Here is a 57,192-nt window from a genome sequence, read left to right as displayed (position 1 = left end):
AGACATGTGGAACGTCAGCGGTGATGTCCAGGTTGACGTCCACTCCGGCTTCCCTCGCGCGCGTGGCCATGCGTGTGGAGTCGTCCAGGAGTATTTCGTTGGTGCCCGCCTGCAGAAGCATCGGAGGGAAGCCGGTCAGGTCGGCGAGGGTGGCGGGGCTGAGCATGGGCTGATGCGGATCCTGTCCCGCAAGGTACATGGTCCCAGTGTGTTCCAGGCCCTCACGCGTGAAGAACGGGTCGATGCCCGCCTTGGTGTCCATGCTCTCGCCTGTCCGGGTCATGTCGAGTCCGGGGGAGAACGCCACGATTGCGGCGGGCATAGGCAGGCTCGCGTCGCGGGCGGCGAGGCAGGTGGTGACGGTGAGGCCGCCGCCGGCGGAGTCCCCGGCGAACGCGATCGCCGAAGGGTCTTCGCCGCTGTCGAGAAGTGCGCGGTAGGCGCTCACTCCATCCTCGATCGCGGCCGGGAACGGATACTCAGGGGCGAGCCGGTAATCCAGGGAGAACGCCCTGAACCCTGTTTTGGTCACCAGGTTCCCCGTCAGCGACATCGCCGTCTCCGGTGAACCGACCACGTAAGAGCCGCCGTGAAAGTAGAGGATCGTCCCGGCCTTCGGAGTGCCGACCGGCTCGACGAGCACCGCGGGGCGATCGCCGAGCGTCACAGTCCGGGTGCGGATCCCAGCCGGGACGATCATTTCCCTCATCATCGCCCTGAACCCGGCGCGGATCTCCTCCACCGACCGAGGGGCCTCCGGCTGAGGCCGTCGGACCATCGCGTCGATCTCCGCGCGCTGCCGCCTGCTCATTGTCGCCTCCATCGCGAGTACATGCCAAAGAACTATATGCCTAGGCATATAGGTTAGAATATATGCCATGGCATCTAAGTCAAGCCGTGGCCCGATCGACCTCCCGGGCTTCTTCGCCGATCTCGTCCGCTGCGAGACACGCCTCTACAACGCGCTGAACGACCGCCTTCGCGAGCGGCACGAGATCGTCACCTCGCAGTTCGAGTTCCTGCGCTTCCTGCGCGACCACCCCGGGTCCCGGGTCGCGGACCTCGCCACCGAATTCGCCATCGGGATCGGCGCGACCAGCAAGGGCATCGACCGCCTGGAGAAGCAGGCATGGGTCATACGGCGAACTAATCCATCGGATCGCCGCTCATCACTGCTGGACCTGACCGCCGGAGGCCTGCAACTCGTCGAGGCGGCGGAGGCGACCTTCACCAAAACACTGGCCGAGCTGACCGCAGACGTCCTGGGCGGTCCCTCAGGACCGGCCGCCGCACAGATCTTCTCGGAGTTGCGCTCTGTACTCGAACGCGACCAGATCGGCCTGCCCACAGGCTGACCGGCATGCGCATCCAGTGCGACTGCCCGTAGCCGCGTGATCAGCGGTCGTTACGAGGGTGAATCCCGCGGATTGATCACGACTCGATACGCGCCCTAGGTACGAACGCCGCGGCCGGCGTGCTCGTGACGACGTACAGCACGTTGCGTCACCTCTGACGTGGGGGGCGTCCTGGAGTAGGACTGATCTGGGCGGAGTAGCGGCCTGGGAGATCGCTGCTCTTTCTGATGGAGATCGCTGCCCGGAGTCAGTGGCGGCAGGGTCCGCTCCGGGGGGTGTGCGGTGGGGAAGCCAGGGGTGGGCAACGGGTGTGACGGGCTGCCAGGACGCAGACCTTTGGTGATCTGTTGATGCATCCGAGTCGGGTGGTCACCAGCCGTAGTTCGTCAGCGGCGCATCCAGATCTTGCCACTGGTGTCCTCGTCGTAGCCTTCGCAGCAGACGCCCACGGCAACGACCTGGGACGTGCCGGGAATGACAGCAAGGCCGGTGATGGAGTGGTCGGAGGCGACATGTTCGCTCGACCAGTCCCGGCCGTCGTAGTGGAAGACCAGATCGTCTCCGCTCGCGGAGAATGCGGAGACAAAGATCCCGCCATGCCCGTCGGCGGCGGCATTGACGAACTTCCCGGCGACGCCGGAGCCGACCACACTCATCCATTTGTGCCCGTCCCAGCGCACCGCGACAGGCCCGACGACGCCCCCCATTCGACCCGTGCGGCCGACCGCCCAGAGCTGCGTCGGTGACTGCGCGGCGAGACCGCGCAGCTCTCCGGTCGGCCCCGCGACCGCGGGCGGCAGCGGCACCGTGCGCCACCTGTGCCCGTCCCAGTGCAGAGTTACCGGTCGGCCCCGGCCTTCGCCCACGGCCCAGACATCCCGGGGCGACAGGGCATGCATGGCATGCACGCACACCACCGACGGCAGGGCGACGGCCGACCAGCCCGCAGCCGTATGGTGCCGGAGGAACGAACGACAGGTGCCGTCGCCACCTGGCCGCCGAGCCGCCACCCACACGTCGTCGGGCCCCGCGACGGTTGCCGCATCCACCAAGGAATTGGGCTCACGCCAGGCAGGTGTCCACTGGCTGCCGTTCCACCGCGCCGCTCGGGACTCCTGGCCGCCGGTCAGCCCCGCGGCACCGAAGACCCACACGTCACCCGGCCCCGAGGCCGCGACGACGCGCAGGCTCTTCAGGCCGAGCTGCCCGGGTACCTCGACACCTGTCCACATCCCGCCGCGCCACCGCATGACGACCGGCTCGTCGTTCTCGTCTCCCACCGCCCATGCGTCTTGCGCGCCGGTGGCCACCACGCCGTACAGCTTCCCGGGGTTGCCGGTGTGGCCCACCGGCCGCCACGGCCCGGAGCCGGCGGTCCCGCTCTGACGCGCCGTCGGACGCGTGCCCCTGTCCGTCGTCGCACAACCAGAGACCGTCATCGCCAGGACTGCGCTGAGCACAGCAATCGCAAAGCGGCGCACTGGCCGCACCCCCGTCTTCGCCCCCACCTGAAGCGGGATCGTACGAGAACGGAACGCGGCCCGCCAGGGCCCGCAGCGAAGGGACAGGTCGCTCAGAGTGTCCTCGTCGCCCTCCTGGTCGCCGCCACCCACCTCAACATCATCGAAGTGTTCCGAGCCAGACCAGTGGCACTCCACACGCCTCCGGCCACTCCATCCCAGCTATCAGCCCGAGGGAACCAGACCTCGACCAGCCGCTGCCGCTCGGCCGCCCACCCCCGACCTGATCGCACAGTCCGCACGCCCGAAACGGCATTGCTCACCCCCGGACACCGCCCGCACCAGCCCCGACACTGCCGACCAGCCCCGACCAACCTCACGAGTGACCCCAGAAACCGCAAGGTCCCACCAGATCGAAGCGATCGGATGAGATCTCGTGAACCGTCCTCGAACTAACTCAAGAACGGCCCTGGCGTCGGCCCCTCAGGCGCCGAAGGGAGGGGTGCCGCTGCCCCTGATGCCGAGAACACCCCGGATCCGTTGGTGACAATGAAGTCGCCTTCGCGTCCGTCCTCGGTCCGAAGCACAAGGCCTTCAGCCTGGCCGATCGTCCGTAGCGGCGGGTTCGTTCACGCAGAGCCACTCCTCGTGGAGGTAGACAGCTGAAGAGGACATCTCAACCGGTGACTGGACTCATCGGCGTAGGTGATCCAGGAGTCCGTCGGGCACGGGGTAGGCGGGTTCGTGGGGAAGAAGTTGTTGAGCGGTCTCCAGGTCGCCGCGCCGAACGTGCCCATGGATTTCGTGCGCGAGGCCAGTTATGTCGGTGATGGAAACTGTCCACTCGTCTGCGTAGCGGTGTGCGGCTTCGCCGACGAGGCCGAGCTGCAGCGCGCGGTAGGGGAGGGGCTGCAGATGCACATCGCGCTCGGGGTCCCATTGGACACGAGCCGACGCCCGCTTCAACTGGCGCTTCCAGGTTGCCCGGTCGGCGTGCAGTCCGCGCTCGTAGTGGGACAGGCACGCGTGCTCCAGCGCCCATTCGAAGCCTTCGCGGGTGATCTCGACTGCGAGTACGGTTTCCTGCCCTTCCTTGGCTCCCCATCCGCAGCGGTACATCATCCAGAGGAAGGACGGCTTGATCCACGTCATCCGGTCTCGCTGCCAGGCCGTCGGGAAGCGGCCCTCTCGGGCTGCGGGCAGGCCGAGCTCTGGCCTGTATGCCTGGTAGACGATGACTGTGGAGTCGGTGTAGTGGGCGCGGATCTGGTGCTTGAGTTCTGCCACGGTGACAGCGTGCGGACCCTGCTTGATGCGCGCCATCGAATTACCTGGTCACCCGGTCGACGTCGATGCCGAGAGTGGCGCCGTGGCCGATGGCGTTGGTGTGGTAGCCGGAGTCAACCCATGCCTTGGTCGGGCGGGGGTTGGTGGTGGCGATGTGAGACATCAGGTGCATGCCGCCGGCGTTGCCGGAGACGCTCGCCGCGGTGACCCGGACGGCAGGAGCAGGCCGAGGGCATCCACCCCGACATGGCGCTTGCGGCCTGCGAGCGTGCCGGCGTCCCGCACGCTGCGCACGGCCGACTCGGCGGCCGTGGACTGGGACGTCGATGATGCCGGTGGCTTGGCTCGACCGCTGCGGGTCCTGTTTCCTCGTCACCGCCAAACCTGGTGGTGGGAGGCGGATCGGAAGCTCCGGGCAAGCCAGCGCGCTGTCTGGGGCAGATCTGTGGTCCGCCGGTGATGCCGCTGTGGCGTACGGCGTCGTGGGGGTACGTACGGGTTCACGGCGGCGTCGCGGAGCCCCCGCCGCGCTGCGGCCGCCAGGCGTTGAAGTCCTGGGCCCCGTCGCATCGTCGTCACCTGGCCCCCCAAGAACGACGTGTAGGTGTACTTCAACAACGGCCTGGGCGGCGCGGCCATCGTGGACGCCGCGAAGTTCGCGCCGGTGGCAGTCGCGTTGGGCCGGACGGTGAGCACCCGTCGTCCCGTGACATAAGCCACACAAGCTTTTGGCTTTCAGGTCGCCGAATAGTAGATCGAGGCTTGACGGCATAGCGCGTTTTATCCGTCTTGGGGCAGGAATACTCCGAGCCGGATCGAGCGGCATTCGACCCGCTCAACACTCTTTCCCGTTCGGGTGGCGACCAACGGTTTCTGACGGACCAACGGACTTCTTCGCCACTCCGGGAGCCGGACCAGCACGCTTGCGCGCCCGTTTCAAGAGTCGTCCATGGCTACGGGCCGAGGTAGTACTGCCGCTTGTTGCCGCACCCCGACAGCAGTTCTAAGAATGACGGCCGCAAGGCGTCTCCGCGGCCCAGGTGCAGGAACTGGGTAGAGCCGGACCCCCGGGGGGCGCTCCGCGATCACCGAGCGAGGTCACGCATGAGCAAGCACCGCAGGAAGTCGTACCACCGGCCGATAGCCATCGCTGTCATCGCCGTAGGAGCCGTGGGTGTGCCCTCCGCCGCCATGGCCTGCATGGACACTCAGGTTGATGCGGGCGGTCACCCCTCCGGCCACTGGGAGAACGTGAGCTCCCACCATCGGTGGACGGGCTCGTCCTGGGGGCATGGGCCGACTGCGGGAGCGTCGAAGAGCCGCACTGCGACTGCCAGCGCACCGCAGACCACCGCGTCTCCGAGCGCGCCTGCTACGACCGCACCGGCATCCGGGGACACGGCCCGCGTACTGACGCTCGTCAACAACGAGCGCAGCAAGGCCGGATGCTCCCCGCTGACCATGAACGCGAAGCTGACCAAGGCCGCTCAGGACCACAGCAAGGACATGGCATCCCACCGGAACATGTCCCACACGGGCTCCGACGGGTCGTCGCCCGGCGACCGGATCACGCGTGCTGGTTACACCTGGAGCTCCTACGGCGAGAACGTCGCCTACGGCTACTCCACGCCCGAGAAGGTCATGGCGGGCTGGATGTCCAGCCCGGGCCACAAGCGCAACATCCTCGACTGCTCGTTCAAGGAGATCGGCATCGGCCTCGCGGGGCCCAACAGCTACTGGACTCAGGACTTCGGCACGGCCCGATAGGGACACTGTGGGGATGGTGCGCATCCTCGATCGAGTGAGGCCTCGACGGTTCGCCGGCCGGGGTCTTCACCATGGGTGCAATTCCATGCGGGTGGGCGACCGTCGCCGCTTGTCATGGCGCAGATGGGGCGGGCGCCACGGCGGCCCAGCAGTGGAGCTTCCCGGTCCGGCGTCAGGAGGCGCCGCTCGGGCCCCAGGGCGAGCGGCCGCTGGAGGCTCTGGAGCAGCAACTCAATGGGGAATACCAGGCGTTGATGCGGCGTCTCGACATGTGCGCGCCGGGCCCGTCGCCGGACGGTTCGGCAAAGCCCGCATCCGCCTCGACATCAGCCGCGGTCCGGCCTTGGACGGGGAGCCAAATAGACTTGGTCAGATCGATTTGGCCGCCAGTTTGGGAGTCCTCGGATCCACTGTCAAGGGTGGCGGGATCAAGGGGTTCCGGGATGGTCTGGGCAGTCGGCAGCATGCGGCCCGCGACCTTGGAGGGCGACCCGTGCACGCCCAGCTGGCTCGCGGGAGCATGACCGCCGGCCTGGAGCTGGTGTGTCAGCTCGTGCGTGCCCTGGGCCTGGTGCCCTGCCGGCCGAAGCCCACACGGTGGTCGTTGACCCAAGGACGCCAAGGGCAAGCGGCGGCACACCGTCGCCGAGATCGCCTCCGCCCCGTTCTTCTCCAGCCGTTGGATGCGTGCGCCGGCCGCGGGCTGCGACCGTCCGACGCGGCGTCCTACCTCCGCGCCGGTGCGTCAAGTCCGCTTCTGTAGCGGCCGCGTCCGGATCGGGTGAGGAAGCCTTGGCGGGTGGGGCGCCCGAGTCGGCTGCGGGTGACGTTCATGGATCACGGCCCGAGGCTCCGGGCGAGAGGCCGGTCGACGACATCACTTGCGTCGCCCGGGTGACATGCGGCATGTCGGGCATTTGCCGCTCGCCCGGTTGCCAGAAGATGCACGGCATGATTCCCTCCGTCCCGTCCTTCGTGCCGCGCCGCAGCGCCCGGCTCGCGCCGGTCCTGAGTGCCGCACTGGCACTCGTCCTGACATCCACTCAACCGGCTCAGGCCGGCGCGGAGGAAGACACCAGCGGACCCACTCGCGCCGAGGCGAGGGTCTCGGCATACCTGCGAGGCGTACGCGACCGCCCCGAAGAGCTGGCCGCCTTCTTCAGGGCCCTACCCAAGGGCGCAGACCTCCACAACCACCTTTCGGGCGCGGCGACCACCGAACTGCTGCTGCGCATCGCCGTCGACGCCGGCTACTGCATCGACACGACCACCCTCACCGCGAGCGCGCCGCCCTGCACGGGAAACACCCGCCCCGCGGCCGACACCCTCACCGACCCCGCCTTCCGGCGTCAGGTCATCCGTGCCTGGTCCATGCAGGACTTCACGCCCGGTCAGGGCGAGAGCAGCCACGACCACTTCTTCGCCACCTTCGGAAAGTTCGGCGCGGTCAGCGGACTCCATCCCGGTCGGCTGCTGGCCCAGGTCTCCACCTCGGCCGCGAAGCAGCACCAGTTCTACCTCGAGACCATGTGGACCCCTGCCTGGTACGCCGCTGACGCCCTTGCCACCAAGGTCGGTTACGACAGTGATCTGGCCCGGATGCGCGACAAGATGCTGGCTGACGGCGGCATGGACGCGGTCGTCCAGCAGGCGATGAGCGAGACGGACTCGATGATCGAGGAGTTCCGTACCGCCGCGCACTGCGATACCGACCGCCCCGATGCCGGGTGCGCGCTGCCGGTGCGGTTCATCGCCCAGGTCGACCGAGGCGGACCGCGCGCACTGGTCTTCGCCCAGATGCTGCTCGGCATCGAACTGGCCCGGCGCGACCCCCGCTTCGTCTCGCTGAACCTCGTGGGGCCCGAGGAGAATCCGGTGGCGGTCGCCGACTACCGCCTGCACATGCGCATGCTGAACTACCTGCGCGGTGTGTATCCCGACGTTCCCCTCACCCTGCACGCGGGAGAGCTCGTCCCCGGCCTGGTCAAGCCCGAGGACTTGCGCTTCCACGTCCGCGACGCGGTGCTCACCGCCCACACCGACCGCATCGGCCACGGCGTCGACATCCGCCACGAGGACAACTACCGGGAACTGCTGCGCCTGATGGCCCGGCGGCATGTGCTTGTGGAGGTCCCGCTCACCAGCAACGCGCAGGTTCTGGGTGTCACGGGCCCGGCTCACCCCTTCCCGCTGTACCGGGCGAACAAGGTTCCGGTCGCCCTGGCCACCGACGACCAAGGCGTCGAGCGAACCGACATCAGCCGCGAATACCAACGAGCCGCACTCACCTACCAGCTGGACTACCCGGCGCTGAAGGACCTGGCCCGCAACTCCCTGGAGTACGGCTTCCTGAAGGGCCACAGCCTGTGGCGCAACCGCAACGGGCACCAGACCGTCCCCAAGTGCGCCGGAAACCGCCTCGGCGACCCGACCCCCAGCAAGCGGTGCGCCCACTTCCTCGCCTCCAGCGCCAAGGCCACAGTGCAGTGGAAACAGGAAGACGCCTTCCACGCCTTTGAACGCACCTTCGCCGCCAGGACGCCACAGGCCGCATCCCGCATCCCGCACCACCACCAACACGCGCGCCGAGACCACGATGATCCGGCACCCCCGCGACGCACCAGCACATCTGCCCTGATCCCCTGACGCCCCGTCCGGGAACTTCCCCCTCCAGCGTGCTGTAGCCGGACAGCTTCAGGCGGGCCTTGACCAACTTCTCCAGCGCCACGTTGATCAGGTCCGCCGGGTTGTCCTTGGTATGCACCGTCTCGTTGATCGCGGCAGCGGTGATCTTGCGGGCCTTCTCCTTCAGTGTTTCCTGGGGCGTGGCGGTCGCAGTGTGGTCGCACGTCGTCCATGAGGCTGGCCGGCGGCGGTGCTGAAAGCGGGCGGGGCGGGGTTGCGCAGCCGGTGGAGGGTTTCGCGGAGGCTGCGGATGTGATCGCGTGGTGGTTGCGGCCATGCCGACCGACGCAGACGATCTTTGAGCTTCTCGGCGCTGGTGAGGGTGCGATCGATGGAGTCGACAGCTTCGCGGGCCTCGCTGCATGTGCCGTGGTCGGACGTATGTGGAGGGCCGGACCGCGGACGGGCGGTTCGAAAGAGGACTGACAGATGGTCGTCCGTGTGGTTACGATGCCCGCGATGAACACCTTCTTCTCATTGAGATCGGGGGAATCGTCCGCGCAAGGTGAGTGCTGATGGCACATCACTTCACGCAGGAGATTCCGGCCCACCTGTTGATGTGGCAGCGCGTACGTGAGTACGCCGTGCCACCGTCCATGATCGAGACCGCGACCGCGCGCCGTGCGGCCGGTGACTGGGCGGGGGCCTGTGCCGCCGCCCGGATCGACGTCGACCTCGATCTGCGCGCCGTGCGCGACCGCCACGGCACCGATATCGCCACCCGCATCCGTGCGGATCTGCGCAGGCTCGCGCCCGATCTGCTCCGCTGGCACATGCCCAGGATCGCCCCCGACGGGCGTCTGAGGCCCGGCCTCACCATCTCCTTGGCCCGTTACGGGAGGTGCGGCGGAACATCGCCGCACCTCGTGGTGCGGACACCGCCCGCCAACGCGGACGCCGGACAGCGGATGTCACTGGACGTGTGGGAGGGGTCGGCTAACGACCGTCCCGCGAACCCTCCGTACCTCCATCCGCATCCGCACCCCGACCGGCGTTTCCGGCTCGATCTGCACCGGCATCTCTGGGATTCGGCACGGAGCGGCGAACTGGCGCGACGCGGAGGTGCGCCGTCCGTGGCGCCCACCAGCCGGCTCCACAACTCCACCTGGGCAGTGGCCAGTTGGGCCGCAGAGGCAGAGTTGCTGTTGCGGGCCGAGGGGCGCTCGCGCGCGGCCTTCACCGTACGGCTCGGTGCGCGCAGTCGTGCCGTGCTCGAACTCATCGCCCCCGACAACAGCCACGCGCCGACGTTCCGGCCGCTGCGGGAGACACTGCCCCCGCAGGAAGTCGCGGTGCTGCCCGTGCTGCCTGAGGCGGCGGCCCGGGTTCTTCCGGATCTGGAACTGCTGCGGGCCGGGCTGATCACGGTCGGGCGACTGCATCCGCTCGTGGCCCCGGCGGTGGAGGGAGACGGCCCGGAGTCCGTGGCCGGCCGCGCCCCCGAGCCCGGCGACCCGCACCGGGTGGAGTGCCGGGGAGAGATCCACCGCATCGCGCTGCGCGACGGGGTGCTGACCGCGGTCGATCACCACCCGGACCAACTCCGCCGAGAGGACCTGCTGGTGGCGCTCGGCGGTCCGGCGCTGCCCTGCCTGCGGGCGATCGACGCGGTGCACCGCCACCCTGAGGCGCTTCCCGCCGTACGGGAACGGCTCCGCCACGGTGACGTCACCGGTGCGCTCGCCGTGGTCGAGGGGCTGCTCGGTCCCCGTGCGGTGCTGCGCGACGGGCCGCTCAGGGAGGAACTGGAGTCGGCCGCGGTCCGCCGCATCGACCACGGGCTCTTCCGCGCGGGGCTGGCCGACGTACCCGCCGGCCCCGGCGAACCACGGGGCGGGCACGCCTCGGGCACGCGGCACACGGAAGCGGGCCACCGACCCCGGCTCGGCCGCGACACGTCCCTTGCGGTGCGCCGCAAGCGCGGCAGCCGGGGCCGGCCTCGTACCGGTCAGATCTGACCCGCCCTCACTCACTCATCGGCTGACTCGCCGAAGTCCCCTTGACGCGCGGCGCGTTGCGCGCCGCGGGCCCTCACGCCCTGACCCCCTCACGCCCTGACCCCCTCACGCCCTGACCCCCTCACGCCCTGACCCCCTCACGCCCTCACGCCCTCACGCCCTCACGCCCTCACGCCCTCACGCCCTCAGAACGGCACGCTCCGTTCCCCTCTCACACCCAGGTGATGCCCATGACTTCCAGCACGCTCCTGCCCCCCTTCGCTCTCGCTCCCGCCACCGCAACCTCCGATACTGATACGGACCTGGCCCTCGCCGGCCATCTGCTGTCCCTCCTGCGGACGACCACCACCGAGCCGCGCCCCGACGAACAGCTCGAAGCGCTCACCCTGGCCGTCGCTGCAGACCTGCCCGTGCTGCTCTGGGGCGAGCCGGGCATCGGCAAGACCGCGGCCCTGACGCAGCTCGCCACCTCGCTCGACCTGCCGCTCACGACGGTGATCGCCAGCGTCCACGAGCCGTCCGACTTCTCCGGGCTGCCCATCGTCGGCGACGACCCGGTCGTGCAGGGCGTGCCGATGGCGCCACCGCAGTGGGCCGTCGAACTCGTACGCGCCGGCCGGGGGCTGCTCTTCCTGGACGAACTCTCCACCGCCACCCCAGCCGTCCAGGCCGCACTGCTCCGCGTAGTCCTGGAACGCCGGGTCGGAGCGCTCCAACTCCCCCCAGACGTCAGGATCGTGGCCGCCGCCAACCCGCGCGCCTCGGCAGCGGACGGGTGGGAGCTGAGCCCGCCGCTCGCCAACCGTTTCGTGCACCTGAACTGGGTGCACGACCGGGACGTGGTGGTACGCGGCCTCGGCGGGGTCTGGCCCCGGGCGGAGCTGCCCCGGCTCGCACCGGAACGGCTGGCAGAGGCGGTGGCGTTCGCCCGGCACGCGGTCTGCGGATTCCTGAAGGCCCGGCCGACGCTGATCCACCGGCTGCCGACCTCCGAGACGCGGCGCGGCGGTGCGTGGCCCTCGCCCCGGAGCTGGGAGGCCGCCCTGACCCTGCTCGCCTTCGGCATGGCGGCCTCCGTCTCCCGCGACGTCCTCGCGCTGCTGGTGCGGGGCGCGGTGGGGGACGGGCCGGGGCTCGAACTCCTCGCCCACCTCGACCGGATGGACTTGCCGGACCCGGAATCGCTGCTCGCCGACCCGGCTGCCGCCGTGTTGCCGGAGCGGGGCGATCTGCGGCAGGCGGCGCTGGAGGCGGTGGTGGCCGCCGTCGGGGCACGGCCGGAGCGGCACCGGTGGGAGGCTGGCTGGGCCGTGCTGGTCAGGGCCCTGGAGACCGGAGCGCCGGACCTCCTGGTCGCCCCGGCGACGGCGCTGGCCGGGCTGCGACGAGACGACTGGGAGGTGCCGGAGGCGGTGGAACGGCTGGCCGGCGTTGTCGGACTCGCCCGGACTGCGGACCGGTCGGTGGAACGGGTCGCGGCGGCGGCCGACGCCCACCGCGCGACGGGGGCGCGCCGATGACGGCAGCCGCGAACCACCCCGGACCGCACCCGCTTCCCCGACCGGCGACGTCTGCCGTGCCCCACCCCGGACCGCACCCTCTCCCGCGACCGGCGACCGCTGCCGCGCAGCGCCCGGGACCGCGCCCGCTGCCGCGCCCCATGTCCCCGCCTGCGCCCCCGCGCCCGGTGCGGGCGACACCGCCGGAGCGACCGGACCGCCACGGAGGGTCCGGCGACCGCCGCAAACTCCCCCTGGACTGGGAGAAGTTGCTCGCCGCACGGCTGCACGCGGTGAAGGTCCGCCCGTACCTGGCCGACGCGCTCTTCGCGCTGCACGTGGTGGAGGACCGTGCGGTGCCGACGATGGCGGTCGACGCGCACTGGCGCTGCTACGTGTCGCCCGGATTCGTGGCCCGCACACCGCTGGAGGAACTGGCGGGCGTCTGGGTGCACGAGGTCTCCCATCTGCTGCGTGACCACCACGGGCGCGGCGAGCGGTATGCGCGGGAGCACGAGGAGTCCGGGCCGGGCGAGCGGCTGCGTCGGAACATCGCCGCCGACTTCGAGATCAACGACGACATCTACGGTGACGGACTGCCCCGGCCCTCCGGGGCGGTCGTGCCGTCGCTGTTGCGACTGCCCGACGGTCTGCTGATGGAGGAGTACCTGCGGACGGCCTCGATGTCCGGCCTCGCCGCCGAACTGGCCTGGCTGGACTGCGGCAGTGGTGCCGACGAGCACGACCGGTCGTGGGAGCTGGGGCCTGACGGGGCGAACGGACTCACCCGGCAGCAGCGAGACGCAGTGCGCTTCCGGGTCGCGGAGGGCATCAAGGGCCGGCCCGGCGACGCGCCGGAAGGGTGGCGGCGGTGGGCCGACGATGCGTTCCAACCGCCGCAGCCGTGGCGGCAGTTGCTGGGCGCGGCGGTCCGCTCGGCGGCGGGTGCGCCGGGAGTGGGGGAGAACCACAGTTACCGGCGTCCGTCCCGCCGCTCGTCGAGCGTCCCCGGAGTGGTGCTTCCGAGCCTTCGCCGAACGCCGCCCCGCGTCTGCGTCGTCATCGACACCTCCGGGTCGGTGAGCGACGCCGAGCTGGGCGGCGCGCTCATCGAGGTCGCGGCGATCTCGCGGGCCGTCGGCGGGCGGCGCGACCTGGTCTCGGTGATCTCCTGCGACGCGGCGGCCGGCGTCGCCGTCCCGCTCTGCCGCGCCGAGAGCCTCGAGCTGCTCGGCGGCGGCGGAACCGATCTGCGCTCCGGTTTCGCCCGGGCGCTGCGCTCCCGGCCCCGCCCCGACGTGATCGTCGCCCTGACCGACGGGCAGACGCCATGGCCCTCCGGGCAGCCGCCCTGCCGCACCGTCGTCGGCCTGTTCCCGCGACCCGCCCGCGCCACGCGCGAGGACGACCCCGACTACGTACCGGACTCCCCGCCGTCCTGGGCGCGCGTCGTCACCATCGGTTGAGGAAGGCAGCAGGCGCCTGGCTCAGGCACGGCCTTGCGCTGATCTTTCGCGGAGCACACGACCCGGCCGGAGTGCGACCGACCGAGCTGGTAGCCCTGTGGGAGAACTGCCTGTCGCTGCTTTCCGCACGCCGAACGGACACGACACGAGGGTCATCAGCTCCTGACCAGCCCTGCCCCCGGGTCATTCGGGTGTTCGCTCAGCGGCGTCGTCTCCATCGAGAGCCAGGGTGCCAAGGGCAGCGAATCCAGGATCGACTGCATCTCGGCGAGGTCCCGGGCGCGCCACAGGCCGAGCGCACGGCCCTCGCCGGGCGTCTGCCACAGTCGCACCAAGTGCCCTTTCCCGGCCAGTTCCTTCGCCCGGACTGCCTCCGCCGCGGTGGCGTCCGCCGGCGCCTGGGACGAGGCGCCCTCGCGCGCGGCCGGGCCGAAGGTGACCAGGAACTCCCTGGCGGCGCCCGATCCGCCGGTCGAGGCCGGTCCCGGATCATTCGGGTGCCGCGTCAGGAGTGTGACCTCGTCACTGCGCCAGACGCGCAGCGGCATGGAAGCGAGGGCATCCTCCAGCCCCTCGGCGTCCGACGCGGCGAACAGCCCGAGGGTGCGCCACTCGCCGGGCCGCAGGGGCGGGCGCCACAACCGGAGCAACTGCCCGTTCTCGGCGAGCCTGCGGGAGTTCGCGGCCTCACGAGCGCGGATGTCGTCGACTTCCTCCTGCGCGGTTCCCTCAGGGACGTGGGTGGTCATCGTGACGAGGTATTCCATAGCGGATGCTCCACTCAGCGGGTGCCGCGGTGCGAGTCGGACGGTGGCTGCTACGGAGAGTGCTGGGAGCGCAGCTCTTCGATCGAAGGTTCTCCCCGGCACGAGTAGCCGTTGTAGACCGGTCCAGGCTCACTAATTTGATTAAAAATCCTCAGTGATCGTAGAGTGGTTTTCATGGAGCTTCTTCGACTCTCAAAGGCCGCTAAGCGTCTTGGAGTTCACCCCGTGACGCTTCGTCTTTGGGCTGACTCGGGGAAGATTCCTGTGACTTGGGTTGGCCGTGAGCGTAGGTTTTCCTCGACCGATGTCGAGGCGATGAAGGTCTCGACCGGCGGAGAGCGTGTTCGCCTGGAGGGGCTGTATGTGCGTGTCTCCGGCTCCAGTGGACAAGAATCTTCGTTGGAAGCCCAGGAGGGCGAGCTGCGGGCCACTTCCGCTGGCCAGATCGTGAAGGTTTTCCGTGACAGGGCCTCGGGCCTGCGGGAGGACCGTCCCGGCCTCAACCGGTTGCTGCGAGCCGTCGCTGACGGATCGGTGACGGTCGTGCGTGTCACTCATGAGGATCGGCTTGCACGGTTTGGTGTCGGATGGCTCAAGCATCTGCTCGGTGTGCATGGCGCCACCCTCGATGTGCTGCATCCGAAGAAGCTCGGCGGCCGGGATGAACTTCTCGAAGACTTCGTGTCGCTGGTCACCACGTTAGCTGGGCGTCTGTACGGGATGCGGTCGGCTGAGAACCGGCGTCGCCTGCTGGCCGAGTCCGGCCAGTGCAAAGCCGGTGATAGCCAATGAGCCGGAAGGTGCCGCTCGCCGACGGTGAGACCTCACGCACCGCGTGTGCCCGCGCCCTTGTGCGCGCAGGCGTGGACGAGAAGACCGGCGAACTGCTGTCCCAGTCCGTGCTGGCCGAACGCATCGGCTGGTGTGCCGACTTGGCGGCGGGCCTGGTCTCCACGCTGCTCGGCGAGCACTGGAACGCCACCGATGTTGATGTTCTCGCTTCTGGTGAGGACGCTGGGGGCCGGAAGCTGCCGTCGAACGCGTGGATGGCTTTGCGACGTCTCGGCTGGACCGTCGCTCCGGCCGAGGGCGTGAAGGTCAACGACCGGATCGTACGCATGGCCCAGGAGCAGGCCGGGCGCACTCTGCGCTCGGCGAAGTGGCGCGCTGACCTGACCGCCGGGGTGATCGCGACTTGGCCGGACGCCCCGCAAAAGCGCACTCCAGCAGAGTGGGACGCCGTACGCGATGCCGTGCCAGGCGGCCGGCACTTGCCGTCCAGCATCATCAAGGGCCGTACCCGGCAGATCACCAAGTACTGGCAGGCCAACGGTCGTTTACCAGTTGATGTGTTCGAGGCCGAAGGCGCGCCTGGGGCGGCGCGGATGCTGTTGCTGTCGGCGTGCGATGGGCAGCAGGCCGTCGTCTCACGCGGCGAGAGCGATCCGCAGCGGGCTCTGCTGCGGATCCAGCTGCCCACCCGACCCGATCCGCAGGCGTATGCGGACTGGACGTGGGTGGAGTGCACCATGTCGCTGCCCCCGACGGTGCCCGCCTGGGCGGTGTTGCACCTTCCCACCCTGCGCATCGCGGGCGGGAAGGTACGTGCTGATGTGGCCTACACCCACGCCGTGCCCAAGGCTCGGCGCACCGGGCACACGGTCGCGCTCGGCGTGGACTGGGGCCTGAACACCCTCCTGTCCGCTGGTACGGCCCGTGTCCACGACGATGGGCGTATCACCGCCCTCGGGCATGGCGCCCAGTTCCGGACCGCCGGAGTGCTGGCCAAGCAGCACCGGCTCCGTCGTCTGTCCGAGCACCTGCACACCAAGGCCGACCACTACCAGCGGCTCATAGGCGAGAACGAACAGCACCCGCTGGCCGACAGGCACCAGGCGCTGCGCGACGAGATCCGCTTCGTGTCCGCACGCCGCTCGAACCTGAACGACGCCCTGGCGTGGGCTGCCGCACGGTGGACCGTCGACCAGGCCACCGCCGCCGGGGCGAGCGTGATCTACGTTGAAGACCTGCGCTCGATGGAAGCCAAGGGCATGGGCCGCACCATGAACACGCGCCTCTCCCAAGCCGTCCGCGGGCAGATCGCCGACCACATGCGGCACCTTGCCGCGGAGGCCGGCATCGCCGTGGTCACTGTCCCAGCCCGCAACACGTCCAGACACTGCCCGCGGTGCCTCACCCCACTCAGGCACCGCAAAGCCCCCGACCGGCCCACCACTGCGGGCTGGAAGTGGGCCATCTGCCCCAGCCAGTCCTGTGGCTGGCAGGGAGACCGCGACCAGGGCGCCTGGCGCCGCATCGCAGCACACGGCCTGGCCCACCAGTCCAAGACTGGCATCGACAAATCCAGCGGAACCATGGCGATCCGCACGGTAGTCGACAAGCTCGAAACCAAAGCAGTGGTCACCCCGACCACCGAGTCCAGCCGGAAAGACCGGTCGAAGACCGGACCCACCCGGCGCCACACCTCACGCCCCGCGCCCAGGCGACGCAGGGCACCCTCCCCAGCAGCCCGCCCGTGCGGTCCTGCTGGCAAGCGTCCGGAGGGACACGCGCCAACGGACCGGACCCGGCTGCTCCGAGCGGCCCACCGGCACCAGGACGTGACGACGACCAGCACACCCACCACTGGCCACCGGCCGAGAGGGGCAGCACTGGGCGCGGGATTCCATCTCCACGCCCATGCCACCCCACCACGATGGGAAGCGATCCCGGAAACTCAATCCGACTCAGGATCGCTTAGCTGATCAGAGACGCTTGAGCACGAGGGGTGTGCGTGACCATCGGGTCGTGAGGGGATCGGGGTGCTCCTGTATCTCCAGATCCTCGAGTTCTATGTCCACCATCGACCGCTCTCCCGCCGTCCCGGGCCCATCCGGCTCGTGTCGCCGCAGCACCACGGGATAGCCACCTGGATCCACCGTCGCGCACCAGGCGGTCGATCGCATCCCGTTGCAAGCTCCGGTCACCGTCCCAGGCGAGCGCGGCGCGGTCATCTTGGGACGCTCGCACCGGATCAGGCGCACGGGGGCGGACGCGGTTCTTCTACGCTCCTGGAGCTACCGGCCAGGAGCGGCGCCAACGGGGCACCGGACACCGGGATCGACCTGCCGTTCCGATCGCTGACCACCGTGGACCCCAGGGCCGGGTACGCCTGACGTTGCTTCTTGGCAAGAGTGGCACTGCTCTTGCGGAGCAGTATCGTGGAGGAGTCTCTTCGGCGCGCCGTCTCGGCCGACCCGGTGCGAAACCGTGCGCCGGTGGCGGCCGACCCGCAGTTGTCTCGGGCCCGGTTGAGCACGTGCAGCCTCTTGCTCCACCCCGTGGCAGGGCTTCCGCAACGACACTGCTGCGGTGCTCAAACAACCCTCACCAGGTGTTTCACAGGCGGACCCCCTGCGCGCCAGAGCGCGGAAGTCGTGGTGACCGGCAAAGTCGTGGTGACCGGCGACGTGCACAACTGCCGGAAGGGCAGGAGGGCTCCACCATGGACATGAAACTCGAAGTCGTAGTGATCCCGGTCTCCGATGTCGACCGCTCAAAGGCCTTCTACACGTCGCTGGGTTGGCGGCTGGATGCCGACTTCGCCGCCGGGGACGGCTTCCGCGTGGTGCAACTGACACCGCCGGGTTCTCCCTGCTCGGTGATCTTCGGCGACGGGGTCAGCTCGGCCGTGCCTGGATCTGCCGAGGGCCTCTATCTCGTGGTCTCGGACGTCGAGGCGGCACGAGCGGAGCTGGCGCGGAACGGGGTTGAGGTAAGTGAGGTCTTCCACGACTCGGGCGGAGTGTTCCACCACGCAGGGAGCAAGGACCGGGTGTCCGGTCCGGATCCCGAGCGGCGCAGTTACGCGTCGTTCGCCTCGTTCACGGACCCGGACGGCAACGGCTGGATGCTGCAGGAAATCACCGAGCGGCTTCCGGGCCGGTGACGCCGCCGTGTCTGCCCCCGGCCGGCAGCTGACGGGAGAGAAACCGATGTCCGTGGCACACGCTTCGGCGGACGAACTGGCCCAGGCCCTCGCGTGTGCGGAACAGGCACACGGGCGGTACGAGGAAGGGATCGGGCACGGTGATCTGAACTGGCCGTTCTGGTACGCGCGCTTCCTCGGGGGAGAGCAGACCGGGCGACTCGACGTCGGTTCGGATGACTCGAACCGGTGAGGGGTTGCTCGTTCCGGAGAGGTGATCGCGGCACGCGCAAGGCTCCGCCGAACTGCTCTCTTCTACCGCAGGACAGATGCGGCTGCCTCAAGTCGTCTTCACCAACCCGGATTCGGCAGCGCCTGAATGTCCCAGCAGCAGGCACTGGCCGTCGGCATGCACGTGGAAGTCGTCGAGTACGACCTCGCTGCACTCGCCGGAACCTGCGTCATGCGTTCGCGCTACCGAGGCCTTGCCGAACTTGTCGTCGACGGCACCGACGACGTGGTGGTGGGAGCCGCCACGCGTACAAGCGAAGGAAGTTGAGGCAAGCCCTGGCACAGCAAGGGCCGTTGGATCGCCCTCTGTGCCAACCGCAACAGACTCGGACGAGGAGGAGATCATCCGATGGCGAAGCTGCTTTTCGTGATGACCGGAGCCGCGTACTGGACGCTCAAGGACGGCACCAGGCACGCGACGGGTTACTGGGCCGAGGAGTTCGCGGCCCCGTACAAGGCGCTCACCGAGGCCGGCCACCAGGTGGTGGTCGCCACCCCCAACGGCGTTGTACCGACCGTGGACATGATGAGCCTGCGCCCCGAGATGGCAGGCAGCGCTCAGACCGCTCTCGATCTGGAGGCGATCATCCGGTCCGCAGAGGTGATGCGGCGGCCGATCCACTTGGCGGACGCCCGCCTGGAGGACTACGACGCCGTCTACTTCCCGGGCGGCCACGGCCCCATGGAAGACCTGTGCATCGACGCGGACGCCGGCCGGTTGCTGACCGCGGCCCTCGCCTCCGGCAAACCCCTTGCCATCGTCTGCCACGCACCGGCCGCGATGCTGGCGACCAGGATCCATGGCGTATCGCCGTTCGCCGGCTACCGGGTCACCGCTTTCACCAACGAAGAAGAGAACGCGGTCGGGCTGGGTCCGAAGGCCCGCTGGCTGCTGGAGGACGAACTCATCGACCTGGGTGTCGACTTCACCAAGGGTGAGATGTGGCAGCCCTACACGGTGGTGGACCGGACTCTCTTCACCGGACAAAACCCTGCTTCGGCAGCCGTTTTGGCGGAACAACTGCTCAAAGTCCTCTGATGGCAAGCGGCACCGGGCGGTGGCCACTCGCTATGACAAGCTCGCGGTCCGCTACGAGGCCACGGTCCTCATTGCCGCTCTCAACGAATGGCTATGAGACGTGCACGATTGCCCAGCATCATGGTCGCCATGGATGCGCCGAGCACCGACTGGATCACCATCGCGGCCTACGAAAACCTGGGCCGCCTCCCCCCGATGGCTGCCGCCCGCGCTTGACTGCGTGACCGTGGCTTCGACTGGATGCCTTTTACTCCGGACGAAGTCCGAGTGGACTTGTCCTGCGGCATCGGCCCAGACGGCCATTGGCACGGTTGGTTCAACGTCCGGGTGCACCCCGATGCGCTACGACAGCTCTGGCTGCACCCCGACCAACCGACCGCCAAGATCACCAGCCCGACGCCGCCCGGCTGGTGGCACGCTGCCGCCGAGTGCAATGCCCACTAGCGCCTCAGAGGATCACTTCTGGAACAGGCCCTGGCTGGCCGTGCGCCGCAGCTCACCGCACCGACTCGGCGGGCGGACGCTCGCGCACGGCGCCGTAGCCGATGAAGTAGGCCGGCACGCGTTTGAGCCACGCTGAGGTGGTGAGGAGGTTGCTCATCCGCTCCGCCTGCCTGGCATTGCCGAAAGGCGGGCGTCCCGCGAGTACGGGCGCGATGACCCTCGCGTGCGCAAACCGCTGTAGTGCTTGCGTCGCCGCCGTGGTCGGCCACCGGCGCCGCTGGACGCCGCGTACGTCCCGCAGCCCGACCACACCCCTGCTCAGTGGTTCGACGAGATACCGCGCGGCGGCCACCGCGTCCTCGACGGCGAGGTTGATGCCGATGCCGAAGACAGGTGACATCGCGTGCGCCGCGTCGCCGATGCACAGCAGTCCCGGGCGGTGCCAGCGCCGGAGACGGTCGAGCCGCACGTCGAGCATCTTCACGTCGTCCCATGACCGCAGCGCATGCGCCCGGTTCGCGATCCAGGGCACGGCGGCCGAGAAGTCGGCCATGAACCGCTCGAGACCGGCGGCGCGGCGCTCGGCGTCGGTCCCCTTGGGGATCAGCGCGGCGCACTGCCAGTACTCCCCACGGTCGATCATCGCGGTGAGGAGCCGGTCGCCGGCGCCTCCCACGAGCCCGTGCGGGTCGCCTTCCCGCCGTGGCAGCCGGAACCACCAGGCGTCCATGGGGCAGGTGAACTGCCGTAGCCGAAGTTCGGGCCGCGAGCGGGCCAGCGAGCCCCGGCCGTCGCAGGCCACCGTGAGGGTGGCCCGCAGTTCGCCGGTTCGGCCGTCGGACGTGCGGTACCGCACCCCGGTGATCCGTCCGCGCTCCACCACGAACGACGTCGCCTCGGTGCTCATTCGCACGGAGAAGGACGGCTCTTTTCGGGCCTCGTCGGCGAGGAGGTTCAGCAGGTCCCATTGCGGCACCATAGCCACGTAGTTGTACGGGCCCGGCAGCGCGCTGATGTCCGAGACGGTGATCAGCGAACCGTCCGTGCCGAGCGGCAGCTGGACCGTGGTCACCCGGCGTTGGTGCAGACGGGCGAAGGGCTCGGCCAGACCGAGATCGTCCAGTAGCGCCAGGGTCGAGGGATGCACTGTGTCGCCGCGGAAGTCGCGCAGAAAGTCCCCGTGTTTTTCCAGGACGGTGACGTCCACGCCGGCGCGGGCCAGCAGCAGGCCGAGGACCATTCCCGCGGGGCCGCCCCCCACCACGCAGCACGTTGTCCGCTCCATCGCGGCCCTTCCCTTCGGTGACATCCACGACCCGAGTCAATGGGGCATATACCCTCAAAAACGACAACTTTGCCGTGTGGGTTCGTGACGCCCCCTGGAGGCCCGATGAGCCAGCAGCCGGTCCTTTTGCCTTATGCCGATCCCGCCTTCATGGCGGATCCCTTCCCGCTCTACCGGCAACTGCGCGAGGACGGCCCGGTACGGCGCGCCGTCCTCGCCGGTGGCCTCGAAGCATGGCTGGTCACACGCTATGAAGACTGCCTCGCAGCCCTCTCCGACTCACGGCTGAGCAGCGACGTCCGCGATGCCTCGGACCCCCGGCTCCTGGAGCGGCTGCCCGCCACGGAGCGCGAGTCGATGCTGCGCACCATGCTCCGCTCAGACCCGCCCGACCACACCCGCCTGCGCCGCCTGGTCTCCAAGGCGTTCACCGCCCGCAGGGTGGCCGAGCTGCGGCCACGCGTCCAGGAGATCACCGACGGGTTGCTCGACGCGATCGTGCCCGCGGGCAAGGCCGAACTCGTCGAGGACTTCGCGCTGCCCCTTCCCGTCACTGTGATCAGCGAACTGCTCGGGGTGCCCGTCGCCGACCGGGACGACTTCCACCGGTGGACCGACGACATGATCCTTCGAGGGGCCGAGCCGCCGGACCCGGCCCGGATCGACCGAGCGTGGCGGCATATGCGCTCGTATCTGACCGGACTCCTCCAGGACAAGCGAGCCCGGCCCGGTGACGACCTGCTCAGCGCGCTGATCGCCACCCGGGACGAGGAACACCAGCTGGACGAGGACGAGCTGATCGCCATGGCTTTCCTGCTGCTGGTCGCCGGATACATCACCACGGTCAACCTGATCGGCAGCGGTATCGCCGCGCTGCTCGCCCACCCCGACCAGCTGCAGATACTGCGCGACGATCCGGAACTGCTGCCCGGTGCCATCGAGGAGTTCCTGCGCTACGACGGACCGGTCAACCCCGGCATCGCCCGGTTCGCGCGCGAGGACGTCGCCATCGCGGGAGTGGCGATCCCGCGCGGCGCGACCGTATTGGTCGCCTCCGCCATCGCCGACCGCGACCCGGCGCAGTTCCCGCACCCCGACCGCCTGGACGTCACCCGGCAGGACAACGCGCACCTCGCCTTCGGGCACGGCATCCACTACTGCCTGGGGGCGCCGCTGGCCCGGCTCGAGGGCCAGATCGCCATGGAAACCGCCCTGCGCCGCCTGCCTCACCTCAGCCTGGCCGTGCCGCCCAGCGAACTGCGATGGCGCTCAGGCGGTCTGCGCGGCCCTGAAAAGCTGCCCGTCACGTTCACCCCTGACGCCTCCAGCTGACCGCACCACACGGAGGTCTTCGCATCCCACCGATCACGGCAGATGGCTGCGCGTCACAGATGTGTTCTGCGCCCGCCCAGTCGCTTATGCGGCCACCGCGACGGGCATCTCGCGCGGCACCGCGCACATGCGGGTGCGCCGGTGACGGGCGGGACACCCCTACCGGCCGCAGAATGCCATCGCCGTGCCACCAGACTCGGCGCCAAGCCCTCATCAGCCGTGTGACCAAACCTGCGGGCCTATGCACCTAGGAGTCCGGCGAACAGCGAAAGAACGAGCACCGCAGCCGAAGCCGCCGCGACAGGCGACGCCTTCGGGACGGCCGTCCGGACCGAGCGGCAGTGAGCCGGGCCCGGCAAAGCCCAGAACGGCTTGCTGCGGTCATGTTTTCTTGATGTCGTCCACGCGCTCGCCCTCCGCCTGGGACGGCTCGGTCCTGGGGACGTCCGGGTGCTGGGATGCACGTTCAGCCAGGTCGTCGCGCTCGCCCTCAGCTTGGGAGGGTGTGTGAGAGTACAGCCAGGTGTCGTAATCCGAGGCTTCGGACTTCATGGCGGGCCTCCCTTGGTCGCTCATCTCCCATGCTCCTCCGTCGACCCCAGCAGGGCGAGACCAGCCGGCACTGCATCTCGCGTCCAAGCCAATAAAGCTGCCGGATGCGCAGCCCAGCCGATCCCCGGTGGTGCCGAAATTCGCCGAACGGCGCACATTCCCCACCGGGCACTCCGGCCCGGTCTTTTTGCGGGCGCTACGCGCCCGTTGCCGCGATGATGCTCCGAATGGCCATCACCGGATGCGATTCCTCCCGGGGGTCCCCCCGGGGTTCCTCGCAAGAGCACGCTGAATCTTGAGTGCGTGCCATCGAGGTTGAGCGGCGCGGGCCACTGGCTCGGCCTTCGTACCTCAGGGCTTACCCAGGCGTACGGCGAGGGCGGCGATGTCGTCGTCAAGGCGTCCTTTGCTGTGGCCGATGAGATCGCGGTGAAGAGCAGTGAGCAGTTCGCGTGGCGGTGTCGGGGGCTGTCGGCGCATCCAAGCTGTAAGCGGGAAGAACTCGCCGTCGCGGGCGCGGGCCTCGGCGATCCCGTCCGTGTAGAGGAGCAGCAGGTCGCCGGGCGCGAAGTCGAAGGTGTCGATGGTGTAGTGATCGCCGATCAGCTCCGCGAGGTTGAGCAGTGGCGAGGGGGCGGCAGATTCGAGGACCCGGAGGTTCTTGTGGTTCAGGAGCAGTGGCGGGGGGTGTCCGCAGTTGAGGATGTCGATACGTCTGCCCTCGTGCGGGATCTCGGCCAGAAGGGCGGTGGCGAAGCGCTCCATCGTCCCGTCGGGGGGAAAGGCGGCGTTGTAACGGGTACAGCTGGCGTCCAGCCTGCGGGCGACGTCGACCATGTCGGTCTCCGCGTAGGCCGCCTCCCGGAAAGCGTTGACGATCGCCGCGGCCGCCCCCACTGCCGGCAGGCCCTTGCCCCGCACGTCCCCGATGAGCAGCCTGACCCCGTATGGCGTGTCGACGACCTCGTAGAAGTCCCCGCCGATGCGGGCCTCCGCCGCGGCCGCGAGGTACAGCGACTCGATCTCGACGTTCCCGAAGCGGCGTGGCATAGGGCTCAGCACCACCTGTTGCGCCACGTCGGCGACGAGCCGTACCTGGAGGAGGGTGCGCTCCCGCTGGAGCCGGGCATGGCTTCCGTACGCGGCGGCCACGGTGACCGCGATGATCCCCGCGGCCGTCCACCACGTTCCCAGATCGGGGAAGACGAGGCTGAGGCCGATCATCAGAAAGAGGCAGACCGTCCCGAGCAGGACGGTGGGAAGGACCGGCCACATGGCGGCGGCCAGGGCCGGCGCCGCGGGCAGGAGGCGGCTGAAGGCCAATTGCGGCGGAGTGGTGTAGGCCAGGCTGGCGATGACGACGGTCAGGATGACCGGCGACAGCCGCACGAGCCTCCCCCGGCGGTAGCGCCGACGGAGCCGCAGCCGTCCAGAGTCGATCACACTTCCCAGAATATCCGCACAATAAGGGCATAGCGCTCCTGTCCCTCCCGCCCGACAGTCGACGAGCGCCCCGATGGCCCGCGCCACTCAGCCTTTGCTGTCACTGATCAGCCTTTGCCGGCAACCTTTGCCAGCAATCGCGCCGTCTGACGGTGCAGGCAGGCTGACGAGCTCAGGTCCTTCGAGATCAGGTCCTTCAGGAAGAGCCGAAATAGTCGCGCGCGGGGTTCAGCCGGATTGCGGCGTCCTACACGACCTCGGCAGCCGCACTCGCGCAGCGAACCACTGCAGGAGCAGCGACGCGCGACAGCCAACGTCGGCCGCGACGGTGACCCGCTTCATCGGCCGTGTGCGTGGTCTGACCCGCTGCTCCGGCCGCGTGCGTGGTGCCATCCGTACCATCCGAGGCATGCGTGGCATGCGTGTCGTCCGGCCGTGTGGCAGCGTGGAAAGCGACCAGCCATGGACGTACAAGAACGGCCCGCACGGACGGACGGACCGGCGTGGCGCCGTCCGCTAGCGTTCGTGCGCTCACGACTGCGGGGGCGCAGCATCGCGGGGCAGGTGTTCCTGTGGCAGGTCGCTGTCGTGGTGCTCCTGATCGCCGCGGCACTGTCGGCGCTCGTCCTGCAGGCCCGGTCCTACAGCACGACCGACGCCGGGCACCGCACCCGTACCGCGGCCATCGCGCTGGCGGGATCTCCAGGAATGGCGAAGGCCCTCGCCGGCCCCGATCCGACGGCGACGCTGCAGCCCATCGCCGAACGGACCCGCAAGAGCGCGGGCTTCGACTATGTCGTGATCACCAACCCGCACGGGATCCGTTACACCTCGCCCATCCCGGGCCTCATCGGCAAGCACATCTACAGCCCGTACCAGCGAGCCCGGAACGGCCCGTACACCAGCAGCTTCACCAACCCTCTGGCCCACATCATGGACACCACCGCGCCCGTCCGCGGCCCGGGCGGCCAGATCGCCGGATACGTCTCGGTGGGCATCACCGTCGCGCGGGTGAACCAGGGGGTGATCGGCCAGCTGCCGGTCGTGTTCGGTGGCGCGGCGGCCGCACTCTGCCTGGGCATGGGCGGCGCCGTACTGGTCCGGCGCCGGCTGCACCGCCAGACGCACGGCCTGGGCCCGGCCGAGATGACGCGCATGTACGAGGAAGCCGACCGCGCACGGGCCCGCCTGCAGCTCCTGTACGACGCCGGCGGGCGGGTCGGCACCACGCTGGACATGAAGCGGACCGTGCAGGAGCTGGCGGACGTGGCCGTCCCCCGCTTCGCGGATTTCGTCACCGTCGAACTGGCCGACCCCGTACTGCACGGCGACGAGCCGTCCCCGGACACGGGGACGCCCGGGGGCCCGGCGCTCCGCCGCGCCGCCGTGAGCGGCGTCCGGGACGATGCGCCCCTCTACCCGATGGGATCGGTGGTCAGCTTCCTGCCGACCACACCCGAAGGCATGGGCCTGGAGACCGGCCATCCCGCCCTCGCCGCCGATCTGCGCCAGGCCCGCGCCTGGCGGGAACGCGACCCGGCAAATTCCGACAGCGTCCTCGCCTACGGCATCCACTCGCTGCTTTCCGCACCCCTGCGTGCACGCGGCCTCAACCTCGGCATCGTCAACTTCTGGCGCGCTGGATCCTCCGAGCCGTTCGGGGACGACGACCTCTCCTTCGCCGAGGAGCTGGTCGCCCGCGCCGGAATCTCCGTGGACAACGCCCGCCGCTACACCCGCGAACACACGATGGCCGAGGCGCTCCAGCGCAGCCTGCTGCCACGCGGCCTGCCCGAACAAAGCGCCCTGGACGCGGCCTCCCGCTACAGCCCGGTATGGCAGGGAGTAGGCGGGGACTGGTTCGACGTCATCCCGCTCCCGGGGTTCCGGGTCGCGCTTGTCGTCGGTGACGTCGTCGGCCACGGGCTGCACGCGGCGGCCACCATGGGCCGCCTGCGGACCGCGGTCCACAACTTCTCCACCCTCGACCTGGCACCCGACGAGCTGATCGCTCGCCTCGACGACCTCGTCACCAGCCTCGACCAGCCAGGCGCCAACGACGAGCAGGCCACAGAAATCACCGGAGCCACCTGCCTCTACGCGATCTACGATCCGGTCTCCGGGCGCTGCACCATGGCACGGGCGGGCCACCCCGCACCCGCTCTCGTACGGCCCGACGGCGACGTGGACTTCGCCGAACTGCCCGCGGGGCCGCCCCTCGGCGTGAACGGTCTGCCGTTCGAGGCGGTGGAGCTGCAGTTGGAGGCCGGAACCGGGCTCGTCCTCTACACCAACGGGCTCATCTACAACCGCGAGCGCGACGTAGAGGAGGGACTCGCCTCCCTGCGCGCCACTTTGCGGGACGCGACCGGCGACTCTCCGGAAGGCATGTGTGACGCGGTCTTTCGTGCGCTGGTTCCACCGCGGCCGAGGGACGACGTCGCCCTTCTCATCGGGCGCACGCGCCTGTTCGCGCCCGACCAGGTCGCCGAGTGGGAGGTTCCCAGCGATCCATCCGCCGTCTCGCGGATCCGGTCCGAGTGCGTCGGACAGCTCTCGGACTGGGGGCTGGAGCGCCTCGCCTTCACCACCGAGCTGATCCTCAGCGAGCTGATCACCAACGCGATTCGCCACGGCAGACCGCCGGTCCGCGTCCGCATGCTGCGCGACGGGGGCCTGGTCTGCGAGGTCTCCGATCACAGCAGCACCTCACCGCACCTGCGGTACGCCGCCACGACGGACGAGGGCGGCCGGGGGCTGTTCCTGGTCGCTCAGCTGGCCAAGCGGTGGGGGACCAGGTACACGGCCCTGGACAAGGTCATCTGGGCCGAGCAGTCGCTCACCGTCACGCCCGACCAGCTGCGGGACGCACTCATGCCCTAGCGCGGAACGCTCCTCATCCGGCAGGCGGCAGTTTCGTCCATCGCCCCAGACCATGGCCGCAGCAGAAAGTCGCGCCGCGTAAGCCTGACGGTTCGGATGGACGAGAGCGTAGGTCGAACCTCTACACCACTTCTCTGGACGCACCCGGGTGCCACGCGATTACGGTGACTCAATGTCACGAGATTGTCAGCGCTTGAAGCTGTCCTTGGTCCCCTCCTTCGCGCCCCGCATCTTGCCCCGCGCTTCGAGGGCGGCACCCTTTGCAGCGAGGGTGTCCTTGTGCACCGCGTAGGCCGCCTTTCGTACGGTCTTTCCGACAACTTGTTCGGCCTTTGCCTTGGCTTTCTCTCGGGCACTCATCTCAGCACCTCCGCGCTCACTGATCGGGTGCCCTCTGGTCGGCCGGACCAGTCACGCGGATGCCGTGGATCACTACCGGTCACCCTCCGACCGCGGACACGACCTGCCCAGGGCCGCAAGCTGAGACCGCTCACACCCTTGCTAGGCAAGTTCGTTGCATGGTGAAAGCCTTGCGGTCATGAAGATCCTTTTTATCGGTGGAACCGTCTTCCTGGGCCGTGCGCTCGTTGACGAGGCGCTGCGACGTGGTCACGAGGTGACGTTGTTCAACCGCGGGCAGGCGGGCCCGACGCCTTCGGGCGCGGAGGCGGTCCAGGGCGATCGGGAGAGCGAAGCGGCCTTGCAGGCGTTGGCGGAGGGGCGGACCTGGGACTGTGTGATCGACACCTGCGGGTTCGAGCCCCGGATCGTGCAGCGTTCGGTCCGGGTACTGGCCGGTCACGCGGAAACGTATGCCTTCGTCTCGTCGTTCCATGCCTACTCGGACTGGCCCGCCAAGGGGGTGGACGAGTCCTTGCCTCGCCATGCCTGCGCTTCGGACGCCTCGCCGGACGACGTGCCCTACAACGCGCTCAAGGCTGGATGCGAGCGGGCGGTCGAGGAGGGCTTTCCCGGACGTGCTCTGATCGTCAATCCCGGAATCATTGTCGGTCCCGGAGAGAACGTCGGGCGCCTCCCGTGGTGGTTGGAGACCATCGCGAGGGGTGGCCGTGTGCTGGCTCCGGGGTCCCCGGACCGCGCGGTGCAGCTGATCGACGCGCGTGACATCGCCGACTTCATGCTCGACCGGCTCGCCGAGGGCGGCACCGGCCGGTATCTGACCACCGGTGTCCGCGAGAACACCACCATGGGTGAACTGCTGGGTGCCTGTGTCGACGCCACCGGTGCCGGGACCGAACTCGTCTGGGCGGACGAGCAGTTCCTCCAGGCTCAGAGCGTGGCCCCGTGGACCGAGGTACCACTGTGGGCCCCTGACATTCCCGAGATGGCCGGTATTTGGGCCTCTTCTTCGGCCCAGGCCTTGGCCGCAGGTCTGCGCTGCCGCCCGGTCGCCGAGACCGTCGCGGACACTTGGCGAGGGCTCAGCGAGGGCTGCTATCCGCGACCCAAGTACCTGCAGGGCAAGACTCCTGTCGGTTTGGACAAGGAGAAGCACGACATGATCCTCGCCGCGTGGGACGCCCGCAGGCCGTAGGCCACTGCAACAACGGCTTCCAGACGCGTCCGCACGGCAATGACGGCGATGAAACCAGCATCTATGCTCACCACTGCGCTTGTCGGAAACCCCATCCATGCTGGTCACGCCGCATGTTTGCCGGTGTTGTCGCCGATGGGGATGACCTCGGGCGCGTGTGCGTGTCAGCCTGCCTCCGCAGAGCGACTGGCACGTGATCGCTCCGCCCATTCTGCTGATGCGAGCGGGGCGGGCGCGGTGTAGAGAAGAGTCATGGCGCAGCGATCTGAAGGGCTTCGCCGGCCGGAGCGTGCGAGCCGGGCGCTGGTCGCCATCCCGGTCGCGTGGATCGCAGCGGTGTCCGTGATCGACGTTCTCGCGCCGCCCGACATCCATCTGGGGCCGCTGCTCGTCGCAGCCCCGGCAATCACCCCGTCGTTCGGCGGTCCCCGGACGGTGGGACTGGTGGCGGCACTGGCGGTGATCGCGCAGACGGCCATCGGGCTGCTGCGCGATTCCGACACGTTGCTCTCGTCCAACCACCAGGCACAGATCATCGCCCTGATCCTGGTGGGAATTTGCCTCGTCATCTTCTGCGTGGTGCGGGACCGCCGGGCGAAAGAGCTGATGCAGGTGCGGTACGTGTCCGAGACCGCCCAGCGTGTGGTGTTGCCTTCGCTGCCCAGGCAGCTCGGACCGCTGCGGGCCGCCTCCCTCTATCTCGCCGCGGAGGCCGAGGCCCGGATCGGCGGTGATCTGTTCGCGGCGGCACGTACGACCTCCGGTACGCGGCTGATGATCGGCGACGTGCGGGGGAAGGGGCTGACCGCGGTCAATGACGCAGCGCTGCTGCTCGGAGCGTTCCGCGGCGCGGCCCACCGCCAGGCGAGCCTGGGCGAGCTGGTGTCCTACCTCGACCGGAGCGTGTGCTGGGACCTGATGGAGCCGGGTGAGACGAGCCGCTTCGGAGAAACCTTCATCACCGCCACCGTCCTGGACATCCCTGACCACGGCGGCCGGGTCCAGATGATCTCCTGCGGTCACCCGTCGCCGATCGTTCTCCGTGACGGCCGGCCGACGACCATGGACGCCAGCCGTCCCGCACCCCCCTTGGGCCTCGGTGAACTGTCGCATCCGCGCTACCGCGTCGACAGCTTCCCGTTCGAGCCGGGTGACCTTCTGCTGCTGTACACGGACGGCGTCACCGAGGCCCGTGACTCCACCGGCACCTTCTACCCGCTCGCCGAGCGCATCACAGGCTGGAGCGAGAACGATCCCGACGCCTTCCTCGACCGTCTCCGCCGTGACCTGCTGCACTACGTCGGCGGACAGCTGAACGACGACGCCGCCATGATCGCTATAGAGCGCCCTGCCGAAGCCCGCGCCTGATCACTCGGCGCCTTCGGCTCACGGCTGCACGCTCGGGGGGCGCGGTTCGGCCCGGCGGGCGGCCACCGTGCTGCGTCGGTGTCCAGGACGCGGCGCCGCTCGCCGGTCTCGGGGCTGGTGTGACCGTGTCAGGCGAGGGACCCGCCGTCGACTGCCAGGTGGGCGCCGGTGATGTAGGAGGCGTCGTCGGAGGCAGGAAGGCGCCTGCCGTGGCGATCTCCTCGGCGGTGCCGATCCGGCCGAGAGGGATCCCCGTCGCCGCGACCTGGCCACGCCGGTTGGCGAGGTTGAAACCAGACGGGTTGCGGGCGCCACCCCGGCCGGGAGTCCTTGGCGGAAGAGGGCCCAGCGCTCGTCGAGGACGCCGGACGTGCCATGGTCGGCGATCAGGGTTTCGACGTGCCACCGCCAACTCTGCACGAGCTCGTCAGGGGCCGGTGGACGGGGGTGCGGCCTCGCCGGTGATCCGCTCCAGGTCCGTCATCAGCGCGTCCAGCCACGAGACGGCCGCGTAGTACACCCGCGGCGCGCCCGGCGGCTCCACCGCGAAACCGTCGAAGTCGGGGTTCCGCAGCGGCACCGGGTTCTGGGGGGTGTCGCCGCTCGGGTCGAGCCGTGCCGACACCAGCAGCATCCGCCCGGCCACCCGGTCCCCGAGGCGGGACACGGCCGCCGTCGGCTCCAGCTCCAGGGGCGGTACGACGATCCGCTCGGGCGGCACCAGCAGCCGGTCGGCTCCCCACAGGGTGTGGTGGGCGGCCATCAGGGTCGCCTGCCAGTCCTGGGGGCCGTCCTGGTCGGCGGGTTCACGGGGGCGTGTCGAGCCCCGCGGATCCTGCCTGGGGTGGGCGGCGGCCAGGCCCTTCGGCTCGCTGTGGAACTGCGCGTACGCCGCCTCCGCCATGACCAGCGAGTGCTTCAGCGAGCGGTGGCCCGGCGCGGTGGTCACCGGTGCCCTTACTCCGCCGGCGGCGAGCTGGGCGGTGGTCGCCACCACGTTCTCCGCCGCACCGCGCAGCAGTACCGCCATCGACCGCCGCAGTTCGTCCTGGGCACCCCGCGGCCAGGCGAGCAGCCCGAAGACAGCGCCGATCGCGCTGCCGGTCAGTACGTCCAGCAGCCTGAACTCGGCAAGCTGCCAGGTCGCGGGCGCCAGCTGTGCGAACGCCAGGGCGACCACCAGTGTGAACAGCGCCTGGGCCCAGCCCACGCCCTTGACCGGCCCCAGCGTGAACGCGATCAGCATCAGCGGCGGCAGCACCGTCGCGTACACGGCGATTCCGGTCCCGACCAGCGTGAACAGCCCGGCCACGATCAGCGCGCCGACCAGGGTCCCGGTCAGCGCCATTCGTACCGTCGACCGCGTCTCCCGCACGGTGGTCCGGGTCAGAGTCAAGGTCGCCAGCAGCACCCAGAAGCCGTGCGGCAGCGTGTCCACCCCCGCGATCACCCGGGCCGCGGCGAGGGCCAGGCTGATCCGCACCGCGTTCTGGAAGAACACCGACCGGGCGCCCGCGTGCCCCGCCATCCGCCGCCACCACAGCTGCGGCGCGCGCATCCGCGCGTACCAGAACCGGCCCGGGGCCGCCTGGGCCGCGCCCGCCCGGCCGCGTACGGCGATGGCCGCCGCCGTGGACATCGCCAGCGCGGCGTCCGCGAGTTCCAGCACCGCCGCGTGCCAGCGCAGCGCGGCCGGCGAGGCGTCCGCGTCCGGGCCGGCGGCCAGGGCGGTACGGGCCCGCAGCAGCTCGGCGTGCGCGTCCCCGGCGGCGGGATCCCGGCCCCGCAGGCGGTCGGCCGTCTCGCGGGCCGTGTCCCGCACCGCGCGCAGTACGACCAGCCCGACCTCGGACTCGGCCGGCCCGGGATTCGGCTGCGGGGGAGCGGTCAGCCGCGCCAGCAGGGTGCGGGTGGCCAGGCCGGTGTGGGCCAGGCCCCGGTCCCGCACGCTCGGCCCGGCCGGCCGCTCGGCCTCCGGCACCTGCGAGGACCGCAGCGCGGTACTGGCGGCCCGGGCCTCTTGCGCCGTCGGGGCGGTGATCGCGTACGGCGGCCCGGTCAGCTCCTCGGCACACCGCCGGGCGCTGTCGGCGGCCCGCGCGGCCAGCTCCCGGTAGGGGACGGTGGGAGGATCCGGCAGCAGGAACGCCTCCGCGAGCACGAGGAACACGATGCCCACCGAGGCTCCGGCCAGCCGGCCGCCGAGCGAGCCGGGGTCGTAGGGCGGGAACGACGGCAGGATGTACATCAGCTGGAGCCCCGGCGCGGCTCCCGCCAGGCGCGGGCCGCCCACCGCGGAGAAGGCCAGCGCGAAGCCGACCACCAGCATCCCCACCGTCGCGGTCCAGGTCCGCACCGACAGGTAGGTGCCGACGGTGATCAGCAGCAGGCAGACCGGCAGCAGCCGCGCCACCAGCGCGGCACGCTGCCGGCCTGTCCCGGGGATGTGCGAGAGTCCCGCGAGCGCCACCGCGGCGAACAGCGCGTAGGTCGCTGCGTCGACCGAGCCGAAGCCGTACAGGAACAGGTAGAACCCGGCGCCGGCGGCCACCGTGACCCGCACGGAGCGGCGGGCCGCTGCCCGGTAGGCGGCGGGCAGCCGGACCCCGGGAACGCCACCGGTACCACCCATGCCACCAGGATCACCCCGAGCCGCGCGGGCCGCCCGCCCGGGAGGCCGGTCGACCTGGAACTCGCCCGTCCGGCTCCGGCCGTCGGCGCTCTCGATCGTCGTGCTGACGATGTTGGGCGTACGGCTGACGAGCGGCCGACGTCGTGCTGACGATGCCGGGCGTACGGCTGACGAGCGGCCGCATCGTCTCCGCTCCTGGCCGTGGAACCGGCCCATCGCCGCGGTGATCCGGCAGGGGAGTGCGGCCACGTACACGCCGGTGTCGACCGGCGAGGGCGAAGCGCCCGGTGAGCACCGCCAGCCCGTGAACGCGGCCAATTGACCCATGAATTGGGCCATGAAATGCACCTCATGACAGGTCTATCTGCTCTATAAAGTTGTGCTCACAAGGCGCCGGGAGAGACCGAAGCCGCAGCTCACAGGCAGGAACAACCATCATGAACGCGCAGACCGCACCCAAGGCCGTCCTCACCCGTGCCGCCACCGCCGAGACCACCGCGGACCCCAGCAGCGTGATGACACTGCTCGCGGACCACGGCACGGACGGCAGCGCCCTCACCAGCTACCGCTCCACCTTCGCCAAGGGCGCGGTCGGTGCTCCCGCGCACTTTCACACCAAGGCGTCCGAGCTGTTCTTCGTCTTGGACGGCGCCTTGCGCGTGCTGATCGATGACGAGGTCAAGGTTCTGGAGAAGGGCGACTTCCTGCTGGTGCCGCCGCATACCCCGCACGCCTTCGCCGCGGACCCGGGCCGCGAGGCGGATGTGCTGTTCGTCTTCAGCCCGGGCATGCCGCGCTTCGACTACCTGCGCCTGCTGGGCCGTGTGATGCGCGGCGAGGCCGGTTTCGAGGAGATCAAGAACTCTTCGGAGCTGTACGACAACCACTACGTCGACAGCCCTGTCTGGCAGGCCGCCCTTCAGGGCGCCAAGTAACTCTGCGCGGCTGCTCAGCCCTTCAGACCCGACGACGTGATCCCCTCCCGAAGCGGCCGCTGCCCGATCACGAACACCGCCACCGCCACCGCCGGGATCACCGACAGCACAACTCCCGCGAGAACTAGAGAGATTGAGGTCGGCTGCGTGCGGACATCGCCCCCGGCGCACCGAGCCGGGGTCGAGGCTCAGCGCACCGGGAAGCCGAAGGAGTAGCCCTGTTCCTTGAGTCGGGGGAGAACACGGCGCAGGGCCTCGACGGTCTGGGTGCGGTCGCCGCCTGCGTCGTGGAAGAGGAGCGTCGGTCCGTTGGGCAGTTCCCGCTCGACGGTGGCGACGATGGTCTCCGTGCCCGGACGCTCGAAGTCCTTGCTGTCCACGTTCCAGCCCAGCGGGCGCATGCCCCGGGAAGCGGCGAGCTTGCGGCTGTAGGGGGTGAAGGCTCCACCGGGTGCCCGGTAGTACATCGGCCGTACGCCCCCGGAGGCCTTGGTGATCAGGCGTTCGGCGTCGAGGATCTGTTGCGACTGGTAGGCCTCGGACTTCTTGTCCATGGCGGTGTCGTGCGACACCGAGTGGTCGCACAACCGGTGCCCGGCCGCGACGACTTTCTTCACGAGGTCCGGGTGTGCCTGGGCCTGCGGGCCCACCATGCAGAACGTGGCCTTCACCCCGTACTCCCGCAGCACGTCGAGCACTTGAGGTGTCCACTCGGGGTCGGGACCATCGTCGATGGTGATGTTGATGCCGCGGGTCCCCGCGTCCGAGGCGTGTGCGATGGCCACCGCGGTCGGCCTCACATGATTGCCCGCCGGGGCTGTCGCCTCCGGTGACGAGCCGTCCGCGGTACCGGCCTGCGCGGTCCACACCGAGGCACCGGTGGCGAGCAACGTCACCCCGAGCGCGGCCCCGACCAATTTGCTGTTCCAGCCCCGCCCGTCACTCCGCCGCGCCATGTCCGTCCCCTTCACGCAGTGCCCCACCGGTCCCGATCACCTTGCGATCACTGGGCAGGACGAGCCGCACGGGCGCACGGATGCGTCCGTTACCGATCACGGACAAGTCCGGGAAGGTTCGCGGACAACTCCTGCGGCCCGGCAGCAAAACAGGAAGTCACAGCACCGGCGGCGTCATTGTGTCGTTTGTGTTGTGTTCTTCAAGGCGGGCCCAATTCAACAGGCCTGTCAGGTCACATCAGTTGAGCGTGCCGGACTCTCCGACGCGTAGTAGGGCACCGTCATGCCGCAGCACACGCACCGCCTTCGCTCGACGGCATCGGGGAGTTCGCGTACGTCGACCGACGACGGTGACGGGGGGATATCCGGTGCCGGGCGTGTGGCTGAAGCTTCTTGTTGCGGTTCTCCTGTGGGCGGATGTACGAGGTCCAGTGCTTGGCCACCGACGAGCTCCAGCGCCCCGCGTCCGTAGTGTCGTTGAGCCGATGTCCGCCGTAGGGAAGTAACAGGAATGCCCGCTTCCTTGACATGCCCCTGACTCAAGAGCACTCTCGCGGAAGCCTCCCCCGCCCCGCACAAGCCGGCTCGACAGCATAAGACAGGGATTCTCCGTGGGCACGAGCACCGGACAGACGGCTGCCACGCGCAGCCACCGCAACCGCGCTGTCGTAGCCAGCACGGTGGGCACCGCCATCGAGTGGTACGACTTCTTTCTCTACGGGACGGCCGCGGCGCTCGTTTTCCCGCACCTGTTCTTCCCGGGCCAGTCCGACTACACCGGCGTCCTCGCCTCCTTCGCCACGCAGTTCGTCGGCTTCGCCGCCCGCCCCGTCGGCGCCGCGATCTTCGGACACTTCGGCGACCGGGTCGGCCGCAAGTCCACTCTCGTCATCACACTCCTGCTGATGGGCGTGAGCACCGTTCTCATCGGCTGCCTGCCCACGTACGACTCGATCGGCCTCGCCGCGCCGATCCTGCTCGTCGTCCTGCGCGTCGTTCAGGGCATCGGCGTCGGCGGTGAGTGGGGCGGCTCGGTGCTGCTCGCCATGGAGTGGGGTCCGAGGAAACGCCGTGGCCTGATGGCCAGTTGGCCGCAGATGGGCGTGCCGCTCGGGCTGCTCGCCTCGACCGGCATGGTCCGCTGGATGACTTCGGCGACCGGCGACGGCTTCGAGAGCTGGGGCTGGCGGATCCCCTTCCTGGCCAGCGCCGTCCTCATCGCGATCGGCCTGTACGTACGGTTGCGGGTCGTGGAGAGCCCCGACTTCAGCGCGGTCAAGAACGCGCAGGCCGTGGTCCGCCTGCCGGTGTGGGACGTGCTGCGCCACCAGTGGCGCGAGGTCCTCACTGCGGCGTTCGTACGCCTCTCCGAGCAGGCCCCGTTCTACCTTTTCATCACCTTCGTGCTCGCCTACGGGACCGAACACCTCGGCCTCGCCCGCAGCGACCTGCTCGACGACACGCTCGTCGCGGCCACCATCGGGCTCGTCTCCATCCCGCTCTTCGGCCATCTCTCCGACCGGATCGGGCGCCGCCTCGTGTACGGGATCGGGATCGCCTGCGTCGCCGCGTTCGCGTTCCCGTACTTCGCGCTGCTGAACACCGGCTCGTCGGGGCTGGTGCTGTTGGCGATCGTGCTGTCTCTCGTCTTCCACGATGTGCAGTACGGCCCTCAGGCCGCGCTCATCGCGGAGGGCTTCGGCACACAGGTCCGCTACAGCGGCGCCGGCCTCGGCTACCAGCTCGCCTCGGTCATCGCGGGCGGACCGGCACCGCTGATCGCCGCGGCGATCCTGGAGGACACCGGGTCGAGCGTCGGCATCAGCGTCTACATCGTGGGCTGCTGCGTGCTCTCCTTCGTGGCGCTGCTGTTCATACCGCGGCGCGCGGACTCCGACCTGGCGGTGGGGGAGCCGGCGCGGCAGGAGGTGTGACCCGCGGTCCCGGCGCACCGCGCCGTGGAGCCGCGGTCTCGGAAAGGGTGGCACTTCCGCGGTAGGCGGGTGGGGGCAGTCGTTCAGCACGCACGGCCTCGGCATGGGACAACCGCAGGCGCGACAGGTCCTGGCCGCCTGCCAGCTCCACCACAACCAGCACCGGCCCCCATCGGGCCCGTAACCAACTACCGCCCGGTGCTCAGCGACAGCCCGCCGTAGTGCACAGCCCCGGCACTCGCAGACTGCTGCGCACCCGGATCCTCGGCGGCCTCACCAACGAGTACAACTACATGGCCTGACCTGCGACGACGACTGTTCGAGCGGCACAGGGGTGATCAGCAGGCCGAACAAGGCGTACGAGGGTATGGTGAGGAATACACTCGCGACGCCCAGAGCGGCGGCGGGCGGCAGTGCCGGTGCGGTAGACGAGCACCGCCAGGGGCAGGCCTAACCTACCGCGAGGCCGAGCCCTTCGAGAACGACCACGGCATGATCCACCGTGGCATCCCGAACATTCGGCCAGTTCCCGGACAGGAAGTATCGGCCAGTTCCCGGACAGGAAGTCAAGAAAACCACGGCGCGTTCCTCACCGCCGAACGGACGTCCGAACGTCACGAGAGAGCTGTCTGCGGGCCGTCAGCCCATTCCTGGTGGTTCGCCAGGTCATGTTGGTCAGTCCCGACGGGACACAAGGTTCTGCACGGGTTGTGAGTGGGTGACCTCGCGCCCTCGGTTGGCGCCGGCCGGTCTGCTCAGTGTCGGCGGCCACCGCGTGGCCGGTGCCCGCCGCGAGGTCTACCGAGCGGTGCAACCGGTCCGATAGAGGCCTTTGTGCAGCCACCCGTCCTGATTCCGCGGAGGTACGCCCCATGGTCGCAGGCCCTGTCAGTGCCCCATCGGGCAAGACCCGATTCGACGACATCTACAACGAGCCCGATCCTCGCGCCTACGTCCGCCGACTCGGCCCGTTGGACTACGAGATACCGCACCACGGCCAGGATGTTTTCCGGCGCACGCGCACCGACCGGTCCGCAGCCAGCGGCACCGACGATCCCGTCACCGTCCTCGACCTCTGCTGCTCGTACGGCTTCAATGCCGCTCTTCTCAACTACGACGTCACACTGGCCGAGCTGTACGCGCACTACACCAGCCCGGAGGTCGACGCCCTCACGCCCACCGAACTCATCGAACACGACAAGAAGTTCTACGCCTCACGGCGCCGCGCGGACGCGTCCCCGGTCATAGGGCTCGACTCCGCCGACAACGCCGTCCAGTACGCCCTGGCCGTCGGCCTGCTCGATGAGGCCTATGCCGAGAACCTGGAACACCAGCCGCCCAGCCCCCGGTTGCGGCGCGCCGTCGCGGACACCGGCCTGATCACGGTGACCGGAGGTGTCGGCTACATCACCCGCCGCACCTTCCGGGCGCTGCTGGGGTGCCAACGGGAGACGATCTGGGTCAGCGCGTTCGTCCTGCGCACCGTCCCCTACGGGCCCGTGATCGCAGAATTGGAAGCCCACGGCCTGACCACCACGACCGACTCCGCACGAACCTACCCCCAGCGGCTGTTCACGAGCGTGGCGGAACAGCGTTGCGCCGTCGAGCAGGTGCTCCGTGCCGGCGACGACCCCACCGGACTGGAGGCAGAAGGCCGCTATTACACCCGGCTGTTCGAGTCCCGGCCCCCTCCGTGTGACTGACGTCCAGGAGTAGGAGCAGCTGATTATCGGGCTCCGCTCCTGCCGAGGTTCGGCTCGCCGACTGGCCTGCGGACGGGCGGAGTCGGGCGGGTCGGTGTCTTCGGAGGCCGTATGGTCTGTATCGCCCGTACCCTTCGTGGTGTCCACGGTGTCACATAGCGGGCGCCAAACCACTGGAGGCAATACCTCGTGCTGATTGCTCAGCGTCCGTCCCTGACCGAAGAGGTCGTCGACGAGTTCCGCTCCCGGTTCGTGATCGAGCCGCTGGAGCCAGGCTTCGGTTACACCCTCGGCAACTCTCTGCGCCGAACCCTTCTCTCCTCGATCCCGGGTGCGGCGGTCACGTCCATCCGTATCGACGGTGTCCTGCACGAGTTCACCACCGTGCCGGGCGTCAAGGAAGACGTCACCGACCTCATCTTGAACATCAAGCAGCTGGTCGTCTCCTCGGAGCAGGACGAGCCGGTCGTGATGTACCTGCGCAAGCAGGGCCCGGGTCTGGTCACCGCCGCCGACATCGCGCCCCCGGCCGGTGTCGAGGTGCACAATCCCGACCTCGTCCTCGCCACGCTCAACGGCAAGGGCAAGCTGGAGATGGAGCTGACCGTCGAGCGCGGTCGCGGCTACGTCTCCGCCGTCCAGAACAAGCAGGTGGGCCAGGAGATCGGCCGTATTCCGGTCGACTCCATCTACAGCCCCGTGCTCAAGGTCACGTACAAGGTCGAGGCGACCCGTGTCGAGCAGCGCACCGACTTCGACAAGCTGATCGTCGACGTCGAGACGAAGCAGGCCATGCGTCCGCGTGACGCCATGGCGTCGGCCGGTAAGACCCTGGTGGAGCTGTTCGGTCTCGCCCGCGAGCTGAACATCGACGCCGAGGGCATCGACATGGGCCCGTCCCCCACGGACGCCGCCCTGGCCGCCGATCTGGTACTGCCGATCGAGGAGCTCGACCTCACCGTTCGGTCGTACAACTGCCTCAAGCGCGAGGGAGTCCACTCCGTGGGTGAGCTCGTCGCCCGCTCCGAGGCGGACCTCCTGGACATTCGTAACTTCGGTGCGAAGTCGATCGACGAGGTCAAGGCGAAGCTGGCCGGCATGGGTCTGGGCCTCAAGGACAGCCCGCCCGGATTCGACCCGACCGCTGCTGCCGACGCCTATGGGGCGGAGGACGACGGGGACGCCGGGTTCGTGGAGACCGAGCAGTACTGAACGCTGCGCTGGGCGGGTCGCGAGGGAGCCGGGAGGGCAGAGGAGCCGGGTGAGCGGTGCGGCGGTGTCCGCGGGCCCGGCACCTTGTGACATCGCGCGCCGCGCGATCCCTTGGGCACCCGGGCAGTTCACTGCAGACCTCACCGGCTCGCCCTGCTCGATGGGGCCGTGGGTCCGTTGACACTTTGGCAACGGACCCACGGCGGGGCTGTCCGCCTGCATTGAGCCCGAGGGGCGGGAACCTCAGTCCTGCGGATGATGCAGCGGCACGACCCTGACACTCCGGCCGCTGCGATCGAGGAGGCGGCCGACGTCCGTCTGTCCTGGATGCTCAGCGCTGTCGCCTCGGCGACGCGCCCACCGTGGCGCGCGCCGCAGGCCTTCCTCGACCTCATCCCGCACCACATCCGACGAGACCGCGTGTTCTGAGGTCCAGCCGAGGCAACAGGTGCTGTCTTTCAAGGCCGTTCGGGTCCGTCGACTCGTCGCAAACGCCGCTCGGCGGTGCGCCGCGGGGCACACCGCCGGACAGCGTCATGACGCTGAGGGGAGGTATTAGGTGGACTGGTCGCGGGCGCTGATCGACTCCTCCCACGTCCGAGCAGCTCGGCGGGGCCCAAAAGCGGGCCAAGGCCGGTCGACCGAGAAAGACCCAGCAGCTCATCAGGGCCTTCGTCAGCTGCGATAGGCCTTGAGCAGGAAGAACCAGACTTCGCTGATGGTCGGGAAGCAGGACACAGCGTGCCAGAGCCGGGGGACAGGCACTTCCCCCGCCACCGCGACGGTGGCGGAGTGCAGCAGCTCGCTGACGCCGGGGCCGACGAAGGTGACGCCCAGCAGCGTCTCCCGGTCCAGGTCGACGACCATGCGGGCCCGGCCCTGGTACCCGTCGGCGTACAGGTTCGCGCCCTGGGCCTCGTTGAACCGGACGTCCACGGCCCGTACGCGGTAGCCCGCTTGCTCGGCCTGGGCGGAGGAGAGGCCGACGGCGGCGGCCTCGGGATCGCAGAAGAAGATCTGCGGTACGGCGTGGTGGTCGGCGGTGACCGCGTGCGCACCCCAGGGCTCGGTGTCCAGCGGCTGCCCGGCCGCGCGGGCGCCGATCGTGTCGCCGACGATCCGGGCCTGGTACTTCCCCTGGTGGGTGAGGAGGGCATGGTGGTTGATGTCGCCGACCGCGTACAGCCAGTCCCCGTCGACGCCTCGCACCGTGCAGGTGTCGTCGACATCCAGCCAGGACCCGGGGGACAGGCCGACCGTCTCCAGACCGAGGTCCTCGGTACGCGGCGAGCGCCCGGTGGCGAACAGGATCTCGTCGGCCTCCAGTTGGGTGCCGTCGTCCAGCGAGATGCCGACCGGTCCGGAAGGATCGGGGCGGCGCAGCTCGGTGACGGAGACGCCGATACGAACGTCAACGCCCGCTTCTTTGAGGCCTTCGGCGACCATCTCCCCGGCGAAAGGCTCCATACGGCGCAGCAGTGGCCCGCGTGCCAGCAGTGTGACCATGGAGCCGAGCCCCTGCCAGGCGGTGGCCATCTCCACGCCGACCCCGCCTCCGCCGACGACGACGAGCCGGTCCGGCACGGTGACCGAGTCGGTGGCGGTCCGGTTCGTCCACGGCCTGGCCTCGGCCATACCGGGCAGATCGGGGAGCACGGCGTTGCTGCCGGTGCACAGGGCGACCGCGTGGCGCGCGGTGAGGAGTCTTTCGCCGTCGGAACTGCTGACCGCCACACGGCGTTCCCCGTCGAGCCGGCCGTTTCCGCGGACCAGGTCCGCGCCGATGCTCCCGATCCAGTCGGCCTGACCGCTGTCGTCGTAGTCGGTCACGTAGCGGTTGCGGCGTGCGAAGACGTCGTCCGCGCTGATCCGCCCTGTCACCGCCGCCCGCGCACCGTCCACTCGACGGGCGTCGGCGATCGCGATCACCGGCCGCAACAGGGCCTTGCTCGGAACACAGGCCCAGTAGGAGCATTCACCGCCGACCAGCTCTCGCTCCACCACGGCCACACTCAATCCGGCGGCACGCGATCTTTCCGCGACGTTCTGCCCGACCGGTCCGGCCCCGACGACGATGACGTCGTACATTTCGGTCCTCATGTTTTCCCTCTCGGTCAATTTCTCTCCGTGGACTCTGCGGTGATCGAACTGGCGGTCCCGGCGCGGTCATCGGGCCTTCGTACTCGGGCGGGCCGACCTTTCACCGCGCCGCTGATCAGACGGGCTTCACCTCTCCGCCGTCCCATGCGCAAGGTCGATCCGGTCATCCGGGGGGCCGCCGGCGAGATGACGAACGCCATCAGTTCGGCGATCTCATCCGGTTGGACGAAGCGTTGGATCTCGGCCTTCTGCGGGAACGTGTCGATCGCTACCTCGACGCTCATGCCGTGGCTGGGCGCCCAGTACTCGAGATACGAGCGGCGGCGCCCCGTCATGACCGGGCCGGCAGGACACTGTTGCCCTGGACGCCGTCGGTGACGCCACGGTCGGAGAACGCCTTCGCGAGGGCGGCGATCGCTGCGTAGGGCGCCTAGGGGAAGATGGCGGAGTTGCCCGACATCAGGACGACGGAACCCTTGGCCTGGGTCAGCGCAGGCCATGCCTCGAATTGCGAGCGGCGTGCGCCGTGGAGCTTGAGGGCCAGGCCGGCGTCCCACGGAAAAGTCCCGCGCCAACCGGATCGCCGTGGAGCGACCCATACCCTGGCTGGCGCAGGTGACCTCTGCGACGGAGTTCGGCATCGTCTTCCTCCTTCGCTGAAATCGAGAGGGCAGCCCTGTCGGGATCGCCGGTGTGCGGGACCTTGACCGGGGGCCGGCTGCACGGCCGGAGAGTCGATGCGACCCTCGCCACGCGCGATCCGCATGGTGTGCGGCGCGCTGCCTAGCCGGCGAGGAAGTCGCGAAGTGCCGCCGCGATCTCCTCGGCATGTGTTTCCAGGGCGAAGTGACCGGTGTCGAGGAAACGAACCTCGGCCTCGGGGATGTCGCGGCTGAAGGCTTCGGCCCCGGCCGGCAGGAAGAACGGATCGTTCTTGCCCCACACCGCGAGCAGTCGCGGTTTACTCGTCCGGAAGTACTCCTGGAACGTGGGATACAGGGCGACGTTGCTCGCGTAGTCGAGGAACAGGTCGAGCTGGATCTCGTGCGCGCCCTCGCGTGCGAGGTAGTGGTTGTCCAGGCCGTAGCCGTCCGGACTTACGCGCGTCTCATCGGGAACGCCGTGCTGGTACTGCCAGACCGTCGTCTCCGGCTGGACGAGCATCCGGATCGCCTCCCGGTTGGCTGCCGAGGGCTCCTTCCAGTACGCCTGCACCGGATTCCAGGCCTCGCTCAGCCCGTCCTCGTACGCGTTGCCGTTCTGCGAGACGATCGCGCTGATCCGCTCGGGGTGGCGGGTGGCGATCCGGAATCCGACCGGCGCGCCGTAGTCGAACACGTACAGCGCGAAGCGATCGAGGCCCAGTACCTCCGTCAGACGGTCGATGACATCGGTGATGTGGTCGAAGGTGTAGTCGAAGTCGTCTCGCGAGGGCATGTCCGACCTGCCGAAACCGGGCAGGTCAGGGGCGACGATGTGGAATTGGTCGGCGAGCAGGGGGATCAGCTCGCGGAACATGTGACTCGACGACGGGAAGCCGTGCAGCAGGAGCAACGTCGGTGCGTCCGCAGGGCCGGCTTCCCGGTAGAACACTTTCAGGCCGTCCACGTCGACCGTGCGGTAGGCAATGTCAACCATGACCTTCACCCTTCTCTCCCGAGGCGACCGACGGAGCGTCAGCAGCCGCCGCAGCCTCTCGGATCAACTCGATGCGTAACTGCCTAAATCGCCGTCGGAGGGTTATTCGCCCTGCTCGATTTCCGGGCGTCTCCAGGCCGGCCTTCCGCCGGATCCATCACCCACGCGACCTCGCGCACGGCTTGCCCTCACGATGTCGACAACCGCTTCCGGCGCCGTGAGCACGGGCAGGTGGCCGACTGCCACGGTGTGCACCCGGACCTTCATCCGCCCTGCGATGAACCGCTGGGTCTCCGCGTGGACCACGCGGCCCTCCGCGGCCACGATGGGGACCTCAATAATCAGGTTATGGAGATGGGTAACTTTTTAACGCGGCTCAAGGAGGCTACTTTCGCGTGCGAACGCTGACGACACGTGCCCACCCAGGGGAAGGGACAGCCAGGATGGTCCAGCACGCTCCCGCTCTGTTCCTCGCCGACACGCTCGGCCTGGACTTCCTCAACTCGATTGCTGCACCTGCCGACACGGAGGCCGACTGGATCGAGGACGGTGACGGCCTGTTGGCCTGGCTGGAACAGGCCGGAACCGCCTGCTTGCGCGCGACGAGAAATTCCTTCAGCTTGCCGTCGCACAACAGGGGAACAACTCCCGGCCCGAGCTGCGGATGACGCGCCACTGGCGCTCACCGGACTCGCTGCAGCTGCCCGTCGGCGAAGCACTGGCCAGGCTCCTCAGCGAGGAGGACCTCTCGGACGTCAAAACCTGCGAAGGCCCGGCATGCACGCTCATGTTCGTCGACCACACGAGAGGGCGTGTCCGCAGATGGTGCAGCATGGCGATCTGCGGCAACCGCGCAAAGCAGGCCGCACAGCGTAACCGGGTCAAGAAGAGCCGGGACACTCCGAGCGGATGATCTGGGGATCACTTGCCGGCGAACTGGTGCATGGTGAGCGGCGGCGCGTCGGCAGCTTGATCGTTGGCCATGATGGACGTGCTGGGGAACCGGGCGCATGCAGCGATCATCCGCAGGGGGGATCACAGTGACGTACTGCACGGAGGTGCCGAGCTCTTCTGGCGGCCCAGGATGATGCGGTCGGCCGATGCGGACGTTCTTGGCCGCGGCGAACGGCCCCCGCTGGAAGTCCTGAGTCAACTGGCCGACCCGCCCGAACAGGCGGGCGCGGTCGAGGCCCTGCACGGAGGTGCCGCCCCAAGTCACCGAGCCGCACTGCGGGGTTGAGTAGCCCTCTGATGATCTTCATGTGAGGGTGGACTTGCCGCTGCCGTTCCCGCCCACCACCGAGACGACCGACCCCATCGACACCGTCAGCGACACCCCGTTGAAGGCCGGAGTCTCACGATCGGGGTAGTGGTACGTGACCCGGTCCAACTCCACGGCGTCGATCCGGTCCGGGAGTGCCCTGCCGTCACGGGGAATGGCACGTCGGCAGGAGTGATCGAGGAACTTCGCGTGATCTCGGACGTAAAAGGACTCTTCGTGAAGGCTGTTGATGTTCGTGATCAACGAGCCGAGGCCGGGCTCTCACGACGTCGCGAGCCTCGAGGTGAGGGCAAGCCTGCTCACGACATGACAGCCCTCGCGAAGGAGCGCAAGCTAGGGGAGTGGAGGGGTGACACCTGGCGATCGATCAGGCGAGGCGAGCTGTACATATGGCGTCGAGACCCGCCGGAGTTCGCGCGTTCCTGCCCAGAACGGCCGCCGCGTTCGTCGGGTGCTGAGGGAAAAGGTCACTCATGCCGCAATCCATGCGCGCGCTCGTAGCCGGAGAGGTTGGCGAGCCGAACGATGTCCTTCGGCTGGAATCCCGGCCTGTTCCCACGCCAGGAGCCGGCCAGGCGTTGATCCGCGTGAAGGCGACTCCGATTCACGCCAGCGATCTGCACGTGTTGCGTGGTCGCTACGGCTTCTCCGCCGAGTTCCCCACGGTCGGGGGTCACATGGAATGCGTGGGTCGTATTGAGGCCCTGGGTCCGGACACCGAGGGACTGGAGATTGGCGAGCGTGTGGTGGTCGTTGCCGTCCCGGCGGTACCCGGGCCACGTGTGGCCGGCACCTGGCAGGAATACCTTGTTGCCGATGTACATAGGCTTCTTCCGGTCCCTGATCGGCTGAGCGACTCCAGCGCCTGTCAACTCGCTGTCAATCCGTTTACTGCGCTGCTCCTAGTGACTCGCGAACTCGACGTACAGCCGGGAGAGTGGCTGTTGCAGACGGCGGCGGGCTCCACCGTCGGTCGACTCGTCATTCAGCTGGCCAGGCATCTGGGTATTCGCACGATCAATGTGGTGCGGCGGCGCGGTGCCGTTGAGGAGATCAAGGCGTTTGGCGGCGACGAGGTCATTTGCACGGAGGACGAGGACCTGTTGCAGCGTGTGACTGAGATCGCAGGACCGGCTGGCGTGCGCAAGGCCACCGACTGTGTCGCGGGACACGTAGGTGCCCAGGTGTCCCAGGCATTGGCTCCGGGAGGAGAGCTCGTGGTCTACGGCGCGCTCTCCACCCATCGGCAGACTGACCCGGCGGCGCTGACGATTCCGCTGCTGGCGCGCTCGGTCATCTACGAGACCAAAGTGGTCCGTGGCTTCTGGCTGAACCGCTGGTTCGGCACTGCCTCACCTACGGATGCGTTGCGCGCGCTGTCCGAGGTTCGCGGCCTCGTCGCTGATGAAGTGCTGAGCATCCCCCAAGGCAAGCCGTTCCCGCTCGAACGCTTCGCTGAAGCCATCTCGTTCGCCGAAACACCCGCTCATGGCGCCAAACCGCTCCTTGTCTTCGAAGATGACCGGGACAAAGGTGAGGAGTAGGACCTGGTATTTGGATAGCCATAGCCCGCGGCGGAGGTGCAGGGCGTCTGATCCGTAGCTCCCTCTAGCAGGACCACGTCAACGCGGGCCATACCGGGCCGCTACGAGTCCCCTCAAGGGCGTTGCCGGATTGGGCGATTGCTGGGGTTGCGGTACGGCACTGCTGTCCAAGTGGCGGGGCCGTCCTTCAGCGGGATGTCGCTCTCTCCTGCTTGTCTATCGCGGCGGCAAGTGCAAGGAGCGCCTCAACCTGGGCCATCCCTACGCGGGTCTCGGCGGAGAGCCGCCCCTCATCCCCTCGCTCAGCTGCTTAAAGCAACTCCTGAGCCTTGTGCGCATGCGCGGCATAGTCAGCCACGAGAAAACCCCTCCTCGCGTCGAGACGTCCACCGCAGCGATCGCTCAGGGGCGTTGGAATCTCATTGCCCGAGTCGAGCCAAGCGGTCTCTTCGACGAGGAGAGGCCCACTGGCCTGGCCGCGGGATTTGAACCTGTGGCCTCATCCTCAGCAGATCGATCGCGGGGGCGCTGGCTCTGCCTGGCCACCGCCATCGACTCCCGCCGCGTGGTCGGGTGGTCCGCCGCCGACCACCTGTGAAGCCATAGACCGGAGTCGGCCCGGTCCCTCATCCATCTGTCGGGCTTCTGTACCTCTAATGCCGTTTCTGGCCCCTGCAGCAGCCAGAAACGTGGGCCCAATCCGTCTCTTTAGCCCACGCGGTCGAACTTCGGCGGTGGACCCGCCGCGTGAACCAAGCTTCTCGCGGTTGGGGAGCATCCTGCTGCCCGGGATCCCCTCTTCCGCGCAGCCCATACGGCGGACACATTCAGCGACGATCCAGTCATGGACGAGCAGATGCGGGCCATCTATGACCTGGTCAAGTACGGCCGAACCGCCTTCAACCAGTCCCCGATGCGCATCGTCCCGGTTCGCAGGCCCGAGGCGCGCGAGCGACTGCCGGCGCATAGCCGAGGGCAACAAGGCGCAGGGGGCCATAGCGCCGTTGTCCGCGATTCTCGCCACCGACTACGAGTTCCACGAGGAGATGCCGAAGCTCGCGTCGTTCCCGCCCGACGCGAAGGACACGCACTTCGCCGAGCGCCCGCCGCTGTGAACCTACCCGGACCAGTCAGTCCACCAGTCCTTCAAAGGGCTGGCCTGGAACCACCTGCTCACGAATCAGGAAGTCGCCATGTCCTACCCAGAGCCCCGCTACCTCGGCGAAAGGGGCCAGGCCAGCGCACTGTTCCGACCCGCACCCCCGCAGCCCGACACCGGCTCGGGCGGCACGAACATCAGCTACGTGGCCAAGCGGGAGAACACCAACGGCGAGTTCGGCCTGTACAAGATCGACATGGAGCCGAAGACCAAGGGTGCCAGGGAACACTTCCACCGGACGATCTCCGAGTCCTTCTACGTCCTGTCCGGCGAGGTCCGGCTCTACAACGGCGAACGCTGGGTCACAGGAGGCGAGGGAGATTTCCTCTACGTACCGCCCGGCGGGCTCCACGCCTTCCAGAACGACAGCGACGACCCGGTGTCGTTTCTGCTGCTCTTCACACCGGGAGCTGCCAGGGAGGAGTACTTCGAGAAGGTGGAGGAGTACTCACAGCGCAGCCCCGAAGAGTTGAAAGCCTTCCGGATCAGGCACGACCAGTACAACACCTCCGACATGCTCGACGACTAGGCCGCACTGAGTGCCGTGGTCCCTCATCATGCGAGCGCAGGCCCTGGAGCACGGTCCCCGGGGAAAGCCGGCAGAGGCAGAGGCGAGAATGTCGTCCGGAGCTCTCGCCGGGCTCCAGAACTCTGCGTCGATCGGCGAATTCGGCAGGCTGTCGCTGTCCGACTCCGCCAAGATCACCCCGCGCCCCGCACCAAGGTCACGAGCGGAAGCGGGAAGTGCTGGCCGAGGCTGCCCACCGGCCGCGCCTCACCGTGCAGGTGGTGTCGCTCGATCAGCCCCGCACCCGATGACGGGCTTGCGCCCTTGAACCTGCTGCGCGTTCCCGCCCCCGAGACCGGCGACCAGGCGACCCAGGAGACCCCTGGCGTCAGGATCGACACCGTCGACGAGCCAGATGTGGACGTGAACCGCCGCATCCGACTCGACGCCACCCGTGCGACCGGCCCGCACCACCGGCGTTCTCGTCGTATGAGCTCTCCGCCGCGCCGGCCGGGATGCGGCGCACGCCAGCTGCCGCCAGCGTGGGGGAGTGGTGCAGCTGAACAAGGCTCAGTGGATTCCCGCCGGCGTGATCGTGCTGGCCGTAGTGATCGACCTGGTGACCCCGACCGAGGTGACATCGGCCCCGCTCATCATGGCGGCGCCCGTCGCCGCCGCCCCGCTCCTGACGCTGCCCGGCATCATCTGGGTGGGCCTCGCGTCGATGGCCGTCCATGCGGGACTGGCCTGGGTGGACGGTACCTTCGGCTGGCACCGCGGTCTGGCCAACCAGTTCACCCTGTTGGCCGTGACCCTGCTGGCCGTCTTCATCAACCGCGCGCTGAAGCGGCAGAACGTCCGGACCCGGCGTGCTCAGCACGTCGCGGCCGTCGCCCAGCGCGCCGTGCTGCCCAGACCGCCGGCGCGCCTGGGCGACCTGCACATTGCCGCGCGGTACGTGCCCGCCGAGGACGAGGCCATGATCGGCGGCGATCTGTACGTCGTACAGGACACCCCGTACGGCACACGCGTCCTCGTCGGTGACGTACGGGGCAAGGGCCTGGGCGCCGTGAGCGCGGTCTGCGCCAATCTCGGCGCGTTCAGGTACGCCGCGGACGAGGCCGACGGCCTCACGCAGCTTGTGCGCTCGCTGGAGATGGCACTGCTGCGTGAGGGCGGGCGGCGCGGCGGCCTCGAACAGGAGGAGGGGTTCACCACTGCGCTGATCGCGGAGTTCCCCGCGGACCTCAGCGCCGTACGCATCGTCAACCGCGGCCATCCGCCGCCCCTGCTCCTCGACGCACAGGGCTCGGCCACCGTCCTCGAACCGTCTCAGGAAGTGCCTCCGCTGGGGATGGGGGTGCTGGGCAGCTGGTCCGCACCGGTCGACACGTTTGCGTTCCCGCACGGCGCGACACTCCTGTGCTACACGGACGGCATCACCGAGTCACGGGATGCCGAAGGCACCTTCTACGACGCTGCGGCGCGCCTGCCCGTTCTGCTCCGGCACCGCGCCCGGTCCGGGGTGCACCCCACACCGGCGCAGGTCCTCGACATGCTGATCCATGACGTACGGCGCCACACGGGTGGCCGGCCCCAGGACGACCAGGCGCTCCTTGCGCTGCGCCGCTCAGCGCGCTGACCGCATCCCGCATCCGCATCCCGCACCCCGCGTCCGGGTGAGCGTTTTCGTTGCCCTGTGGCCCGCCCGCTCAGCGGGTACACGATGAGGCATGGACACCAAAGCCTGGCTCATCCTCGCCGCAGCCGTCGTGCTGCTCACCATGGGCATCGCCGCAGTTCTCCTGGTGCGGGTGATCCGGGCGAGGAGACTGCTCCTCGACGCGGGAATCCCGCTCGGCAACAAGGCGCTGGTCTGGGCCGCCGTGATTTACACGGTGTCACCGGTCGACCTGCTGCCGGACCCCGTGTACCTCGACGACATCGGATTCCTGCTGCTGGCCCTGCGCTCCCTGCACGTCGCGGCGCGAAACGCCTACCCGCTGGTGGCAGGTCAACCTGTGGTGCGACACCTGGCAGGCCGCCGAGCAGATGGCCATCAACCTCCTGGAGCCGTTGCTGGTCGCGGCTGAGGAGAGCGGGGACGTCGCCGCCTCGTGGCTCATCCGAAAAGGCGAATTTTGGCGGCTGCGCGTCCTGCCCGCCGACAGCCGTGACCCGACTGCTGTCCTCGGACGGCACCAACCCGATGGCGTACGCCGTACCCCGCCCGGACGGTCCGCCCGTCGTCATCGGCCAGGCGTCGTCACAGACCGCCTATGTCAACGTGCGCCGTCACGCCCAGGCCGGAGAGCCCCTCCCGGACGGTTGGGCGGTCGGTCCGGACGGCGTCGCGACCACCGACGCCTCGGCCGCCCTCGCAGGTGCGCCGCTTCCGTTCGGCGGCCACCGGGGCGTCAATGTCGCGCTGCTCGTGGAGTTCCTGGCGACCCTGGGCGGCGGCTCTTTCTCTCTGGACGCGGCCCCGTTCGACCGCGGGAACGAACCGCCGGGGATCGGAGTCTTCCTGCTGTGCCTGGACTCCGGGGTGCTCCCGGGGACACAGGGCCGGGCAGCCGCGCACCTGGAAACAGGCTCCGCGCGGATCACGGCGTTCGCCTTCCCGCACTCGAACGAGGCGTAGCCACAGCCGAGTTGGAGGCAGACGCGGAACTGATCCACCGTCTGCGCGCCGTGGCCCTCCGTGCAGGGTCCAGTCCCCGGCCGCCGCGGCGGTGAAGCGGCGTTGCGCGCATTCGCCGATGACCTCGGCCGTAGCCGACCGAGCCGCAGCGGCGACGAGCAAGATCGTTGCCCCGACCGGGGCCCGGACCTCGCTGTACGCTGCGTCCATGCCGTCGTCTGACCGTTCTTCGTCTCACAGTTCCGCGCCCGCGGGTCCCGTCGCCGACCCCGCACAGCGCGGGCTTCTGACGGAGCGCATCGCTCGCCAGTTGGAGCACGACATCCGGTCCGGTGAGATCGCGGTGGGAGCGAAGCTGCCTTCGGAGCGTGAGCTGGCCGCCCAGTTCGGCTCCAGCAGGAACGTCGTACGGGAGGTGCTGCGGCGGCTCGAGGCCCAGCATCTGATCGAGGTCGCGCCCGGACGGGGTTCCTTCGTGCGTGAGCAGACCTCCGGACAGGCCAGGGGATACGACGCGCTGTACCGTGCCGGCAGGCCCACGGTCCGTCAACTCATCGAGGCCCGACTCCCGTTGGAGGTCGAGATGGTGCGACTGGCGACCCGGCACGCCACCGACGAAGACCTGGCGACGATGCGTGAAGCGTGCGACGCCCTGGAGTCGGCGACCGATGTCGTGGTCAAGGCGCAGGCCGACATGGACTTCCACGACGCCGTCGCGGTGGCGAGCAAGAACCCGGTGCTGCGGATCATGCTGTCGTCGATCAGCGGAATGATGTTCGAGATGATGCTGCGTTCGAACTCGGACCCGTCGATCGGTGAAGAAGGGGTGCCGCACCACCCGGAGATCTTCGCGGCGATCGAGGCACGCGACGTGGAACTCGCCGGCGCACGCATGAGGGAGCACTTGATGCTCGGGCTGCGTACCTACGGGCCGGACCTCGACGTGCAGGTGGACACCATGGCGCGCAACCACATCGAGACTCTGCTGGAACGGGCGGCGCGGGGGCGCTGAGCCTTCGGCTGGACCGGGTGCCGTCGGCAGCCGGTGCAGGCGGGCCGTGGCAGCGCCGACGGGCCAAGGGTGGTCGGCGCGCTCGCAGTTGAGGGTTGTGGATCTTTCTCTCAGGGGTGTTGCGGACGTGAGGAGCCTGCTACGGTCCTGTCCGGTCCAACTGGTACTACCAGTTGGACCGGGTAGGGCAGGTAGTGAGGACTTGTAGAACGTTCCAGAGCAGAGAGACGAGGACAACGATGTCCACGAGCAGCCGGCTCCTGAGCCGCCGCTCCTTCGGCAGGCTGGCCGCGGGGATCGCTGGAGCCGCAGGGACCGGAGCGCTCGGCGCGTGTTCACCAAGGGCCGGAAAGCCGTCGGCCGGTGCTCCGTTGCGGATCATGGCGATCAACCACGTGTGGTCGCAGGCGATCAAGCGGCGGACGAAGGAGTTCGAGGAGCGCATCGGGCGCCGGGTCTCCCTGACCCTGCTCACCGCCGACCAGCTGACCAGCAGTTATAACGTCAAACTCAACGCGTCGGGCACCGACGTCGACGTCATGATGGTGCGCGCGCTCCAGGACCAGCTCCTCTTCGCGCACAACGACTGGCTCGCCGACCTCACCGACCGGGTGGAGGGCGACAGCGAGTTCGCCTGGACGGACTTCCAAAAGGCGCCGCGCGAGGTCTCCCTGACGGCGGGCAAAGTACTGAGCGTCCCCGTGGTGACCGAGCGACCCACGCTGTACTACCGCAAGGACCTGGTCCAAGACGCCGGCGGACCCCCGCGCACCCTGGACGCGCTGATGTCCACCGCAATGGAACTCACGCGACGCAAGCGGGGGTTCTACGGCTACGTGGGCCGCGGACAGCGCAACGGCGCCGTGTCCCAGTGGTCCAGTTTCCTCTACTCGCACGGCGGCGACTTCGTCATCGACGGCAAGTCCGGCATCGGGAGCCCGCAGGCGCTGGCCGCGTACGAGTACTACGGCAACCTTCTGGGCAAAGCGGGGCCGCCAGGGGCCACCAACATGAGCCTCGAACAGGCCATGCCGATCTTCGCGCAGGGCAAGGCGGCGTTCTACATCGACGCCGACGCGATCTACAGCAACTTCCTCGACCCGAAGATCGCGAGCCGGACCGTACGGGACACCGTCGGATTCGCCCCCTTCCCCGCGGGACCGGCCGGTGCCAGGCCGCACAACATCGCGTCCTGGAGCCTCGGCATCAACAAGTTCTCCCTCCTGCGTGACGACGCCTGGCAGTTCATCAAGTGGGCCGCCGGACCCGAGATGTCAGCGGCTCTCCAGGCGGACGGCATCCCCGGAGCGCGCACCTCCGTGTGGGCCAACTCCAAGACACTCAGGTCCTTCCCGCCCGATCTCGTCGAGGCCATGCGCCTCAACGCGAAGCGGGGTCTGGGCTATGACCGCCCCCGTGTTCTCCAGGTCGGCCGGGCCCGGGACATCGTCGGGCGCCCGCTCGTCGCGGGCATTCTCGGCGAGTCCGTTCGGCCCGTCGTACGGGACGCGGACGCGGAGTTCGCCGATTTCCTCGTCCGCGACAACCGCCACAAGGAGTCCCGATGACCGCCACCGAGGTCTCCCCGTCCCGCGCCGACGCCCGCCCTGTGAGCGGAGGTGCGCGCCGTACCCGACCGCCGCGCACCTTCGAACAGGCCAACCGCCGCCTGAAGTGGGCGATGCTGGCCCCGGCGCTGCTCTTCGTCGGCCTGATGATCGTCTTCCCGCTCGCCTTCACGCTCGACCTCAGCCTGACCGACGCGTTCGGAGCGGTGAACGCCGACAAGAGCCACATCGGCCTGCGCAACTTCGCCGACGCGCTGGGCGACGCGCGTCGCTTCTGGCCCGCGGTCCGCCGCACGATCGTCTTCACAGTCGGCGCGGTGGTCCTGGAGACGGTGTTCGGGCTCGCGCTCGCGATGCTCATGCGCAAGCCGTTCCGCGGCATGCGCTGGGTGCGCACCGTCCTGATCATTCCGCTGCTCGCGACACCGGTCGCGATCGGCATCCTGTGGCTGCTGATCCTCGACCCCACCAACGGCATCGCCAACCACCTGCTCGCCGGTCTCGGACTGCCCCGCCAGGAGTTCCTCGGCTCGGTGGGCCAGTCCCTGCCGACGCTGATGCTCATCGACGTATGGCAGTGGACACCGATGATGACCCTGCTCCTGCTGGCCGGCCTGACCACGCTCCCCGAAGAGCCCGAGGAGGCCGCGCTCGTCGACGGGGCCAGTGCCTGGCAGCGCTTCCGCTACGTCGTCCTGCCCATGCTCGGCCCCACCCTCACGACCGCACTCGTGCTCCGTGCCGTCGACGCCCTCAAGACTTTCGACATCCTCTACGCCACCAAGGGCGCGGGCGGTGGCTCGGACTTCGAGGCGGAGACGCTCAACGTCTACGCCTACGGGCTGACCTTCGACTACCAGGAATACGGCCTGGCCGCCGCCGTCCTGGTGCTGTTCACGCTGTTCATCATCGGTGTCGTGGTCCTGCTGCGCCGCCGTGGCGGAAGGAAGAACGCATGAGTGCCACCGTCACCCCAGCCGCCCGGCCGAAGATCGCCCAACTCGCCCGCAGGCGCCGCCACTTGGCCTGGCTGCGCGGTACCGCGATAGGGCTCGTCACCCTGGTCTTCGCGCTGCCGCTCGTGTGGATGTTCGCCGCCGCGTTCAAGACCAACCTCCAGGTGACCGACCCCTCCGTAGGCCTGTGGTTCACCCCCACCCTCGACAACTTCCGCAGTGTCGTCGAGGCCGGGCAGATCGTCCGCTCCATGGGCAACTCCCTTCTGGTGGGCGTCGTCTCCACCGTCCTGTCCGCCGTCATCGCGGTGCCCGCCGCCTGGGCCGTGGGCCGATTCAGCATGCACCGCACGGGATCGCTCATCCTCGTCGCGCGCATCGTCCCCGCCATCTCACTGCTGGTGCCGTGGTACTACCTGTTCGCGCAGATGGGCCTGGTCGGCTCCTACACCGTGCTGATCCTCAGCCACATGTTCGTGTCCGTCCCCCTCATCATGTGGATCATGATCAGCTTCTTCGCGGGACTTCCCGTCGAACTCGAAGAAGCGGCCCGTACCGACGGGTTGAGCGCCTTCGGCGCCTTCTGGCGGATCTCGCTGCCACTCGCCGCGCCGGGCACGGCGACCGCCTCGCTCCTGGCCTTCGTCTTCAGCTGGAACAACTTCATGTTCGCGCTGGTCTTCGCCGACGACCGCACACAGACCGTGCCCGTGACCCTCTTCAACTTCATTTCCTACGCGAGTACCGACTGGGGCGGCCTGATGGCCGCCTCCACCCTGATCACCGTCCCCGTGGTCATCGCCGCGGTCCTCGGCCAGAAGTACCTGGTGGCGGGCCTGACCTCGGGCGCCACCAAGGGCTAGCCCCGCCGTTCCATCCCACGGAAAGAGCACACGTATGAAGATCGTCGACGCGAAGGTCGTCGTCACGAGCCCCGGACGCAACTTCGTCACCCTGAAGCTGACGACCGACGACGGCCTCACCGGCCTCGGTGACGCCACCCTCAACGGGCGCGAACTCGCCGTCGTCAGCTACCTCACCGACCACGTCGCGCCCCTTCTCCTCGGCCTCGATCCCCACCGGATCGAGGACACCTGGCAGTACCTGTACCGCGGGGCGTACTGGCGGCGGGGGCCCGTCACCATGGCGGCGACAGCCGCCGTCGACGTCGCCCTGTGGGACATCAAGGCCAAGGCCGCCGGCCTCCCGCTCTACCAACTCCTGGGCGGAGCAAGCCGGGACCGCGTGCGCACCTACGGGCACGCGAACGGGCGGGACATCCCCGAACTCCTCGACTCGGTGCGGGCCCAGCTCGACGAGGGCTACCAGGCCGTCCGCATCCAGTCGGGCGTCCCCGGCCTGAAGGCCGTGTACGGCGTGCACAGCACCGACGACTCCGGCTCGGCCGTCCTGCACCAGCAGGCCCGTCCCCTGGTGGAGGACTGGGACACCGACGCCTACCTGCGCCACATCCCGGCCGTGTTCGACGCGGTACGCAGTGAGTTCGGCGCCGAGCTGCCCCTGCTGCACGACGCGCACCACCGGCTCACCCCCGTCCAGGCGGGCCGGCTCGGCAAGGACCTGGAGCCGTACCGGCCCTTCTGGCTGGAGGACTGCACCCCTGCCGAGAACCAGGAGGCGCTGCGCCTGGTGCGGGCCGACACCACCACGCCGCTGGCCATCGGCGAGGTGTTCAACACCGTGTACGACTACCAGACCCTGATCACCGAGCAGCTGATCGACTACGTGCGCTCCGCGGTCACCCACTTCGGCGGCGTCACGCCACTGCGCAAGCTGTTCGACTTCGCGGCCCAGTACCAGATCAAGAGCGCCATCCACGGGCCGGAGGACATCTCACCGGTCGGCATGGCGGCGGCGGTCCACCTCGACCTGGCGGTCCACAACTTCGGTATCCAGGAGTACTCGGGCCACACCGCACTGACCAACGAGGTGTTCCGCCACGCCTACACCTTCACCGACGGACACCTGCACCCGGGCGAAGCCCCCGGCATCGGCGTGGAACTGGACGAGGAAATGGCCGCTGCTCACCCCTACGAGGCGGCCTACCTGCCCGTCAACCGCCTGCAGGACGGAACCGTCCACGATTGGTGAGGCCGTACGCGGTGAGCCGCTGCCAATCGCTCGCCACAAGGCCGGGCGCCTGCGGGACCGCTCGGGACTGAGTGGAGACTCAGGTGTGCCGCGCCAGCAGCGTCCGCGCGGTAGCCGCCATCGCCTCGTCCACCATTTCCCCGTCGAAAGTCACCGCGCCCACGCCGCGCGCCTGGGCTTCCTCCATGACGGCGATCAGCCGTGCCGCGCGGGCGAGTTCGTCCGGGCCCGGCGCGAAGACCTGGTTGAGGACGGGCACGTGGGACGGGTGGATCGCCAGCATGCCCGCGTACCCCAGTGCCCGGTTCTGCTCGGCGAAGGCGCGCAGTCCGTCGAGGTCGCCGATACGGGTCCACAGGCCGGCCACCGGATGGGGCGTGCCCGCCGCCCGTACGTCGAGCAGGACGCGGGCGCGCAGGGCGTGCGTCTCAGCGCCGCTGGGGCTCCAGCGGTAGCCGACAGCGCGCTCGACGTCGCCGCCCGCTCCGGTGACCGCGCCGATGTAGGCGACACGGGCGGCGGCCGACGCGCAGCTGTGGGCGTCGCGCAGTGCGGCGGAGCTCTCCAAGATCGGCAGGAGGGCGAAGTGGTTTCTGGGCAGACCGTGTTCGCGCTCGCTCCAGCCGAGCAGTCGGTCGGCGATGCGAACGTCGTCGGGGCCGGTCACCTTGGGCAGGACGATCCCGGTCAGACCGGGCCCGCACAGGCTGCGCAGCTCATCGGCGGTGGCCCAGCTGTCGAGCGGGGGGACGCGGGCGAACAACGCGGTTCCCTGGGTGGCCCGTTGGGTGACGGCGTCGGCCACCTGTTGGAGTGCTGCCGTGCGTTCGCCCTCGGGCACGGCGTCCTCGAGGTCGAGGATGACCGCGTCGGCCCCGGCCGCCCGCGCCTTGGGCAGCCAGGCGGTGGTCCGGTTGCCGGGCACGAACAGCA

General features: G+C 69.1%; 50 protein-coding genes and 2 pseudogenes (2 of these 52 running past the window's edge). 35 read left to right on the top strand and 17 right to left on the bottom strand.

What is annotated here, in order from left to right; translation table 11 throughout:
- Positions 1–811 carry the 5' portion of an alpha/beta hydrolase gene (locus OG456_RS02580; RefSeq protein WP_266569005.1) on the bottom strand. 113 nt of this gene lie to the left of the window's left edge, so the window shows 811 of its 924 coding nt (coding positions 1–811); the start codon lies at positions 809–811; its stop codon lies off the left edge, out of view.
- A 67-nt stretch (positions 812–878) separates the two neighbouring features.
- On the opposite strand from OG456_RS02580, the gene OG456_RS02575 reads away from it, so the two are divergent.
- Complete coding sequence (locus OG456_RS02575; RefSeq protein WP_266556824.1) at positions 879–1,355, top strand: MarR family winged helix-turn-helix transcriptional regulator; 477 nt, start codon at positions 879–881, stop codon at positions 1,353–1,355.
- A gap of 386 nt (positions 1,356–1,741) precedes the next feature.
- Here OG456_RS02575 and OG456_RS02570 read toward each other — a convergent pair whose 3' ends face one another.
- The 3 genes from OG456_RS02570 to OG456_RS02560 all read right to left on the bottom strand — a co-directional run bounded on the left by OG456_RS02570 (position 1,742) and on the right by OG456_RS02560 (position 4,274).
- A complete protein-coding gene (locus OG456_RS02570) occupies positions 1,742–2,794 on the bottom strand; it encodes a hypothetical protein (protein WP_266556822.1) in 1,053 nt (350 codons plus the stop codon).
- A 714-nt stretch (positions 2,795–3,508) separates the two neighbouring features.
- On the bottom strand, positions 3,509–4,102 hold the full coding sequence (locus tag OG456_RS02565; protein WP_266556820.1) for a DUF4291 domain-containing protein: 594 nt from the start codon (positions 4,100–4,102) through the stop codon (positions 3,509–3,511).
- 40 nt (positions 4,103–4,142) lie between these two features.
- Entirely contained in the window at positions 4,143–4,274 is a 132-nt protein-coding gene (locus tag OG456_RS02560; RefSeq protein ID WP_266556818.1) for a hypothetical protein, read from the bottom strand.
- Positions 4,275–5,206: 932 nt separating this feature from the next.
- On the opposite strand from OG456_RS02560, the gene OG456_RS02550 reads away from it, so the two are divergent.
- The 5 genes from OG456_RS02550 (at position 5,207) to OG456_RS02530 (ending at position 13,477) form a co-directional block, all read left to right on the top strand.
- Positions 5,207–5,869 (top strand): CAP domain-containing protein, encoded by a 663-nt coding sequence (locus OG456_RS02550; protein WP_266556816.1) that lies wholly within the window; start codon positions 5,207–5,209, stop codon positions 5,867–5,869.
- Positions 5,870–6,820: 951 nt separating this feature from the next.
- Positions 6,821–8,515, top strand: a complete 1,695-nt coding sequence (locus OG456_RS02545) for an adenosine deaminase (protein WP_266556814.1) — start codon at positions 6,821–6,823, stop codon at positions 8,513–8,515.
- A 554-nt stretch (positions 8,516–9,069) separates the two neighbouring features.
- A complete protein-coding gene (locus OG456_RS02540; protein WP_266556812.1) occupies positions 9,070–10,512 on the top strand; it encodes a hypothetical protein in 1,443 nt (480 codons plus the stop codon).
- Positions 10,513–10,742: 230 nt separating this feature from the next.
- Positions 10,743–12,032: a MoxR family ATPase gene (locus OG456_RS02535; RefSeq protein ID WP_266556810.1), complete on the top strand. Its 1,290-nt coding sequence runs from the start codon at positions 10,743–10,745 to the stop codon at positions 12,030–12,032.
- Positions 12,033–12,172: 140 nt separating this feature from the next.
- Entirely contained in the window at positions 12,173–13,477 is a 1,305-nt protein-coding gene (locus OG456_RS02530; protein WP_266556808.1) for a VWA-like domain-containing protein, read from the top strand.
- A 155-nt stretch (positions 13,478–13,632) separates the two neighbouring features.
- Here the strand turns inward: OG456_RS02530 and OG456_RS50375 are convergent, their stop codons facing one another.
- Complete coding sequence (locus OG456_RS50375) at positions 13,633–14,244, bottom strand: muconolactone Delta-isomerase family protein (protein WP_323136278.1); 612 nt, start codon at positions 14,242–14,244, stop codon at positions 13,633–13,635.
- Positions 14,245–14,418: 174 nt separating this feature from the next.
- Between OG456_RS50375 and OG456_RS02515 the strand changes: the two genes are divergently transcribed.
- The 7 genes from OG456_RS02515 (at position 14,419) to OG456_RS02485 (ending at position 19,946) form a co-directional block, all read left to right on the top strand.
- Positions 14,419–15,036 carry an IS607 family transposase gene (locus OG456_RS02515; protein ID WP_266556806.1) on the top strand — a complete coding sequence of 206 codons (618 nt, stop codon included), beginning with the start codon at positions 14,419–14,421 and terminating at the stop codon, positions 15,034–15,036.
- Complete coding sequence (locus OG456_RS02510; RefSeq protein ID WP_266556804.1) at positions 15,033–17,009, top strand: zinc ribbon domain-containing protein; 1,977 nt, start codon at positions 15,033–15,035, stop codon at positions 17,007–17,009. Before OG456_RS02515 ends, OG456_RS02510 begins: the two co-directional genes overlap by 4 nt.
- A 740-nt stretch (positions 17,010–17,749) precedes the next feature.
- On the top strand, positions 17,750–18,193 hold the full coding sequence (locus OG456_RS02505; protein ID WP_266556802.1) for a VOC family protein: 444 nt from the start codon (positions 17,750–17,752) through the stop codon (positions 18,191–18,193).
- Positions 18,194–18,239: 46 nt separating this feature from the next.
- Positions 18,240–18,425, top strand: a complete 186-nt coding sequence (locus tag OG456_RS02500) for a hypothetical protein (RefSeq protein WP_266556800.1) — start codon at positions 18,240–18,242, stop codon at positions 18,423–18,425.
- A gap of 126 nt (positions 18,426–18,551) precedes the next feature.
- Positions 18,552–18,731, top strand: coding sequence for a hypothetical protein (locus tag OG456_RS02495; RefSeq protein WP_266556798.1), 180 nt, complete (start codon positions 18,552–18,554; stop codon positions 18,729–18,731).
- A gap of 81 nt (positions 18,732–18,812) precedes the next feature.
- The gene (locus tag OG456_RS02490) at positions 18,813–19,502 is read left to right on the top strand and encodes a type 1 glutamine amidotransferase domain-containing protein (RefSeq protein ID WP_266556796.1); all 690 of its coding nucleotides are present in this window, start codon (positions 18,813–18,815) and stop codon (positions 19,500–19,502) included.
- 240 nt (positions 19,503–19,742) lie between these two features.
- Entirely contained in the window at positions 19,743–19,946 is a 204-nt protein-coding gene (locus OG456_RS02485) for a hypothetical protein (protein WP_266556794.1), read from the top strand.
- Between the two features lie 52 nt (positions 19,947–19,998).
- Here the strand turns inward: OG456_RS02485 and OG456_RS02480 are convergent, their stop codons facing one another.
- On the bottom strand, positions 19,999–21,231 hold the full coding sequence (locus tag OG456_RS02480; RefSeq protein ID WP_266556792.1) for an FAD-dependent oxidoreductase: 1,233 nt from the start codon (positions 21,229–21,231) through the stop codon (positions 19,999–20,001).
- A gap of 105 nt (positions 21,232–21,336) precedes the next feature.
- On the opposite strand from OG456_RS02480, the gene OG456_RS02475 reads away from it, so the two are divergent.
- Complete coding sequence (locus OG456_RS02475) at positions 21,337–22,563, top strand: cytochrome P450 (protein WP_266556790.1); 1,227 nt, start codon at positions 21,337–21,339, stop codon at positions 22,561–22,563.
- 381 nt (positions 22,564–22,944) lie between these two features.
- Here the strand turns inward: OG456_RS02475 and OG456_RS02470 are convergent, their stop codons facing one another.
- Together OG456_RS02470 and OG456_RS02465 are read right to left on the bottom strand one after the other, a co-directional pair.
- Complete coding sequence (locus OG456_RS02470; RefSeq protein ID WP_266556788.1) at positions 22,945–23,115, bottom strand: hypothetical protein; 171 nt, start codon at positions 23,113–23,115, stop codon at positions 22,945–22,947.
- Positions 23,116–23,466: 351 nt separating this feature from the next.
- Positions 23,467–24,558 carry a PP2C family protein-serine/threonine phosphatase gene (locus OG456_RS02465; protein WP_266556786.1) on the bottom strand — a complete coding sequence of 364 codons (1,092 nt, stop codon included), beginning with the start codon at positions 24,556–24,558 and terminating at the stop codon, positions 23,467–23,469.
- Between the two features lie 462 nt (positions 24,559–25,020).
- Here OG456_RS02465 and OG456_RS02460 point away from each other — a divergent pair, with 462 nt between their 5' ends.
- Positions 25,021–27,441 carry a SpoIIE family protein phosphatase gene (locus OG456_RS02460; RefSeq protein ID WP_323136277.1) on the top strand — a complete coding sequence of 807 codons (2,421 nt, stop codon included), beginning with the start codon at positions 25,021–25,023 and terminating at the stop codon, positions 27,439–27,441.
- A gap of 186 nt (positions 27,442–27,627) precedes the next feature.
- Here the strand turns inward: OG456_RS02460 and OG456_RS02455 are convergent, their stop codons facing one another.
- On the bottom strand, positions 27,628–27,801 hold the full coding sequence (locus tag OG456_RS02455) for a hypothetical protein (RefSeq protein WP_266556782.1): 174 nt from the start codon (positions 27,799–27,801) through the stop codon (positions 27,628–27,630).
- Between the two features lie 178 nt (positions 27,802–27,979).
- Between OG456_RS02455 and OG456_RS02450 the strand changes: the two genes are divergently transcribed.
- Positions 27,980–28,996 (top strand): NAD-dependent epimerase/dehydratase family protein, encoded by a 1,017-nt coding sequence (locus OG456_RS02450; RefSeq protein WP_266556780.1) that lies wholly within the window; start codon positions 27,980–27,982, stop codon positions 28,994–28,996.
- Positions 28,997–29,248: 252 nt separating this feature from the next.
- Entirely contained in the window at positions 29,249–30,364 is a 1,116-nt protein-coding gene (locus OG456_RS02445) for a PP2C family protein-serine/threonine phosphatase (RefSeq protein ID WP_266556778.1), read from the top strand.
- Between the two features lie 427 nt (positions 30,365–30,791).
- Here the strand turns inward: OG456_RS02445 and OG456_RS02440 are convergent, their stop codons facing one another.
- Complete coding sequence (locus tag OG456_RS02440; protein ID WP_266556776.1) at positions 30,792–33,335, bottom strand: FUSC family protein; 2,544 nt, start codon at positions 33,333–33,335, stop codon at positions 30,792–30,794.
- A 98-nt stretch (positions 33,336–33,433) separates the two neighbouring features.
- Between OG456_RS02440 and OG456_RS02435 the strand changes: the two genes are divergently transcribed.
- Entirely contained in the window at positions 33,434–33,931 is a 498-nt protein-coding gene (locus tag OG456_RS02435; protein WP_266556774.1) for a cupin domain-containing protein, read from the top strand.
- A gap of 14 nt (positions 33,932–33,945) precedes the next feature.
- Here OG456_RS02435 and OG456_RS02430 read toward each other — a convergent pair.
- Positions 33,946–34,068 (bottom strand): annotated as a pseudogene (locus OG456_RS02430) (carbohydrate ABC transporter permease); the annotation flags it as partial.
- Between the two features lie 51 nt (positions 34,069–34,119).
- The gene (locus tag OG456_RS02425; RefSeq protein ID WP_266556772.1) at positions 34,120–34,887 is read right to left on the bottom strand and encodes a polysaccharide deacetylase family protein; all 768 of its coding nucleotides are present in this window, start codon (positions 34,885–34,887) and stop codon (positions 34,120–34,122) included.
- A gap of 611 nt (positions 34,888–35,498) precedes the next feature.
- Here OG456_RS02425 and OG456_RS02420 point away from each other — a divergent pair.
- The 4 genes from OG456_RS02420 (at position 35,499) to OG456_RS02405 (ending at position 40,165) form a co-directional block, all read left to right on the top strand.
- A complete protein-coding gene (locus OG456_RS02420) occupies positions 35,499–36,821 on the top strand; it encodes an MFS transporter (RefSeq protein WP_266556770.1) in 1,323 nt (440 codons plus the stop codon).
- Positions 36,822–37,693: 872 nt separating this feature from the next.
- The gene (locus OG456_RS02415) at positions 37,694–38,524 is read left to right on the top strand and encodes a hypothetical protein (protein ID WP_266556768.1); all 831 of its coding nucleotides are present in this window, start codon (positions 37,694–37,696) and stop codon (positions 38,522–38,524) included.
- A gap of 189 nt (positions 38,525–38,713) precedes the next feature.
- Complete coding sequence (locus OG456_RS02410; RefSeq protein ID WP_266556766.1) at positions 38,714–39,736, top strand: DNA-directed RNA polymerase subunit alpha; 1,023 nt, start codon at positions 38,714–38,716, stop codon at positions 39,734–39,736.
- Between the two features lie 255 nt (positions 39,737–39,991).
- Positions 39,992–40,165, top strand: coding sequence for a hypothetical protein (locus OG456_RS02405; RefSeq protein WP_266556764.1), 174 nt, complete (start codon positions 39,992–39,994; stop codon positions 40,163–40,165).
- Between the two features lie 246 nt (positions 40,166–40,411).
- Here OG456_RS02405 and OG456_RS02400 read toward each other — a convergent pair whose 3' ends face one another.
- The 3 genes from OG456_RS02400 to OG456_RS02390 form a co-directional block, all read right to left on the bottom strand.
- Positions 40,412–41,836, bottom strand: coding sequence for an NAD(P)/FAD-dependent oxidoreductase (locus OG456_RS02400; protein ID WP_266556762.1), 1,425 nt, complete (start codon positions 41,834–41,836; stop codon positions 40,412–40,414).
- A 14-nt stretch (positions 41,837–41,850) separates the two neighbouring features.
- Positions 41,851–42,120, bottom strand: a complete 270-nt coding sequence (locus tag OG456_RS02395; RefSeq protein WP_266556760.1) for a hypothetical protein — start codon at positions 42,118–42,120, stop codon at positions 41,851–41,853.
- Between the two features lie 499 nt (positions 42,121–42,619).
- Positions 42,620–43,474: an alpha/beta fold hydrolase gene (locus OG456_RS02390; protein ID WP_266556758.1), complete on the bottom strand. Its 855-nt coding sequence runs from the start codon at positions 43,472–43,474 to the stop codon at positions 42,620–42,622.
- A 443-nt stretch (positions 43,475–43,917) separates the two neighbouring features.
- On the opposite strand from OG456_RS02390, the gene OG456_RS02385 reads away from it, so the two are divergent.
- Together OG456_RS02385 and OG456_RS50775 are read left to right on the top strand one after the other, a co-directional pair.
- Positions 43,918–44,142 carry an ABATE domain-containing protein gene (locus OG456_RS02385; RefSeq protein WP_266556756.1) on the top strand — a complete coding sequence of 75 codons (225 nt, stop codon included), beginning with the start codon at positions 43,918–43,920 and terminating at the stop codon, positions 44,140–44,142.
- On the top strand, positions 44,139–44,387 hold the full coding sequence (locus tag OG456_RS50775; RefSeq protein WP_353963594.1) for a CGNR zinc finger domain-containing protein: 249 nt from the start codon (positions 44,139–44,141) through the stop codon (positions 44,385–44,387). Before OG456_RS02385 ends, OG456_RS50775 begins: the two co-directional genes overlap by 4 nt.
- A 345-nt stretch (positions 44,388–44,732) precedes the next feature.
- Here OG456_RS50775 and OG456_RS02380 read toward each other — a convergent pair whose 3' ends face one another.
- Entirely contained in the window at positions 44,733–44,999 is a 267-nt protein-coding gene (locus OG456_RS02380; protein ID WP_266556754.1) for an ATP-binding cassette domain-containing protein, read from the bottom strand.
- A gap of 230 nt (positions 45,000–45,229) precedes the next feature.
- Here OG456_RS02380 and OG456_RS02375 point away from each other — a divergent pair, with 230 nt between their 5' ends.
- The 11 genes and pseudogenes from OG456_RS02375 (at position 45,230) to manD (ending at position 56,259) form a co-directional block, all read left to right on the top strand.
- On the top strand, positions 45,230–46,300 hold the full coding sequence (locus OG456_RS02375; protein WP_266556752.1) for a zinc-dependent alcohol dehydrogenase family protein: 1,071 nt from the start codon (positions 45,230–45,232) through the stop codon (positions 46,298–46,300).
- 760 nt (positions 46,301–47,060) lie between these two features.
- A pseudogene (locus tag OG456_RS02370) lies at positions 47,061–47,406 on the top strand (nitroreductase family protein); the annotation flags it as partial.
- An 87-nt stretch (positions 47,407–47,493) separates the two neighbouring features.
- Positions 47,494–47,988 (top strand): cupin domain-containing protein, encoded by a 495-nt coding sequence (locus OG456_RS02365; protein ID WP_266556750.1) that lies wholly within the window; start codon positions 47,494–47,496, stop codon positions 47,986–47,988.
- Between the two features lie 529 nt (positions 47,989–48,517).
- A complete protein-coding gene (locus tag OG456_RS02360) occupies positions 48,518–49,609 on the top strand; it encodes a PP2C family protein-serine/threonine phosphatase (RefSeq protein WP_266556748.1) in 1,092 nt (363 codons plus the stop codon).
- A gap of 91 nt (positions 49,610–49,700) precedes the next feature.
- Positions 49,701–50,060, top strand: a complete 360-nt coding sequence (locus OG456_RS02355; RefSeq protein WP_266556746.1) for a YkvA family protein — start codon at positions 49,701–49,703, stop codon at positions 50,058–50,060.
- Positions 50,061–50,140: 80 nt separating this feature from the next.
- Entirely contained in the window at positions 50,141–50,611 is a 471-nt protein-coding gene (locus OG456_RS02350; RefSeq protein ID WP_266556744.1) for an Ldh family oxidoreductase, read from the top strand.
- 208 nt (positions 50,612–50,819) lie between these two features.
- A complete protein-coding gene (locus tag OG456_RS02345) occupies positions 50,820–51,623 on the top strand; it encodes a FadR/GntR family transcriptional regulator (RefSeq protein ID WP_266556742.1) in 804 nt (267 codons plus the stop codon).
- Between the two features lie 239 nt (positions 51,624–51,862).
- Positions 51,863–53,191: a sugar ABC transporter substrate-binding protein gene (locus OG456_RS02340; RefSeq protein WP_266556740.1), complete on the top strand. Its 1,329-nt coding sequence runs from the start codon at positions 51,863–51,865 to the stop codon at positions 53,189–53,191.
- The gene (locus OG456_RS02335) at positions 53,188–54,150 is read left to right on the top strand and encodes a carbohydrate ABC transporter permease (protein ID WP_266556738.1); all 963 of its coding nucleotides are present in this window, start codon (positions 53,188–53,190) and stop codon (positions 54,148–54,150) included. Before OG456_RS02340 ends, OG456_RS02335 begins: the two co-directional genes overlap by 4 nt.
- Positions 54,147–55,010, top strand: a complete 864-nt coding sequence (locus OG456_RS02330; RefSeq protein ID WP_266556736.1) for a carbohydrate ABC transporter permease — start codon at positions 54,147–54,149, stop codon at positions 55,008–55,010. The genes OG456_RS02335 and OG456_RS02330 overlap by 4 nt, the downstream gene beginning before the upstream one ends.
- A 34-nt stretch (positions 55,011–55,044) precedes the next feature.
- The gene (gene manD / locus OG456_RS02325) at positions 55,045–56,259 is read left to right on the top strand and encodes a D-mannonate dehydratase ManD (protein ID WP_266556734.1); all 1,215 of its coding nucleotides are present in this window, start codon (positions 55,045–55,047) and stop codon (positions 56,257–56,259) included.
- A 79-nt stretch (positions 56,260–56,338) separates the two neighbouring features.
- On the opposite strand, the gene OG456_RS02320 is transcribed toward manD, so the two are convergent.
- Positions 56,339–57,192: the 3' portion of a CoA ester lyase gene (locus OG456_RS02320; RefSeq protein ID WP_266556732.1), read on the bottom strand. It continues 46 nt past the right edge of the window; only the last 854 of its 900 coding nucleotides appear in the window; the start codon falls outside the window, past its right edge; the stop codon is at positions 56,339–56,341.

Source organism: Streptomyces sp. NBC_01446, from assembly GCF_026340095.1.
GTDB classification, from domain to species: domain Bacteria; phylum Actinomycetota; class Actinomycetes; order Streptomycetales; family Streptomycetaceae; genus Streptomyces; species Streptomyces aureus.
This window is presented reverse-complemented; position numbering and strand designations above follow the sequence as displayed.

Bases quoted from the DNA above. Each gene is read 5' to 3' on its own strand.
- OG456_RS02575 (WP_266556824.1), top strand. From the start codon at position 879: ATGGCATCTAAGTCAAGCCGTGGCCCGATCGACCTCCCGGGCTTCTTC.
- OG456_RS02570 (WP_266556822.1), bottom strand. From the start codon at position 2,794: ATGACGGTCTCTGGTTGTGCGACGACGGACAGGGGCACGCGTCCGACG.
- OG456_RS02560 (WP_266556818.1), bottom strand. From the start codon at position 4,274: ATGCACCTGATGTCTCACATCGCCACCACCAACCCCCGCCCGACCAAG.
- OG456_RS02550 (WP_266556816.1), top strand. From the start codon at position 5,207: ATGAGCAAGCACCGCAGGAAGTCGTACCACCGGCCGATAGCCATCGCT.
- OG456_RS02545 (WP_266556814.1), top strand. From the start codon at position 6,821: ATGATTCCCTCCGTCCCGTCCTTCGTGCCGCGCCGCAGCGCCCGGCTC.
- OG456_RS02540 (WP_266556812.1), top strand. From the start codon at position 9,070: ATGGCACATCACTTCACGCAGGAGATTCCGGCCCACCTGTTGATGTGG.
- OG456_RS02535 (WP_266556810.1), top strand. From the start codon at position 10,743: ATGACTTCCAGCACGCTCCTGCCCCCCTTCGCTCTCGCTCCCGCCACC.
- OG456_RS02530 (WP_266556808.1), top strand. From the start codon at position 12,173: ATGTCCCCGCCTGCGCCCCCGCGCCCGGTGCGGGCGACACCGCCGGAG.
- OG456_RS50375 (WP_323136278.1), bottom strand. From the start codon at position 14,244: ATGGAATACCTCGTCACGATGACCACCCACGTCCCTGAGGGAACCGCG.
- OG456_RS02515 (WP_266556806.1), top strand. From the start codon at position 14,419: ATGGAGCTTCTTCGACTCTCAAAGGCCGCTAAGCGTCTTGGAGTTCAC.
- OG456_RS02510 (WP_266556804.1), top strand. From the start codon at position 15,033: ATGAGCCGGAAGGTGCCGCTCGCCGACGGTGAGACCTCACGCACCGCG.
- OG456_RS02505 (WP_266556802.1), top strand. From the start codon at position 17,750: ATGGACATGAAACTCGAAGTCGTAGTGATCCCGGTCTCCGATGTCGAC.
- OG456_RS02500 (WP_266556800.1), top strand. From the start codon at position 18,240: ATGTCCGTGGCACACGCTTCGGCGGACGAACTGGCCCAGGCCCTCGCG.
- OG456_RS02495 (WP_266556798.1), top strand. From the start codon at position 18,552: ATGTCCCAGCAGCAGGCACTGGCCGTCGGCATGCACGTGGAAGTCGTC.
- OG456_RS02490 (WP_266556796.1), top strand. From the start codon at position 18,813: ATGGCGAAGCTGCTTTTCGTGATGACCGGAGCCGCGTACTGGACGCTC.
- OG456_RS02485 (WP_266556794.1), top strand. From the start codon at position 19,743: ATGCCTTTTACTCCGGACGAAGTCCGAGTGGACTTGTCCTGCGGCATC.
- OG456_RS02480 (WP_266556792.1), bottom strand. From the start codon at position 21,231: ATGGAGCGGACAACGTGCTGCGTGGTGGGGGGCGGCCCCGCGGGAATG.
- OG456_RS02475 (WP_266556790.1), top strand. From the start codon at position 21,337: ATGAGCCAGCAGCCGGTCCTTTTGCCTTATGCCGATCCCGCCTTCATG.
- OG456_RS02470 (WP_266556788.1), bottom strand. From the start codon at position 23,115: ATGAAGTCCGAAGCCTCGGATTACGACACCTGGCTGTACTCTCACACA.
- OG456_RS02460 (WP_323136277.1), top strand. From the start codon at position 25,021: ATGGACGTACAAGAACGGCCCGCACGGACGGACGGACCGGCGTGGCGC.
- OG456_RS02455 (WP_266556782.1), bottom strand. From the start codon at position 27,801: ATGAGTGCCCGAGAGAAAGCCAAGGCAAAGGCCGAACAAGTTGTCGGA.
- OG456_RS02450 (WP_266556780.1), top strand. From the start codon at position 27,980: ATGAAGATCCTTTTTATCGGTGGAACCGTCTTCCTGGGCCGTGCGCTC.
- OG456_RS02445 (WP_266556778.1), top strand. From the start codon at position 29,249: ATGGCGCAGCGATCTGAAGGGCTTCGCCGGCCGGAGCGTGCGAGCCGG.
- OG456_RS02440 (WP_266556776.1), bottom strand. From the start codon at position 33,335: ATGGCCCAATTCATGGGTCAATTGGCCGCGTTCACGGGCTGGCGGTGC.
- OG456_RS02435 (WP_266556774.1), top strand. From the start codon at position 33,434: ATGAACGCGCAGACCGCACCCAAGGCCGTCCTCACCCGTGCCGCCACC.
- OG456_RS02425 (WP_266556772.1), bottom strand. From the start codon at position 34,887: ATGGCGCGGCGGAGTGACGGGCGGGGCTGGAACAGCAAATTGGTCGGG.
- OG456_RS02415 (WP_266556768.1), top strand. From the start codon at position 37,694: ATGGTCGCAGGCCCTGTCAGTGCCCCATCGGGCAAGACCCGATTCGAC.
- OG456_RS02405 (WP_266556764.1), top strand. From the start codon at position 39,992: ATGATGCAGCGGCACGACCCTGACACTCCGGCCGCTGCGATCGAGGAG.
- OG456_RS02400 (WP_266556762.1), bottom strand. From the start codon at position 41,836: ATGAGGACCGAAATGTACGACGTCATCGTCGTCGGGGCCGGACCGGTC.
- OG456_RS02395 (WP_266556760.1), bottom strand. From the start codon at position 42,120: ATGAGCGTCGAGGTAGCGATCGACACGTTCCCGCAGAAGGCCGAGATC.
- OG456_RS02390 (WP_266556758.1), bottom strand. From the start codon at position 43,474: ATGGTTGACATTGCCTACCGCACGGTCGACGTGGACGGCCTGAAAGTG.
- OG456_RS02385 (WP_266556756.1), top strand. From the start codon at position 43,918: ATGGTCCAGCACGCTCCCGCTCTGTTCCTCGCCGACACGCTCGGCCTG.
- OG456_RS50775 (WP_353963594.1), top strand. From the start codon at position 44,139: ATGACGCGCCACTGGCGCTCACCGGACTCGCTGCAGCTGCCCGTCGGC.
- OG456_RS02375 (WP_266556752.1), top strand. From the start codon at position 45,230: ATGCCGCAATCCATGCGCGCGCTCGTAGCCGGAGAGGTTGGCGAGCCG.
- OG456_RS02365 (WP_266556750.1), top strand. From the start codon at position 47,494: ATGTCCTACCCAGAGCCCCGCTACCTCGGCGAAAGGGGCCAGGCCAGC.
- OG456_RS02355 (WP_266556746.1), top strand. From the start codon at position 49,701: ATGGACACCAAAGCCTGGCTCATCCTCGCCGCAGCCGTCGTGCTGCTC.
- OG456_RS02345 (WP_266556742.1), top strand. From the start codon at position 50,820: ATGCCGTCGTCTGACCGTTCTTCGTCTCACAGTTCCGCGCCCGCGGGT.
- OG456_RS02340 (WP_266556740.1), top strand. From the start codon at position 51,863: ATGTCCACGAGCAGCCGGCTCCTGAGCCGCCGCTCCTTCGGCAGGCTG.
- OG456_RS02335 (WP_266556738.1), top strand. From the start codon at position 53,188: ATGACCGCCACCGAGGTCTCCCCGTCCCGCGCCGACGCCCGCCCTGTG.
- OG456_RS02330 (WP_266556736.1), top strand. From the start codon at position 54,147: ATGAGTGCCACCGTCACCCCAGCCGCCCGGCCGAAGATCGCCCAACTC.
- manD (WP_266556734.1), top strand. From the start codon at position 55,045: ATGAAGATCGTCGACGCGAAGGTCGTCGTCACGAGCCCCGGACGCAAC.